Genomic DNA, 51804 nt, shown 5'->3' with positions numbered 1-51804 from the left:
CGGGGTGATCAGTCGATCACCTCGCCTGTTTTCTTGAGACGGCGCTTCTTGCTGCCATCTTTCTCAGTGATCAGCTCGACTCGGCTGGCCACCTTTTTCGTGGTGGAGTAGAGCATCACGTTGGAGGCATGCAGCGATGCCTCTTCGGTGACGATCCGTCCGCTCTCACCCTCTTGGGTGGGCTTCACGTGGCGGGTGCGCATGTTCACGCCCTCCACGATCACGCGGTTTTCGTTGGGCAGCGTGCGTAGCACTTCTCCGGTCTTGCCCTTGTCCTTGCCGGCGATGACCTTAACGGTGTCGCCTTTGCGCAGACGCATCTTGATGCGCTGGGTTGGAGCGGATTGGGAGGTTGCAGTGGCCATGATCAGATCACCTCCGGAGCGAGGGACACGATTTTGGTGAAGTTGCGCTCGCGCAGCTCACGGGCCACGGGGCCGAAGACGCGGGTGCCCTTGGGGTTCTTGTCGTCGTTGATGATCACGGCGGCGTTGTCGTCGAACCGGATGGAATTGCCGGTGTCACGACGCAGGGTCGCCTTGGTGCGAACCACCACAGCCTTGACCACATCGGACTTTTTCACGCCCATGTTGGGCATGGCGTCTTTGACGGCGGCAACAATCACATCACCGACGTGGGCGTAGCGACGGTTGGTGCCCAGCACACGGATGCACTGGATGCGCTTGGCGCCGCTGTTGTCGGCGACGGTGAGGAACGATTCCTGCTGGATCATTTTTGAGCCCCCTCAGCCTTGGGACTGTGGCTGAGCACTTCGGCGACGGCCCAGCGCTTGTGACGGCTGAGCGGGCGAGTTTCGGTGATGCGAACCCGGTCGCCGACGCGAACACTGTTGTTCTCGTCGTGAGCTTTGTAGCGGGTGGTGCGGCTCACCGTCTTTTGATAGATGGGATGTGGGAAGCGGTTTTCCACCGCCACCACCACCGTTTTGTCCATCTTGTCGCTGACGACGGTGCCGACCCTTTCCTTGAGTGCCATGGGAATGAAGCGGGGGATCAGGAGGCGGTGGAGCTTTGACGCTCCTTTTGCACCGTCAGCAGCTGAGCCAGCTTGATGCGGCTCTGCTTGAAACGGTGGGTGTTACCCAGCTGCCGGGTGGCTTGCTGGAAGCGCAGATCGAATAGTTCACGGCGCAGGCCGTTGATCTGATCTGTGATGTCTGCGTCGGAGAGCTGACGCAGCTCGGAAGCATTGGGACGTGCCATGGTCAGGACTCCACGGTGGCGGCAGCAGCAGCCGGGGCATTGGCTCCGGTGGACTGCTCCTGTTCATCGAGGCTGATGAACTTGGTCTTCACAGGGAGCTTGTACTGCGCCAGGCGCATGGCTTCCTTTGCGATTTCGGGGGTGATTTCATCACCACCCATTTCAAACAGGATCCGACCGGGTTTGATCACTGCCACCCAGAATTCCGGGTTGCCCTTACCGGAACCCATACGGGTTTCGGCGGCACGCATGGTGACCGGTTTGTCCGGGAAAATTCGGATCCAGATCTTTCCGCCACGTTTGACGTAGCGGGTCATGGCACGACGGCTGGCCTCGATTTGACGCGAGGTGATCCAGCCACATTCTTGTGCCTGCAGGGCGAACTGACCGAAAGCGATGGTGTTGCCACGGGTGGCGACGCCACGCATGCGGCCGCGCTGCTGCTTGCGGAATTTGACGCGTTTTGGACTCAGCATGATTCAGGCCTCCTGTTCACCCCTCGTTGGAGCGGTCTTCGAACTGTTGGGGCCTGCGGCCGGCCCGACGCCGCGGGGTTGCCCCCACAGGCAGTTGCTGCTGGGCTTCATCCCCCAGCACTTCGCCCTTGAACACCCAAACCTTGATCCCCAGCACGCCATAGGTCGTGCTGGCCACCTTGGTGGCGTAGTCGATGTCAGCGCGCAGGGTGTGAAGGGGAACACGCCCTTCGCGGGTCCACTCGGTCCGGGCAATCTCGGCTCCGTTGAGGCGACCGGACACCTGGATCTTGAGGCCGAGAACGCCAGCCCGTTGGGCTCGCTGCACGGCCATGCGGATTGTGCGGCGGAAGGCCACCCGCTTTTCCAGTTGTTGGGCGATGTATTCGGCCAACAGAAATGCGTCGGCATCGACCCGTTCCACTTCAACCACGTTGATCCGGACCTGACGGTTTGGATCACCAACAGTTTTCTGGATGCCGGAGCGAAGATCCTCGATGCCACTGCCCTGGCGGCCGACCAACACGCCGGGACGTGCGGTTTTGAGTTCCACTTCAAGCTGATCGGCCTTGCGGGCGATCAGAACATCACTGATGCCGGCGGAGCCGTACTTCTTGTGGATGAACTTGCGGATCCGATCATCCTCTTGGAGGAGGGTCGGATAACTTTTGCTGGAGGCGTACCAGCGGGACCGGTGCTCCTGGGTGATCCCCAGGCGTAAGCCGGTTGGATGGATTTTGTGTCCCATCAGTCGGTGTGCTCGGGGGTCAGGAGTCGGTCTGGGATGCCACAGCAATGCTGATGTGACAGGTCTGCTTTTTGATCGCGTAGGCGCGACCCTGGGCGCGGGGCCGATAGCGCTTCATGGAGGGGCCCATATCGGCGCTGGCCTGGGAGATCACCAGGGTGGACGGGTCAAGGCCGAGGTTGTGCTCGGCGTTGGCCACTGCAGAACGCAGCACCTTGGTGATCGGGCCGGTGGAGCGATAGGGCATGAACTCGAGCATGATCAGCGCGTCGCGATAGGTGCGTCCGCGGATCTGATCGAGCACCCGCCGCACCTTGGACACGGAGCCGCGGATGAAGCGGCCGTGGGCTTGGGCGGTGGTTGCCGTTGGGGATGACGTTGTCATGGACTCAGCGGCCTCCTTTCTTGTCTTTGATGTGGCCCTTGAAGGTGCGGGTCGGAGCGAATTCGCCCAGCTTGTGACCGACCATCTGCTCGGTCACGAAGACCGGCACGTGGGTTTTGCCGTTGTGTACGGCAATGGTGTGACCGATCATCATCGGCAGGATTGTGGAGGCCCTGGACCACGTCTTGATCACCGACTTGTCGTCGGCGGCATTCTGCTTTTCAACCTTGCGAAGAAGGCTGTCAGCGATGAAAGGGCCTTTTTTAAGTGAACGTCCCATGGCGGATTAAGCGAACAGCAAAACGGTGATGAACATCAGGAGTCGCGTCCGCCACGGCTCCGCTTGGACGTCTTGCGACGCTTCCGGAGGACGAACTTGTTACTCGGCTTATTGCGCTTGCGAGTCTTGAGACCAAGGGCAGGTTTGCCCCATGGGGTCACAGGACCAGAGCGGCCGATGGGTGCTCGACCCTCGCCACCACCGTGGGGGTGGTCGCAGGGGTTCATCACACTGCCTCGCACCTGGGGACGACGTCCCAGCCAGCGACGACGACCGGCTTTGCCCAGGCTGGTATTGCGAATCTCGGAATTACCGACTTCGCCCAGCGTGGCGTAGCACTCGCGTCGGACCAGACGCACCTCAGTGGAGGGCAGTTTGAGGGCGACGTAGTCGCCTTCCTTCGCCATCACCTGGGCACTGGCACCGGCTGTGCGGACCATCTGGCCTCCTCGTCCGGCGTAGAGCTCGACGCAATGCACACTCGAACCGAGTGGCACGGAGGAGAGCGGCATGGCGTTGCCGTCCTCGATCGGGGCATCAGGCCCTGAAATCACTGTCTGTCCGACCGTGATCCCAGCAGGGGCAAGGATGTAGCGCTTTTCTCCATCGGTGTAGAAGAGCAACGCCAGCCGTGCATTGCGGTGCGGGTCGTAATGGATGGCCGCCACCTTGGCGGGCACACCGTGCTTGTTGCGTCGGAAATCAACGACGCGGTACTGCCGCTTGTGGCCACCGCCGCGATGGCGGCAGGTGATCACGCCGCGGTTGTTGCGTCCCTTGCGGCGGTGTTTGGGCACCACAAGCGAGCGTTCCGGCTTGCGGCCGGTGACTTCACTGAAGTCGGTGACCACCCGGGTGCGGGTTCCGGGGGTGTAGGGGCGGAAAGTGCGAATTGCCATGACGTTTCAGACCCCTCAGGACTCAGGGAAGAGTTGGATGGAGTTGCCTTCGGCGAGGCGCACCACGGCCTTTTTCACCTGGGCACGCTTGCCGGCGAAACGGCCGACCCGACGGCTGCGGCGAGGGGGGTTCATGGTGCTGACGCCAGTGACCTTGACATCGAAGAGTTGCTCGACAGCTGCTTTGATGTCTGGCTTGGCAGCTCGGTGATCCACCTCAAATGTGTACTGGTTGAGTTCCAGTGCACGGGTGGCTTTTTCAGTGATCAGCGGCCGGCGGATCACATCCGCCAGGCGTCCGGTGAAGCGCTCAGTCATCGCCGTAAACCTCCTGGATGGTTGCGAGAGCCTCTTCCCCCAGCACCAGCGCATTGGCGTGGAGCAGGTCGAAGACATTGAGTTGGTTCGCTGCGATCAGCTTCACCTTCTCGAGGTTGCGGACGGAGCGACGGAGCACCTCCGAAGGGTTCCCCACCACGATCAGAACTTTGGAATCGGCTTCAATGCCCAGGCGTCCGAGGGCATCGGTGATTTCCCGGGTCTTGGGAGCCTCAAGAGATGCTCCAAAGTCCTTCACCACGGTGACGTCGTCGATGCGAGCCATCAATGCGGTGCGCAGGGCCAGGCGACGCTCCTTACGGTTCATCGCCAGGTTGTAGGTGCGTGGCTTCGGTCCGAAGACGATGCCGCCACCGGGACGGAGAGGCGTACGGATCGAACCCTGACGTGCTCGACCTGTGCCCTTCTGCTTGTAGGGCTTGCGACCGCCACCGCGGACTTCTGACCTGGTGAGAGTGCTTGCGGTGCCTTGACGGCTGTGGGCCTGCTGGCGCAGGACCGCACGGTGCATCAAATCAAGGGCTGTGGTCTCTTTGGCAACCTTCAGGTCCAGGGAGGCCTTTCCGGCTTCCTTGCCCTGCCAGTCGCGGACTACACAGTTGGCCATCACTTACCTCCTTTGGCGGGCTTGGCACCCACGCGATTGGCGGGTCGGATGTTGAGCAGCGCACCGGGCTTGCCAGGAACGGAGCCCTTCACCACCAATAAGTTGCGGTCACTGTCCACTCTGAGGATGGTGAGACCGCGCGTGGTGGTTTTTTTGCCGCCGTAACGCCCAGCCATGCGCTTACCGGGGTAGATGCGACCAGGCGTTGTGCCCGCGCCGGTGGAGCCCGGTTCACGGTGATTTTTGGAACCGTGCGTCATCGGACCGCGGCTGAAGCCATGGCGCTTCTGGTAACCCGCGAAGCCGCGTCCCATCGTGTCGCCGCTGACGTCAACCTTCTGGCCGGCTTCGAAGTCACCCACGGTGACGGCGCCACCGAGTTCCAGGCCGTCGACATCGTCGACGCGGTACTCACTGAGGTGACGGAGCACACCTTCACCGGATTTGGCGAGGTGTCCCTTGGCTGGTTTGTTGACCAGCTTGTCGCGGGTCTCCCCGAAGCCGATCTGGACGGCGCTGTAGCCGTCAGTTTCTGTTGTTTTGAGTTGGGTGATCCGGCAAGGCCCCGCCTCGATCAAAGTGACCGGGACGGCTTTGCCTTGCTCGTCGAAGAGCTGGGACATACCCAGTTTCTTCCCAAGGATGCCGATGGACATGGGAGGTAATGACGCCAGCGTGGACAACCCCGTTCGCATGGCCGAAGGCGCAGGAACGGTGGCCTGGTGGGCGCTGATCGAAGTGACGCAGTCATGGCCGAAACGGCCGGCAGTATGACCACCGGATCGATTCGGAATGGGGCTAGCGAGCGAATCAGCTGGCTGGGACTTGCCCGATCGGATGGATCGGTAGTTTCCCGGCAACACAACAATCGGAATTCTTGTGCTGCTCTGGCCTAGGACCCGGCGCACTCGCCGGATCTGCTCTTGGAACTGGAGGCCCGGCTAGCGGACGGGCACAGATCTTCAGAGCAAACAAAGACACTACATCAGCGCGTGTCTCCTTCCACTCATCCCTAATCAGCTGCCAGACTCCTCCTCATCTGAGATGGATTCATGCCTCTTCTGCTTTCAGGTCGGGGTTTCCGCCGTGAGCTGGAGTCAGCGGGTTGCATGGCTGTTCATGCGCCCCTCGAGGGAGGTGCGGAGACACGTTTGCTCCGACGCCTGCGCGCGGCTGGATATCGCACCCACTTAAGTTCCGCCCGCGGGCTTGGAGATCCTGAGGTGTTTCTGTTTCAGAAACATGGGGTGCGCCCGCCCCATCTGGGCCACCAGAGCGTTGGTCGTGGTGCTGCCGTTGGCGAGGTTCAGGAAGTGATGCCCCAGCTCGGTGAGGTTCTTCTTGGCGATAAGCCTGTCGTGCTCTGGTTGTTGGAAGGCCAGGTTCTGTCCCGCTCCGAACTGTTGACGCTGTGCGATCTCTGCCGAAGGGAGCCGCGTCTCAAAGTCGTTGTGGAAATGGGCGGAGCCAGGAGTTTGCGCTGGCAGCCGATGACCCAGCTGCTCGGGGCCTGATCGTTTCTCTGCCACGGCATGCCGGTCTCACCGGCGATGAAGCGTTGCGTCAGGGGTGCTGGGTCAAGTTGATCTGTGGTGCCAGCAATCAGGATCTGGCCTCAATCAGCGACCTGTGTGCTGTGTACGCGGCTGCGGGTGTGCATTGCGTGGATGTCGCGGCCGATTCGGCGGTGGTTCACGCGGCTCGCCTCGGACTGAACTGCGCCCGAGAGCGCACTGGATCCTCTCCCTGGTTGATGGTCAGCGTCAGTGACGGATCCGATGTTCATTTTCGCAAGGCTGTCTTTGACCCAGCGTTGTGCCCCCCCGACTGCCCGAGGCCTTGTGAACGGGTCTGCCCCGCTGACGCCATCACTGCGGATAGAGGCGTTGAGGCCAGCGTTTGTTATGGATGTGGGCGCTGTCTTCCTGCCTGTCCCCAGCAGCTCATCCACGCCGAGGAGCACCAGGTCGGACTCGAGGGTTTGAGTCAATTGCTTCAGGAGCTGCAGCCGGATGCTCTGGAAATTCACACGGCACCGGAGCGAAGCGCGGCTTTCGAACGCACGCTGCTTGCGGTGGCTGCGTCCCAAGTTCCCCTGCGTCGCCTGGCTGTCAGCTGTGGGCTGGAAGGTCACGGAGTCACTCCAGCTGTTTTGGCCAGGGAGCTCTGGCATCGTCATGGCGCTCTGCGTCGACAGGGCATGCGACCCCTCTGGCAGTTGGATGGCCGGCCGATGAGCGGGGATGTGGGGGCTGGGACGGCCCGTGCCGCCCTGCGGCTCTGGCAGCAGCTGCGCACGATCGCTCCTCCAGGACCATTGCAGCTGGCCGGAGGCACCAACGATGTGACGATCAGCTTTCTGCAAACGCTGGATCCATCGGTCCAGGCACGACCCTCAGGTGTGGCGTTTGGCGGGATGGCTCGGGTGCTCCTCCAGCCTTTGCTTCAGCAGGCGGAGTCTCGTCAGATATCGCTGCGGGATTGGCCCTCGGGTTGGCAGGAAGCAGTGTCGCTGGCCCGTTCTCTCGTGGAACCCTGGTTGCAGAAGGTCTGAGCTGCTCTCATTGCATGGCATCTCCCTGCTAGAAGGCGATCGGGGCCTGACGGTTGGCAGGTTGAAACGGACATGAGTACCGAACGCATTACCGACGACCTGCAGCGACTTCTGTCGCTTCTTCCTGCATCGGTGGGTCGAGTGCTGGAGCAGGACGATCACAGCGATCAGTTGCTCGAAGTGGTGTTGGATCTCGGCAGGCTCCCTGAAGCCCGTTATCCAGGTCGCTCCCTTGCCTTAGGGGAACGACTCCTTGAGCGAAAGGATCTGGAGGAGATGGTCGATCGTCTCGGACAGTTTGGTGCGGACAATCGGGCTGGCATCGAACGCACGCTTCACCGCATCAGTGCCATTCGCAATCGACGGGGTGATGTTGTGGGGCTCACCTGCAGGGTGGGGCGGGCCGTCTTCGGCACGGTTGCCATGGTGAGGGATCTGCTTGACAGTGATCAATCCCTATTGCTGATGGGGCGGCCGGGTGTGGGAAAGACCACAGCCCTTCGCGAGATCGCCAGGGTTCTCGCTGATGAGCTGCAGAAGCGGGTCGTGGTGATCGATACCAGCAATGAAATCGCCGGCGATGGGGACATTCCGCACCCGGCGATCGGTCGTGCGCGGCGCATGCAGGTTGCGCGCCCTGAGCTGCAGCACCAAGTGATGATCGAGGCCGTCGAGAATCACATGCCTGAGGTGATTGTGATCGATGAGATCGGCACCGAGCTAGAGGCGCAGGCCGCGCGCACCATCGCCGAAAGGGGAGTGATGCTGGTGGCCACGGCCCACGGAAACGCGCTCACCAATCTCATCAAGAATCCGACTCTCTGTGATCTGGTGGGCGGAATCGAATCAGTCACCCTCGGGGATGAGGAGGCACGCCGACGTCGCAGCCAGAAGACAGTCCTTGAGCGGGCCGCTGAACCGACCTTCCCCATTGCAATTGAGATGCACAGCCGTCACCGCTGGGCTGTTCATGACGATGTGGCCCGAACGGTGGATTTGCTTTTGAGGGGGCAGAGTCCAAGGCCCCAGGAACGCGAATTGACTGAGCACGGTTCCGTGCGGCTCGTGGACTCTGGCGTCCCCAACTCCCCGCGTGCCCCGCAACGGCGCCCGGCTCTCGCCGTCGTTCCACTGCCGAATCCTGAAACCGGATCAACGCGAGATTCCCATCGCAGAGATGAGGAAACTGGCGGGAGGGATCGCGATGCGGAAACGCTTCGGGTTTTTTGTTGCGGTATCAGTCGCCAGCGCCTTGAGGAAGCTGTGCGGTGTCATCGATGGCCTGTTCAGGCGGTTGATGATCTTTCCGCAGCTGATGTCCTGCTCAGCGTGCGTCAGGGGCTTGGCTGTCAGCCGGATCTTCGTCGTCAGGCGCGAGAGGCTGAAGTTCCAATCCTGGTGATCAAGTCCGATAGCTTGCCTCAGGTGGAGCGGGCTTTGGAGCGCCTGCTGAGTCGCCGACCACTCGCTGGGGATCAACCGCTGTTGCCGACTTCCGGATCGGAATTAGGACGCGCTGATGCCCTTGCGGCCCTCGAGGAGTGTCGGCTGGCTGTCGAGCAGGTGGTGATGCCTGAGGGACGGCCGGTGGAGCTGTTGCCCCGTAGTGATGTTGTGCTGCAAATGCAGGCTGATCTGGTGGCGCGCTACAGACTGCGCAGTGATGTGTATGGGCCTTCTGATCAGCGTCGTCTCAGGGTTTTTCCTCCTTGAACAAGGCTCTCCTGACACGGACGGATTGACGAAGGTCACTCCGCTGTGGGTAACTATCTGAACGCCAGTGCCGATTTCCGCAGGAGATCACTTTCTGGAGTCAATGGGCCGTCGCCAAGTGGTAAGGCAGCGGGTTTTGGTCCCGCCATTCCTAGGTTCGAATCCTAGCGGCCCAGTTTTTCCAGAATTCCAGTGTCGTCCCGTGGACTCCTCGTCTTTGATTTCGACGGCGTGCTCGTTGATGGGATGGAGGAGTACTGGTGGAGTGCTCGCCGTGCCGCTTTGAGCCTGTGCCAAGGGGCTGTGCTGCCAGAAACCATTCCTGATGGGTTTCGCGCTCTGCGTCCATGGATTCACCATGGCTGGGAGATGGTTCTGATCGCGTCAGTGTTCTCTGAGTCCCATCGCGCACCGATGCAGGCTGATGTCGACTGGATGATCCACGATTACAGCGCGTTCTGCTCCGAAGGTCTCACCCGATTCGGCTGGACTCCGAGTCTCTTGCAGGAGCGTCTGGAGCAGGTTCGCCGCGAGGCTGTCCTGGCCGATCGACCTGGCTGGCTGGCGATGCATCGGCCCTATCCAGGTGTGCGGGAGCGCCTCGCCTCTCTGGTTGAGGAAGGCGTCTCCTGGGCGGTGCTCACCACCAAGGGGAAAGCGTTCACTGCGGAACTGCTGGCTTCCATGGACCTGACTCCGGCGCGACTGGACGGCCGGGAGTCAGGTCCCAAGCCCGAGGTTCTGCGCAGTCTCAGTCGCGATTGGCGGCTGCTGGGGTTTGTCGAAGACCGCAGGGCGACCCTGGAAACGGTCCGCAGGACAGCGGGGCTCGAGGGGCTCCCCTGCTGGCTGGCCTCATGGGGATATTTGAAGCCGGATGACCCAGCGGCCCTGCCCGACGGTGTGGCGCTGCTCAGTCCGGAATGCTTCGCACGCCCCTTGGCGAACTGGAACTGATTCGTTAACGTACATCTGTACTATGCGTGACGGATGGTTCGGGTTGGGGCACTGGATGCATTGTCTGGTGTCTGTTCCCGGTGCTGCGGCGGTTCTGCCGCCGTCCTGATCAGATGCCGCCGACGCCCTTTAGCCCCTTAACTGTCTTAACCATGCCAGTCGAAGTGAAAGCCTCCCAGTCCTCCGGTGGAGATGTCCGCCCCGGTGAGCGTGATCAGGCGCTCAATCTCGTGCTCGGGCAAATCGAGCGCAATTTCGGGAAGGGGTCGATCATGCGTCTCGGAGACGCGTCACGGATGCGGGTGGAGACCATCTCCACCGGAGCGCTCACCCTTGACCTTGCTTTGGGGGGTGGTTATCCCAAGGGGCGTGTTGTTGAGGTTTACGGGCCGGAAAGTTCCGGTAAGACCACGCTGACGTTGCATGCCATCGCCGAGGTGCAGCGACGTGGGGGCGTTGCGGCCTTCGTGGATGCTGAGCATGCACTCGATCCTGTCTATGCCGCCTCGCTTGGTGTCGACATCGAGAATCTGTTGGTGTCTCAGCCCGACACCGGTGAGATGGCGCTTGAGATCGTCGACCAGCTTGTGCGTTCTGCTGCCGTTGACATCGTGGTGGTTGACTCTGTCGCGGCGCTGACGCCCCGTGCTGAGATCGAGGGAGAGATGGGCGATCTGGCGGTGGGCGCCCAGGCGCGTCTGATGAGCCAAGCCATGCGCAAGATCACAGGCAACATCGGCAAATCCGGTTGCACCGTGATTTTCCTCAATCAGCTGCGTTTGAAAATCGGGGTCACCTACGGCAACCCGGAAACAACAACTGGCGGTAATGCTCTCAAGTTCTATGCATCGGTGCGCCTTGACATCCGTCGCATTCAGACGCTGAAGCGAGGCACCGAGGAATACGGAATCCGGGCGAAGGTGAAGGTGGCTAAGAACAAGGTGGCGCCTCCCTTCCGTATCGCCGAATTTGACATTCTCTTCGGCCGTGGCATCAGCACGCTGGGGTGTTTGCTTGATCTGGCAGAGGAGACAGGCGTGGTGACCCGCAAAGGAGCCTGGTACAGCTATGAGGGCGACAACATCGGCCAGGGACGGGACAACACCATTGGGTGGTTAGAGCAAAACCCTGACGCCAAGGACACGATCGAAACGTTGGTTCGCCAAAAGTTGACTGAGGGTTCTGAGGTGACCTCCAATTCCATGCGCCCTCTGGCTGCCGCCGCGCGCTCGGCTGCAGCCAAACCCGCCGCCAAGGCCCCTGAGGCCCAGCTGGATGTCAAGACCAAGGGGGCGGCCTGACCGCCCCATCCTTGACTCAGGCTTGGATCGAGCAAGAAGAGCTGCGTTGGCTGCGGCTCTTTTGGAGGTTGTCAGCAATGCGCTGAAGTTCTTGAATTGCTTCAGCACCTTCAAACTTCACCAGTTCGCGCCCGTTGCGTGACTCAACCCAGCTGATCCCGAAATCGGAGACGAGAAATCTCACCATGTGCTGATCGCCGAGTTCGGCAACAAACGAGGCTCCAGATCCGTCACGACCGTCGTCGCAGACATAACAGGTTGCTGTGACACCAAGTTTTTGCAGGCTTTTGGAGAGAGCTTGAAGGCTCATTACCAGATCCTGAACAACTGTTCGGTATTGCTCTGATAGTCGCAAAAACACAAGACCCATCCCACAATCGGGTGAATTCTAAAGGTTTTCTATCGATTTGCCCCGGATGCTCGCTTCTTGCTTCTTTCAGGGTGTGTCTGCAAGGGTCCACCAGCCGGCTGCGGGACCAACAAATCGCACCACCACCCAGAAGACCACCAGTGCTCCGATTCCGATCCAAGCGCCACGGGTGGTGATGGACACGAACTGCGATGCCTGGTTTCGGGTCAGGGGCAGCCAGGCAATGAGGCGCTCGGCATCCTTGGGATTCGATTTTTGCTGACGGGGGGGCAGTCCCTGACTGGCTCGACGGCGGGCTTCTCCCATGATTGTTCTATCCCTGAGGCCAGCCTAGGGGTGTCCTTCAGTCCGGAAGAAGTCTCTGCAGTGAACTCCAGGGCTCCAGTGCTCGGAACACCTGCTCTCCCCAGCTGCGGCTTCGCACCCGGCCATCGAGGAGGGCCAGTCGGCCTCCATTGCGCCGGAGAGGGGCAATGGCTGGAATCAGAATCGCCAAAGCCTCAGGGAGAAGCAGGTCTCTGAACCAGTCACGGCCTTGTTTTTTCAAGACTTGAACACGTGCGGCAGTGAGTGGATCTCCCAGGCTTGCGATTGGTAGCAGGGCTGTGATGAGCTGTTCAGGCTCCGGCAGGGTTGACTGGTGCGTCATCCACCAGCTCCAACTGGTGCAGATCACTCCATTGGGTTTGTCAGAAGCATGATCCAGGGTCACCCTGCTGCCGAATTCCGCCGCCAGTTCGCTGGTCAGTCTCTGGCGAAGGGCTGTGTCATCAGCAAGCACAAGCGTCAGACCTGAGCGGCCAAGAATCAGTCGCCGGCATTGATCAAGTAGGTGGCTGGCGTAGATCTCCGTGTTGGGCAACGGTTGTCTGCGGGGTGCGTAGATCGGGATCGGTTCACTGCGTGGCGGCTCGCGCAGATCGATCCGGATGACGGGATCGTCACGGTCGGGTGGTGTTTCATTGGCGGCCCTGCGGCATCCCCCATCGCCATGAATCAGGGTCCAAGGCCGGGTGTTGAACAGGTCTTGGATTTCCTCAAGGGGTTCCAGGGGCTGAAGCGTCCATTGCCACTGCAGGTGTTCATGGTCGAGTCGGGCCCAGCTTGCCCAGGTATCCATTCCCATGGTTGTGAGCTGACACCAGGGTTCCGGAGCTGGGCCGGTCAGTTGCAATAAATCGCGGACGCTGGTTAGGGCGCTCTCCGGCATGCAGAGCTGACGGAAGTTGCCGGAGCCTCGGGCGAATAGTTGCCGGCTCAATCGTTCATGCAGGTCCAGAAGTCCCTGGCCAGTGGCGGGAAAGGCGGTTCTGAGCTCTTCCCAGTGCCGGGCCTCCAGCTTCACGGTCATGGCGTCCCGAAGTCGTGTCGCCAGATGCTCGGCTTCTGGAATCACCAGGTGGTCGTCGTGCCGGAGGTGCCCAAGGCGGTATGCAGTGATCAGCTGGTCGTGAGTCAGCAACCAGAGCTGGTCTCCTTTGGGTGGATGAATGCCACTCCAGCATCCGAGTCGCAGGTCGCTCTGCAACAAGCGTGGACGCTCCAGGTTGAGAAAGCGCTGGCGTTGCTGTTGATCCAGCACCAGCACAGTGTTTCGACTCTGCAGACACAGAGGAACGAGGAGGGCAAGCCACCAGCGTTCATTGCTGCCGGCAGAGAGCTGGATGCGGGTTTGATCGCGGCGACGCAGGCTGCGGCCCACCAGCCGACTCAACGTCAGTTGATGCTCCCACTGTCCGGCATCCGCGCGGAGCAGATGCTTCAGCTGCTGATGGGCCTGAACTTCCAGCATCGGACAACCTTACGGAGCCTTCTGATCAGGAATGGTTCAACTTGATCATGCTTGCTCGAGTGGTCAAGCAACATGGTGACCTTGGCTGGGCAGGCATGGGTGAGGAGCGGAGCACTGGGCTGCAGACTCTCGGAAAGGTCGGAGTGGTGGGCCTCGGGCTGATCGGTGGCTCGCTCGCTCTCGACCTCCGACAGCAGGGTGTGCCGGTGACCGGGCTCGTGCATCGCGACAGCACAGCGACGCGAGCCATGCAGCGGGGGCTGGTGGATGAGGTCAGTTGCCATCCTTCGTGCCTCAACGATTGCAACACAGTGGTTCTGGCCCTGCCCATCGAAGCGCTGCTGAAGCCTGAGCCGCAGTTGGTTGAGGCGCTACCCGCTAACGCCGTTGTCACGGATGTGGGATCTGTGAAAGGGGCGGTGCTTGAGGTCTGGCGCCACCGGCACCCTCGCTTCGTGGCGGCCCATCCCATGGCAGGAACGGATCAGTCCGGCGTTGACTCGGGCCACCACGGGTTGTTCCAAGGCCGTCCGTGGGTGGCGACGCCTGAGCCGTCAACCGATCCCCAGGCCTTGGCCAGAGTGAAAGTCTTGGCCGAAGGGCTTGGAAGCGAGTGGATCACAGCGGATGCTGCCTGCCACGACCAGGCCGTGGCACTGGTGTCCCACCTGCCGGTGATGGTGAGCGCTGCTTTGTTGAGGGCGGCAGGAGACGAACGGGATCCAAGGGTTCAGGATCTCGCCCGGCGTCTGGCTTCCAGCGGTTTCGCTGACACCACCCGTGTGGGTGGGGGCAACCCTGCCCTGGGCACGGCGATGGCGTGCCGCAACACGTCAGCTCTGCTCAAGGCATTGGCCGCTTATCGGTGGAGCTTGGAACAGCTGGAGGAGGCGATTCTCAGCGGTCACTGGGCTCAACTCGAAAATGAATTGCAGAAGACCAGCGCCCTGCGTCCAGGGTTTGTCGAGAAGGGGCCTGGTGCGCTCAGTCCGCCAGGGTGATTGTTCGGCCTCGTTCCTCCATCAGCTGACTGCAAGCCATCAGGGCCGACAGTGTCACTCCCGCGGTTCCCTCACCGGGGTGAATCGAATCACCACAGAGCCAAAGCTTGCTGATCGGACTGCGACTGGCCAGACCGAATGGACCGAAGCGATCCGGACTTTGTCCCAGACCGCCTACAACACCCTTTGGGCGACCCGTCCAGTAGGCGAAGCCGCGGGGGGTGGACAGCTCGGTGTGGAGCCAGGCCTCGGCAGGAAGCGTCAGGGCGTTTTCAACACCGCGGCGCATCTGTTCCAGCACAGTCTGTTTGCGTTTCTGGTAGTCCTCCTCCGGCAGGTCGTGCCAACCCTCAGGGGTGGTGAACACGCTGGCGATCACCGTGGCCTCTCCAGCCGGAGCACGGCCATCGCCATCCCTGCTGATCGAGAGGAAGAGTGACCCTGGTGTGTCCCAATCGCACTGCAGATGGCCTGGACAGGCTTCAGGAAGATCGCGTCGGTGCACCGCTCCGTAGAACACCAGTGCCCCACTGGGAGCGTGAAGGGTTTGGAGCCGGCGGCGATAGGACTCGCCGAGAACATTCTTGTCTGGAATCAAAGAGGGCAAGCACTGAGGCGGAAGACTGCACACCACATCGGCTGCTTGCAGAGACCGTCGCTCACCTCCTGGCAGCTCCATCTGCACCGTCCAGCCGCCGCTGGTTCGGTTTCGCTCCAGCAAGACAGCGCGATGGCGTAGGAGTATCTCGGCGCCATCCCGCTGAAGGGAGGCCAGGAGATGGTCGCTGAGGCTCTGCATGGAACCCTGCAGGTGCCAGAGGCCAAGGGGTGCCTGGCACATCTGCAGGACGGTGGCTCCGTAGAGCGCTGCTGTTCGATCGGCAGGTTGCTGGGAGTACAGCCGGAGCTGCAGGTCGAGAAAACGGCGCAGGCGTTGATTGCTGCCGCAGCCGCAGAGTCTCTGAAGATCGGCAACGGTGAGAAGACTGAGAGGGGCCGTGGCGAGATTGCCGGGTGTGAGTGCTTTGAGTGTTCGGCTCAGATCCCAGCCTGAACGCACGGGCAGTACTGGGTCGGCTGCGGCGAATTGCCAGTTCTGGCGATGGATCCAGCTGCACAGTTCCCAGAACCGCTCCGTTCCAGGGAAGTGGCGCGTCCGTTCCTCCCGCCAGCGTTGGGGGTCATGCCAGAGGTGGATGGGGGGTGACCCGTCATTCAGATTCACCACACAGCCTGGATCGAGGCGTTCCGCGAAAGGTGGCTCCAGGCCGAGATGGCGGAACAGTCGGGCATGGCTTCCGCCCGGTTCAAGACCTGCCACCTGGGTGGCGCCGACATCGAAGGTGTAGCGCCCCCGCTTGAATGTTCCAGCGCAGCCTCCGAGCTGGTGGTGGGACTCCAAGAGGGTCACTGATAACCCTTCGCGAGCCAGCAAGGCCGCGGCGGTGAGGCCGGCAATGCCGCCTCCGATCACAATCGCGTCGCGGGAGTTGTCCATCCGGGCATGCTGGCAGCTGCTTTCCGGTGCTTGTGGATGCGGGATCAGCTCGAGCAGATCCTTTCCAAGGAAAGAGACCTGCTGCGGGGACGTTGTGTGACGTCCATCGGACCTGTCAGCGGTGGTGAGCGAGGAGCCTGTTGGAGAGCAGTCCTGAGTGACGGCAGCGCTTGGTTCCTCAAGGTCTCCGATCCTGCCCTCCTTGACGCAGAGCGACGGGGGCTGCGGTCCCTACGCCGGTGGGCTGATGCCGATCTTGTTGAGGTTGTGGAAGTGCTGGCGTGGCTTCCCCTTGAGCACCGGGCGGTTCTGGTACTCCCTTGGTGGGAGATGGGGAACGGCGATCAGTTCAATCTCGGCCGAGGTCTGGCCCGGCTACACAGGATGTCGTCGCTGAATGGTCCTGCACGGTTTGGTTGTGACGAAGACGGTTTTATTGGTCTTGGTCCCCAACCGGCCGGATGGCGCGATGGCTGGGGTGAGGCGTTTGTTGAGCTGCGTTTGGAACCTCAGCTGCGCTTGGCTGAGGCCTGGTCATTGAATGAAAACGACTGGTCATCTCTTCTTGCTCCGCTGGCGCAGTGGCTTGGCGAGCATGCTCCCGAACCCTGTCTGGTTCATGGGGATCTCTGGGCGGGCAATGCCGGTGTGTTGGCGGATGGACGGGGACTGCTGATCGACCCTGCCAGCTGGTGGGCTGATCGAGAAGCAGACATCGCGATGACCCAGTTGTTCGGAGGATTTTCGAGGCGTTTTCTTGAGGGTTACAACAAGGAGTGGCCCCTCCCGGAAGAGGTTGAGCAGCGATACGAGGCACTCAACCTTTATCACTTGCTCAATCACGCCAACCTGTTCGGAGGCGGATATCAACAGCGTTGCCGTCGCGTGCTCAACTCGCTGAGAAGCACGCTTCTCTGAATGATTGATCGGTGGGGGGTGGTGTTCCCCCACATCGCTTGATTAACCCAGATATTCCTTGCGTAGATCCTGGATGCGAGTGACGAGGGCCGAGCGCTTTTCACCAGTGGTGAGGTTCTTCCAGCTCCACTGCCCAACAACAACAACACCCAGAAGTTCAAGCAGACCTGGAATGATCGGCAGAAGATTGATGGTGTCGAGGATGCCCTTAATCAGAATCTGCGCAACGATCACGGCTGCGAAAATCCCAACAACTTTGCCGATACGGCCAGCCTGACTCCAGTCGACTTTGTCAAGGGTTTCGTTCACCCTGCCGAGAATGTCTTTGTATCGTTCAGCAAAATCGACGCTTTCACCAGCGGGTGCAGTTGTGGTGGCGTCGGTGTCATTCACCTGGGGGGTGCTTTCGTCGCTCATGACGCCTTGGCATGGATCTAATGCTCGCTGACCTTATCGGCAAGCCTCCGGAAATGCCATGGCGGCTTCGCTTCGATCGGGATTGCCTGATCGTTTTGCAGAAATCGCTTCATGCAGTGACGCCGGATGAGGGGTGTGCCCTGCTACTGGGGGATTCCGTTCCTGAGCCGAGAGTGCGCGTGGTTTGGCCCTGCTGCAATGTCTGGCGTCCAGGGTTTCAGGGATTGGATGAGCAACCGGTCTTCGGGGGTGGCGTTACGCCTTCACGGCAGACGCGGTTCGCACTGGATCCACTCGAGCAAATCGCTGCGCAACGCTGGGGGCGTCGTCGGGGGCTCGATGTTTTAGGGAGTGCCCATTCCCACCCCGGCGGTGATCCAAGTCCCAGCAGCATCGACAGGCGTTGGGTTGCTGCCGATGGGGTGATGGTCATCGACGCGGGTCCCGGTGGCTTGGCGGGCTGGTGGATGGAGCGCTCCACTTCAGGGCTGATTTCGGATTCCCCCAGGCTTGCCAAGGTGTATCCCCTTCAGCTTGTGGGCCCTCAGGGTGTGCCTTTGCGTGACACTGGTTTGAGTGCCAAAAAACAGTCACCCCCGGCCTCTCGATGACGGATCAGCGTCAGTTGTCTGAACTCACCTCGGACGAGCGGGGGCGCTACGCCCGCCATCTCACCCTGCCGGAACTGGGACTTGCCGGTCAGACGCGTCTGAAGGCTGCCTCCGTGCTCTGTATCGGCGCTGGAGGGCTCGGTTCGCCGCTTCTCCTGTATCTCGCGGCTGCAGGGATCGGACGCCTCGGCATCGTGGACGATGACCGGGTGGATCTCAGTAATCTTCAGCGCCAAGTGATCCATGGCCAGGCTTCTGTCGGCGAAGCCAAAACCTCTTCAGCCCGCTGGAGGATTCAGGATCTCAACAGGCACTGCCAGGTGGAGGAGCATTCATGCAGGTTGACGGCGGAGAACGCTCTTCAGTTGATTGAGGCCTACGACCTTGTTGTGGATGGTTCGGATAATTTCCCGACTCGGTATTTGATTAGTGACGCCTGCGTGATGCTCGGCAGACCGTTCGTGTATGGCTCCGTTCAGCGTTTTGAAGGCCAGGTCACGGTGTTCAACCAAGGGCCACAGTCTCCCGATTACCGCGACCTCGTGCCTCAGCCGCCACCACGCGACCTCGTGCCGTCCTGCGCCGAAGGCGGTGTGATGGGTGTGATGCCCGGGTTGATCGGTTTGCTTCAGGCAACCGAAGTGATCAAGGTGATCACCGGTCTCGGTGACACCCTCGATGGGCGTCTGCTTCTGGTCGACAGCCTGAGCATGCGTTTCAGAGAACTGCGCCTCGAACGCCGCCCTGATCGTGCCCCCGTTGAAAACTTGGTGGACTACGAGCAATTCTGTAATCCTGGAGTTCCTGTTGAGGACGAGGAGTCCCAGGGTATGAACAGCATCTCAGTGCGTGAGCTAAAGGCTTTACTCGATGAGAGAACCGATCTAGTGCTCCTGGATGTTCGTCAGCAGGCTGAGGCTGATGTGGCTGTGATTCCGGGATCCCAGCTGATTCCCTTGGCCTCGATCGAATCGGGTGACGCGATTGAGCGGATCCGATTGCTGGCATCTGGTCAGGCTGTTTATGTTCATTGCAAGCTGGGTGGTCGATCGGCTAAAGCAGTCGATCTGTTAGCCCGTTCAGGAATCCTGGCGGTCAATGTGACGGGGGGAATCGATGCCTGGAGCCAGGACGTGGATTCCTCGGTGCCCCGTTACTGAGCCTCAGTAGTCAACACCGCGTTTCAGATCCACGCCCTGCTCGGCGTAGTGCTTGTGGCAGACCATCTCCGAGTGAACACTCGCGAGATCGAAGTAAGCCGGTGGATGTTTGCAGCGGCCCGTAATGATGACTTCGGTTTCCGCAGGCTTGCGAAGCAGGGCTTGCACGATCGGCTCGACGGGTAGGAGCTCAAGATCCACAGTGGGATTGAGTTCGTCGAGAATGACGGTTTTGTACAGCCCGCTGGCGATTGCTGCACGGGCGATTTCCCAGGCCCTCTCCGCTTCCACGTAATCGATCGGTTGCTGCTGACCACGCCAAACGATGGCATCGCGGCCTGAACGCAGGTGGTCCACCAGATGGGGATAGCTCTCGCGTAACGCGGCGATGGCGGCATCTTCGGTGTACCCGCTGCCCCCCTTCAGCCATTGAAGAATGAGCACCCGGTGACTTTTGTCCTGGCTGATGCCGCGACCGATGGCCTGCAGTGCTTTCCCCAGTGCGCTGGTGGATTTGCCCTTGCCTTCACCGGTGTAGATCTCAATCGCTCCCTGAGTGGTGAAGGGCACTTCAGGCTGGTTGTCGCCTGAGGGCCGACGGTGGGCGCGCATCTCCGAATGCAGGTCAGCGATCTGGATCAGAGGTCCGGGTGCACCACGGCCGGTCACGATGATCTCCATCCCCTCCGGACGGGACGACAGGGACTGCACGACATCGTCGATCTCGAGAAGACCGAGATCCAGAACGGGATTGAGTTCGTCGAGCACCACCACGGAATACAGGGCGCTGGCAATGGCTCCACGGGCAATGTCCCAGCCCCGTTGCGCTTCCTGCTGGTCGAAGCGGGTGGCTTCTTCGGCATTGAAGTAGTCGGCGCGACCCGTGCGTACCTGGTCGATCAGATGGGGAAAACCCTGTTGCAGCGCTTCGATGGCCGCATCTTCGTCGTAAGCCCGTCCAGGTCCCTTCAAGAAGCGCAGCAGCAACACCCTTGTGCGGCGCTGCTCGCAGATGCCAAGACCGATCGTGCGCAGCACAACCCCCAGCGCTGCCTGACTCTTGCCCTTGCCGTCGCCGTCATAGACGTGCAACTGACCAAGGCTGCGCTCCCTGCTCCCCGCGGCTGTGACGATGCCAATGCCCCGGTTGCTGCGCCGGCGTCCAGCTCCAGAGGCATCGGATGAGCGTGTTGCGTCCATCGACGTTCAGGGGATGGCGCTTCGTACGATCGGAGCATACTGAGATTCGTTCGTTCTTCAGTGGCCGAAACGAGCTTCCGTCCACTGGAGTCACTGTCTGAGGACGATGAGAATCGCCTCGAGGCTCTGCGCTGCCTGCTTCGATCAGCCGGGACAGTTTGTGTGGCTTACTCCGGGGGAGTGGACAGCACCCTCGTAGCAGCCATTGCTTGTGAACAGCTGGGTGACCATGCTTTTGCAGTCACAGGAGTGTCTCCATCGCTTGCGCCTCACTTATTGGAGGAGGCGCGACTCCAGGCCCGCTGGCTCGAGATCCGTCATCTGGAGGTGGAAACCAGTGAATTGAATGATCCGAACTACAGCTCGAACCCAACAGATCGCTGCTTCGCCTGCAAGCAGGAACTGCATCTTCACCTCAAGGACATCGCTAAGGCCGCTGACGGAGCGCAGGTTCTTGACGGGGTGAATCTCGATGATCTTGGTGACCATCGCCCAGGTATTGAGGCGGCCCGTCAGGCCGGTGTGCGATCGCCGCTGGCCGAGCTGCAGATTGACAAAGCCACCATCAGGCGACTCTCCAAAGCCCTCGGTTTTCCCTGGTGGGACAAACCGGCCCAACCCTGTCTCGCGTCGCGATTCCCCTACGGAGAGGAGATCACGCACCAAAGACTCAGACTGGTAGGAGCGGCGGAAGCCTCCTTGATCGCCCGGGGATTTCCGCGCGTGCGCGTTCGCTGTCAGGGACTTGCGGCTCGAATTGAAGTGCCTTCCACCAGAGTCGGCGATCTCCTCAATGAGCCGATGCGCGGCCAATTGGTTCAGGAGTTTTTAGCCCTGGGATTTACGTCGATCAGCGTTGATCTTGAAGGGCTGGTGAGTGGAAAGCTCAATCGCATATCGGCCATGAGCAAAGGTTCCGGACACCAGCCTTCGCAGCATGGGAAGGCCTTAATGGGTTGACCAACCTGGCGTGCGCTCTGCCTCCGCTACAGCTGCTGGGGTTTCACGTAAGAAGCTGCGCAGAGCATGGTTCATGGCCTTCAGCTCGTGGCAGAGGTGCTGGCAAGCCTTTTCGGGCATGGTGTGATCGCCGCACGTGAAGACATCCACAGCCGCATACCCGGTTTCAGGCCATGTGTGGATGGAGATGTGAGATTCCGCCAAAAGAGCCAATCCTGTGACGCCCTGTGGTTCGAATCGATGGGTGATGAGGTTGAGAAGAGTGGCACCAGCACGTTTCGCAGCGGTCGTAATGGTGGTTCTCAGAAAAGCTTCGTCATCGAGCTTTGTCTTGTCGCAATCGTAGAGCTCGAGAATGCAGTGCTTGCCCACCATGTCGGTGGCACTGGGAATCTGGGTCTTGGTGGGTGTAGGGGTCTGAACGTCGTCCCATCCCGGGTTGGGATGCAGGCATGACAGGGTCTGCTCCATCAGGATGCAAAAGAAAACAGTTTTTCACTCTAGCTGTTTTTCGATTCGTTTTTCAATTGATCAGCATTAAGAATCTGTGAGCGTTGCCGCCATTCGCCCTCAAAGGCATCGAGATGGGTGGCACTCACGAGGCATTGATGGGTGTCACCAACTGCCTCTAGCAAGGCGAGTTGGCGCTGCGGATCCAATTCCGCCAGGACATCGTCCAGAAGCAGAAGCGGCGGATGGCCGCAGAGCTCTCCCACCAGTTCCAGTTCCGCCAGTTTCAGAGCAAGAACAAGGGTGCGCTGTTGGCCAGATGACCCGAAGCGACGGGCGACGGTGCCATTCAGCAGCATGTCGATCTCGTCGCGATGGGGTCCGACTCGGCAGCTGCCGAGTCGTTCCTCCTCACCGCGTTGGCGGTGCAGCTGCTGTTCGATCGCCAATCGCCACGGCTCTTCGGCCTCTTCCCCTTCCAAAACGCTCCCTGGGCTGTAACGGAGCTCCAGTTGCTCATGGCCCTGGCTCAAGCGTGACTGCCAGGCCGCTGCCAGGGGTTCGAGCCGTAACAGGGCCCGTCGTCGTCGTCGGTGAATTCGCGTGCAGACCAGGGCCATCTGGTTATCGAAGCTGTCGAGAAGGGCCTGATGTTCGAAGGTGTTGTTGCCGCCGCCTCGTCTCCAGAACTGGCTGCGCTGACGAAGGAGCCGGTTGTACCGTCCGATCAGCTCGGCGTAGATCGGCTCCAACTGCAACACGACCCGATCAAGCCAGCTGCGTCTGAGAGCTGGTTCTCCTCGCACAAGATGAAGATCCAGGGCGCTGAACCCCACACATCGCAGGGGACCAATCAGGTCTAACTGCCGTTGAAGCACTTTCCCGTTTCGCCGTGCCTGGCGTCCACCGCGGCGGCGGAGTTCCAGCTCTACTTCGGTTTCGTCCATGCAGGAGGCCTTCAGCAGAGCCCTCGGTGCATCCCAGTGGATCAGATCCGCATCTTGACTGCTGCGGTGGGAGCGCAAACTCCCCAGGAGTTCCACTGACTCCAGCAGGTTGGATTTGCCGATGCCGTTGCTTCCGATCACCAGCAGACGCGGTGCATGGATCTCCAGCTGCAGGTGGCAGTGGTTGCGGAACTCCTGCAGTTCAAGCCGGAGAAGCCGAATCGGTCTAGGTGCGACGTGTCGCTAAGGTAACCAAATCGTGGTTGTTCTCCCAACTGCCGCGGGGGCATGTAGCTCAGTTGGATAGAGCATCAGATTCCGGTTCTGAGGGTCGGGGGTTCGAGTCCCTCCATGCTCGTGATTCGTCAGGCTCCAGCGGCGCTTGGAGCCGTAGCCCCATGGTTCGAATTCCCCCTGGATCGAGGATGTATCCATGGGTTTTGAGAGCGGCTAGGGCCTGTGGAGGGGCCGAAATCGAGATGCTGCAGCCCGGAAGATCTCTGCGCAGGACTGCGAGGGAACGGTGAACAAGCACGTCAACAAGATGGTCTTGATCCGGTCCTGGCCGTGCTGCGAGGTTCCAAAGGTTGGCATTCAGAGCCTGATCGGTCGTCGCGCGTACAAACCCAGCAAGCGCGTGATCGTTGTCCAGGATGGTCATGACCCAGAGACTGCGGCTCAGGGCAAGTGACCAGCGCTCCTCAGGATGGATCTGGTCACCGCTCGCCTGTAGCAGCGCGTTGATACTGGCTCCATCCGGGATGTGGTCAATTTTTAAGGAATAACCCTCCTTAAGGGATGGTGCTGCGGGCTGTCTGCGGAAGGGAAGCAAGGCCATTCACCCGGTGTTGCGCATGCCTGCGGCGATTCCGTTGATCGTGAGCAGGGCACCACGAAGCAGTTCGCTGCGGCTATACGTCCGACCGTCACCGTCGCTGGGAGATTCACTCATCGGTGGTTGGCGATTTTGGTCCCTCAACCGGCGCAGTAGGGCGACCTGAAGGAACCCCAACGGAACGATGGTGCGGTTGCGCAAATCCACGGAGAGCTGCAGGGCTGGATCGGCATCCAGCAATCGCTCTTGCCCTGTGATCTCCAGCACGAGGCGGTGGGTGAGGCTGTATTCCTCGGCGATGGTCTTGTAGATCCCGTCGAATGCTTCGCGGTGATCGGCACTTCCCAAGCTGGTCACGTAGTGACGGGCCAGATCCAAATCAACCTTGGAGAGGGTTATCTCCACCTTGGAAATCAGCATCCGGAAGAAAGGCCAGCGTTGATGCAATGTCCGCAGCAACGACATCTGATCGGGGTCGTTCTCAAGCTCTTCGTGGAGGGCTGTGCCGACACCAAACCAGCTTGGGAGGAGAAAGCGACTCTGGGTCCAGCCAAAGACCCAGGGAATCGCCCGCAGGCTGGAGAGATCGCGCGTCCCGGTTTTGCGCCGGGCGGGCCGGCTGGAGATCTGAAGCTTGCTGATCTCCTCGATCGGCGTGACCTGCTCGAAGAAGGCAACAAGATCTGGGTTGTCGTGCACGAGAGCGCGGTAGTGGCGACGGGAGCAGCGGGCCAGCCGCGCCATCAGATCGTTCCAGCTGGGGGTGGCATCCAGTTGGTTCGTGACCAAACTGTTTTGAACGACCGCGGTGGTCACGGTTTCGAGGTTGTAAAGAGCCAGCTCAGGAAGGCTGTATTTGGAGGCGAGGACCTCCCCCTGCTCGGTGATCTTGATGCGTCCTTGGAGCGTGCCACTGGGCTGGGCGAGAATCGCCTGATAAGCAGGTCCTCCTCCCCGACCCACTGAACCACCACGTCCGTGGAACAGCCGCAGGGCCAGACCGTTTCTTGCCGCCAGATCCTGGAGGGCAATCTGTGCTTTGTGAATCTCCCAATTGCTGGAGAGGAAACCCGAATCCTTATTGCTATCGGAGTAGCCGAGCATCAGCTCTTGCAGAGGTTGTCCCTGGCTTCCAACCCTGGGAAGCAGGTTGCGATACAAGGGGGTCTGGAACAGCTGTTCCATCACCTCGGGAGCCCTCTGTAGATCCTCCACGGTTTCGAAGAGAGGAACCACCAGCAGGTCGGCATGGCCTGCAGAAGGTTCCACAAGCCCCGCTTCCTTCGCCAGGAGAAGCACTTCCAGTAGATCCGAAACGCTGTGACTCATGGAGATCACATAGGTTCGGCAAATTCGACTTCCGAACTCATCCTGGAGGCGATGCAGCGTGCGGAAGACATCAACGGTTTCTTCCGTCGTGGATGACCATTGGACGGAGGGTGGGATCAGAGGGCGGCGGGTCTGCAGCTCTTGAAGCAGCCAGTTCACGCGTTCCTGTTCATTCAGATCCCCGTAGGCCTCGTCGGGGTTCAGGTAGCGACTCACTTCGTCCAAAGCATCGCTGTGCCGGGTGCTTTCCTGGCGGATGTCTAGGCCGGCAAGACAAAAACCAAAAATGTGCACCTGGGTGAGCAACGTGTCGAGGGGCTCGCAGGTGAGGTCAGTACTGACCAAGCTTGTTCGGATCAGTTCAAGGTCACTGCGGAACTCCGCCACGGAGCCGTAGTGAAGAGATTCGCTTTGAGGTGTTTCTGGAGTAGCGGCCACCTGTGCATCTGCAGGAGCTCTCCAGCCGGCATCCGCCAGCTGCTGATTGCGGATCTGCGTGAGACGCAGCCTCTCAAGCACAAAACTCAGCTTTAGGCGATAGGGCTCCAGTCGATAACGGGTCGCACGCTCTTCGTACACCTCAGGAAACCGCAACCGATCCATCTCCAGGGATTCAAGGAGTGGTGCACTGACCTGGCTCCACTGCATGGAGATGCTCAGCTGATCTCGAAGCCCGTGGACTGCGCTCACATAACGATCCAGCATCAGCTGGCGCTGATAGCAGGCCGTTCGCCAGGTGATGTCAGTCGTTACCGAAGGGTTTCCATCACGATCGGATCCAACCCAGGAGCCGAAGGTGCAGAAGGATGACGGCGGCAGTTGGACATCCGGGTAGCTGCAGGCCAGTGCCGAGGAGAGGCGTCGGCGCAGCTGGGGCATGGCCCCGAACAGCACCTGCTGGAAGTAGTGAAGGGCGTAATCAACCTCGTCCAGAACCGAGGGTTTGAACTGGTGCAGCTCATCGGTTCGCCACCACAGCCTGATCTCCTCCTCCAACTGAAGACGGATGGTTCCAGCTTCAACGGCGCTTGAATCGCTCTTGGTTTCCAGTTGCTGCAGCAGGCTTGCAACCCGCCTCTGCTTGTGGCGGATCGTGTGACGGACGATTTCGGTGGGATGGGCGGTGAAGACCAGGCGGATATCGAGCTCCTGCAGCAGGTTTTCCAGCTGTGCGGGGGGGACATTGAGTCTGCGTAGGCGTTCAAACAGTTCCCGGAAGGTGGCGGGCTCTGTCTGTGTTGCGAGGGGAGGCGCGAAGGGATTGATCTGTTCCGCTGTGTCCTGTGAGCGGACGATGCTTTCCAAATATCCGTCTTCCTCGATGCGCTGCTCGAGAATGTTCACCAGTTGGAAGTACAGGGAAAAAGCCCGAGCGGCCGCGATGGCTTCCGACAAGTCCATGTCCCTGATCAACGACACCAAAGCGTCACTGCTCACCGCGTTGCCGTCCGGAAGGACTGGGTCGCTGAGTTGTTTCATCCGCAGAAGGCGCTCCGCCTGTTCCGCTGGACACTCACTGCGAAGAACGGTCTGCCAGAGGTCTTCGACCAGGGCGAGTCGTTGCTGTAAGAGCTGGCCGCCCACAGGAGCCTCAGCCACCGCAACCCTGGGCTGTTCGCTCTCAGGACTTCGTGCGGAGGAGGAGGACATTGAAGACCCGCCGGGATTGGAAATCGACATAATCATCCCAAAGGGTGTTGGACTGGGGCTGAAACGGGACGTGTTTCCTCTGCTTCCATGGCCTCGATGCTCTCGATGAGCACGCTTTGGATTGTGCCTCCGGCCCTGATGCCAGCCAGCCAGCGCATGGCCTGATTCCCCTCATCAAGGATGGCGGCCAGGGGCTGAAGTCGTTCGCTTAGGTGGAGTTCCGCTGCCAGTGGCTCCACGGATTCGATCAACGTCAGCAACCAGTCTCTGCACTGCAGTGGCCGGCCGTCCTCCCAATGGTGGAGGGTGGCTTCGAGGCTCTTCTGGGCTGCGGTCCGGTCGTTGCTCAGGCTGAGTTGCTCGAGTTCGTTGAGGCTTAATGAGCTTCTGGTCATGGGGTCGTGAGTGGTGGGATCACGAAGAATCTGTTGAATCCTGAGTTCGAGCAACGTGGTGACCGCAAGAAGACAGTCTGGATCAGTGATCAGATCGCAGATGCGCAGCTCCAGACGATTGAGTTGATGAGGACGCTCTGGACCGTTGGGGCGCACGGATGTCCAGAGATGGCGCACGTTGTGCATTGTCCCTGCGGCAATCTGTTCCTCCGTCCAGTGGATGAAGTGCAGATGATCCACGAACAAGGGGACGCGAGCCGGCGTGAGAGGAAATTGCAGCCAGCGTTGGGAATGAACTCCGGTGACCTCACCATTGAGAAATGGGGAACTGGCGCTCAGGGAAAGCATGAGTGCCGCCTCGCAACGAACCAGGCGTAAGGCCTGAAAGAGCTGATCCGGATTCTCGATACCGAGGTTGATGTGAATGCTGGCTGTCACCACATCTGTGCCATAGGTGGCTTCAATCAGATCGTGGTAGGGATTCGAGGGATCGGACCGTTCAAACTGAGTTGCGTCACCCAGGCTCAGAGTGCTGCCGGGCAGCAAGGTCAGTCCCCTGGACTCAAGCCATGTCCGCAGGGTCCTACGGGGTGAGAGCAGAGCCTCCGTGAGAGGTCCATAGTCTGATTCCGGCGCTGTGACGTATTCGAGGTTGCGATGATCCGGCTCCGTGACGAAGCCTTTCAGCTCCTCTCTTGCTGTGGCGGCGATCCCGACGTTGCGACCATCGTGACGACCCGTGAACAGTTCGACCTCAAAGCCTTTGAGCAGGCGATCCCTGGTCATGTCTCGACGTCCTCGAGGCAGGCCAGTGCAGTCAGCATGCCCCGGGCTTTGTTGAGCGTTTCCTGGTATTCCGCCTCAGGTCGGGAGTCCGCGACGATGCCCGCGCCGGCCTGAACGTGCAAGGTCCAGCCTCCGTCTCGATTTGGCTGAACCACCATCGTCCGGATCGTGATGGCGGTATTCAATGCACCCGCTAGATCCACTGATCCGTACACACCGGAGTAAGGACCTCGAGAGTCGGGCTCGAGCTCGTGAATGAGCTGCATCGCCCTGATCTTGGGTGCTCCGCTCACCGTTCCCGCAGGAAAAGCCGCCATGAGCAGATCCCAGATGTCGTTCCCAGGAGCCAGTCGCCCCTCCACCTCACTGACGATGTGCATCACGTGGGAGTAACGCTCGATCACCATGAGTTCGCGGACTGACACCGATCCCGGAACGCAGACGCGGCCGAGGTCGTTGCGACCGAGGTCGACAAGCATTACGTGTTCGGCACGTTCTTTGGGATCAGCGAGCAGCTCCGCTTCCAGACTCCGATCTTCCAGTTCATTGCTTCCCCGGGGTCTTGTCCCTGCAATCGGTCGAAGTACAGCGCGGATTCCTCCTTGATCGGGTTCCGCCTTGACCATCACTTCAGGACTGGATCCGATCAGCTGCCAGTCACCGAAGTCAAAGAACGCCATATACGGCGAAGGATTCACCATGCGCAAGCTCCGGTAAAGATCCAGGGGAGCGTGGCGGACCTCCGTGCTGAGTCTTTGGCTGATCACCAGCTGAAAGGCATCTCCAGCTGCGATGTGTTCCCGGGCCTCTAAAACCGCCTTCTGGAAGTCATCCTGGGTCCGATTGCTGGTTGTCGAAGGTGTATCTCCTCGGCTGGGAGTCCAGTTGAGCGGGCGCACAGGGGGCAGTGGCTCGGCCATTGTCTGCTTGAGGGACTGAATGCGCTGGAGCGCATCCGTCCAGGCCGCCTCTGGGTCGGCGAAGGAGTTGTGCTCTCCTGAGAGGTCTGCATAGGCCACAGCAGTGATCAGGCGTTTCACCTGATCAAAAATGAGGATGCTGTCCATCAGCATCCACAGTCCCTCCGGAGGTTCATTCCCTTCGTTGTCATGCACCGGCACCGAGGGCTCGATCCAGCGGATCAGTTCATAACCCCACATTCCGTAAAGCTGGCCGAGCGGAGGCAGTCCCGCCAGGGTTGCCGGTTGATAGGGCGCCAGGCAGTCCCTCAGGCTGTTGAAAGGGTTGCCTGACAACGTCTCATGCCGCCCATCTCTCCAGGTCCGTTGCAGCTGGTTGTGCCGGGCAGAGAGTGTCCACAAGGGATTACAAGCCACCACACTCCAACGACCCAGGGTTTCGCCGCCCTCAACGGATTCGAGCAGAACTCCTGGGGGATGCCCCTCGCCCACTTTCAACCAGGTGGTGAGGGGTGTTTCCAGATCTGCAGGCCAGCTGCTGGCTACGGGTACAAATGTTGCACCAGATTCAATGGCTTCTTGAAAAGCCGTGCGGTCGGGTGTGAGCATGAACAGAGATATCGAAACCGACCGCGAGCCATCATGCCGGTCGGACTGACCGGCCGTGACGGCTCAAGCTTTTCAGATGATCAAGCGTCGAACGTATTGCGTCCGCTGAACTTGATATTCGCTGGGTTGATATTTTGACCGATACGGCGTGGATTGTGTCCCACCATGGCCCGACCTTCGTTGACCTTTTCAGGGAACACACCATCACTTGGATGGAGGTACTCAGTGTCACCACCAGGGAAAATTCGGTAGATCTTGTAATCCTCGATCCGTGGCTTGAACTTGGTTCGCAGTTGGGTGCCCAGAGCTAGGCACTGCTCCTTGCGGGCGAAATACATGATGTTTTCACCGGCGTTCATCATGGCTGCGCCACCGGTGGGAAGTTCGAAGGCCTGAGAGCTGTTGCTCGTCCAGGTGATGGCGTACTTCTCTTCTGTTTCGGCGGAGTTGAGAAGACCTCCTGTACTGCCGATGAACTGGGGAAGCTGTCCGTTCAACGCCGTTGCTGTCATGGCTGTCCTCGCGAAATCGGCATGCCTTTACGGCTGGAAAGTAGCACCGTGATTCTGCTCTGATCGCCCTTCTGGCCTGGAATCTTCACACCAGTCAACATTGCCCTGCAATCGGAAAGAACACCGTGAGTCCACGGTCTCGGTGCTGGGTCAGTCGCCCTCCCAGGCTTTCCAGCAATCGTCGGGTGGCTGTTTGGCTGAGCTGAAGGCTGCCGGTGTCCGTGTTCCAGCTGAGAACCGGTCCCAACTGTTCTTGGGGCATGGGCTCAGATGCCCGCGAGGCCATTTGTTCAGGGGTCCGCGAGATCAGTTGGAGCTTGAGACGAGCTCCTGCGGGTTGAAGCGTCAGCTGCAACTGACTTCCGGGTGGGAGGCTGCGGCTGCATCGATCCACCAGCCCCCCAAGCATTGGCTCCAGTCTGCTGGGATCACTGAGTACCAGGGGTAATCCATCGTCGACGGCCATGTCGAAGCCCACCTCTCTGCGTTGCAGCTGTTGCCTCCAGCTGGGTGATAGCAGTCGTAACATCGCCCCGAGATCAGTCCTCGCAAGCTGTGAAGGGCTATCAGGTTGCCGCTGGAGTTCCGCCGCCTGGAAGATCAGTCCGAAGCGATCAATCTGTTCGCTGCATTCAGTGTCAATCTGCTGAAGCCGTTCGGTCACCCTGTCCGGCAGGTCACGGCGGCGCAAGAGCGAGCGAATCAGGGTGCGAATCGTTGCAAGAGGTGTTCTCACTTCGTGGGCAATCGCTTCTAGGAGTGAGAGCTCTGCATCCTGGTCTCCTTGAGAAGGCTCCTTCGCGGGGATCCCCGGGGCTTCCTGCGTGGTCTGAAGCGTCACCGTGGGAGCCATCGAAGCCAGACGTTGGGACAGCTCTGGCCAGAAGTGAAGCGCAAGATCCCCGCTGCTCTGAAGAGGTCCCAACTCCTTCAGCGCCTGATGGAGAACCTCGGCCTGTGTGGGATCGTCCTGCTTGAGTCGCTTTTCGACCAGGCTCAGGATCTGACCAAGAAGGTTTGGTTCGCTGCGCATCAGCAGTCGTCGCTGACCTTCCTGTCCCTGCAGGGCAATCGCTGCCTGGAGCTTGGGGGTAATCACAAGCAGCAAAGGGTCTTGGCCGTCTTCGGCGCGCAGTGGCATCGTCTGAAACTGGCAGCTGAGGGTGGGGGCTTCCCGCACATCCGTCGGTGCGTTGATCAGGTCAGAGGGGAGCAGTGTGCTGGTCTGAAGGCCTTTGAGAAGTGTGAGGGCTTCAGGAGCCCACACCCACCCCCGATATTGCTGCAGAAGTTCGGGTGCGTAGAGGGCTGGCAGAGGAGAGGCAATCCACAATCCTCTCCGGCTGGACTGATCGATGAGCAATCGCTGTTGGAGGACTTCGAGTGCTCCCCACCAGAGGCGCCGAGCATGGGAGTCATCCGCTTGTCCTGCAGGGACCCCTTCGGCCATCAGGTGGTGGATCGATTGCAGCGGCGTAATGGTGTCAGTCAACGCACTAAGACGCGCCGAGAGCGACGTGCCACTGAAAGGCAGAGACCCAGCGCTATGAAATTGACGATCATCGCGCTGCGTCCATAACTCAGGAACGGCAAGGGGATTCCGGTGACAGGGCCAAGGCCAATGGTCATGAAGATGTTCACCACCACCTGGAACATGAGCATGGTTGCGACTCCGATCACAACCAGAGACTCGAAATCTGAGCGTGACTGTCTAGCGACCTGCAGGAGACGCCACATCAGCATCACGAAGCCGACCACCACGAGCATCGTGCCAAGAAAGCCTGTTTCCTCCCCCAGAGCGCTGAAAATGAAGTCGGTGTGCTGCTCCGGGATAAACCGCAATTTGGTCAGCTGCCCCTGGAGCAGTCCGGTTCCGAACAGTCCTCCTGACCCGATGCCCACCGTGCTCTGGAGCAAGTGGTAACCGCCACCTAATGGGTCCTTGGTGGGATCGAGAAAGAGCACCAAACGATCTCGCTGATACTCCTGTAAACCGTTCTGCCAGAGCCAGGGAGTGATCAGTGCGGAAGCTCCCTGCACCAGGGTCACAAGGGCGAGGGCCACGCGTTTCCACGGCAGCGACCGATAAGCGATCACGAGGGTCAGAGGGATCCACACTGCTAGTCCCCAAGGGAACAGGCCTGCAAGCAGAGCTGTCATCAGTGGCGAAAGCAGCAGGACAAGCCATTCGAACGGCATTCCAGACCAATAGAGCATTGTCAGCAGTAGAGCGCCGAACACCAGAGAGGTGCCCAGATCTGGCTGGATGAAGACCAGCAGCCACGGAAGCGAGATCACGGCCAGTGGCCGGAGAAAGTCCACCGGGCGCTCGACCGGGTGGCGATCGAGTACAGCAGCGAGCAGGAGGATGGCAGCGAGCTTGGCGAACTCCGATGGCTGTACATGCACGCCACCAATGCTGATCCAGCGCTGTGATCCCAAAGCGGTAATCCCGATCATGCGGACTGCAACGAGGCTGATCACCGTGACCCCGTAGATCGGTATGAGTAGAGGTCTCAACTTTGGCAGTGAAATCCTCGCCAAGAGCAGTGCAACTATCACGCCCACCCCTGCGGTGATCCAGTGTTGATACCAGTTGGCGTAATTCGCCTGGCGCTGAGTGCTGGCGATCAGTAAGCCGGCCACAGCAATCATGGCCAGAGGAACTCCCCAAAGAATCCAGTCCCGATAACGGGTCCGGCGGCGCCTGCTCACGGATTCTGAGAAGAGCGTCTTTCCGCGGTCGAGTCCGGTCAGCATGGTCAGTGGCTGGAACTCACCATCGACGACAGTCGGTGGGCCAGCTCGATGAACAGCCGGGCACTGATGGAGTCGGGCTGGGCCAGTGTGATCGGCTGGCCCTGATCGCCTCCGGCCTGCAGCTGCATCTCCATGGGGATCTCTGCCAGCAGAGGAACGTCAAAGGCATCGGCCAGAGTTTTGCCTCCGCCAGATCCGAACAGGGCATAACGCTTTTCGGGTTGATCCGGAGGGATGAACGCACTCATGTTCTCGACAACGCCCAGCACCGGGATTCCCATCTGACGGAACATGGCCAGGCCCCGACGAGCGTCTTGCAGGGCCACCTGCTGAGGGGTTGTCACGATCACGACGCCTGCCATGGGAACGGCCTGCGCGAGGGACAGCTGGGCATCACCGGTTCCTGGTGGAAGATCAACCACCAGCACATCCCGTTCTCCCCAATTCACTTGATAAAGGAATTGGCGGATGATTCCGTTGAGCATTGGACCTCGCCAGATCACCGGCTGGTTCTCTTCGATCAGCAACCCCATCGACACCATGGCTACACCACAGGTTTCGATTGGCTGCATGCACTGGTTCTCGCCGCTGCCGCGGACTTCAGGAGTGCGGTCGGCCACACCCAACATGGTGGGTGCATTGGGTCCGTAGATATCAGCATCGAGCAGACCCACCCGCAGTCCCTGACTGGCGAAGGCGCAGGCCAAATTAACGGCCACAGTGCTCTTGCCGACACCACCCTTTCCGCTGCTCACAGCGATCACATGCTTCACGCCTGGGATGGCCTGCCGTTCGGCCGCCTGGCCATGACCTGCTTGACCGATGCCGCCCTGGGATGGGGGCTGCCCCACCTCGATCTGCACATCATCAATCCCCTCGAGTTCCAGCAGGCGAGCGCGTGCGTCGTTGACGATTCGGTCGCGTTGGCCTTGGGCGAAGCCCGGCAAATTCAGACGGATGACGGCCCGAGGAGGAGACACACGAACTTGATCAAGCCAGCCAAGGTCAAGAAGAGAGCGGTCGCTACCTGCATCACGGAGGTCGCTGAGCGCCTGAGTGGCCTGTTCCGCTGAGGTCATCCGTCCCGTTCGTTGGGATGGATCCTAGGGGCGCTTCCCATAACAGTCCTTCACACCTTCTTGTCGGAGGAGGCACTGGGCTGAAATGGTCAAGAGCTCTCCATCTCTGCCAACCATGATTCGTTCCCTGTTCAAGCGTTGGAAGGGGCAGCCACCGGAGGACAGTCTGGTGTCAAGCACCTCTGAGATGCCCGGGGAACGCCCTCCAGCCGACTCGCGTGAGCGGGCGCGGGCGCTTGTAATGGCTCTTCAGGATGAGATCTGTGCTGGCCTGGAGCAGATCGATGGGTCTGGCCGCTTCAAAGAGGAGAGCTGGGAGCGGCCAGAAGGTGGTGGCGGTCGTTCCAGGGTGATGCGTGAAGGACGGATCTTTGAGCAGGGCGGGGTGAATTTCTCCGAGGTTCAGGGTGAGGAGCTCCCTCCATCCATCCTCAAACAGCGGCCTGAGGCCAAGGGGCATCCGTGGTTCGCCACTGGAACATCCATGGTTTTGCATCCCCGGAACCCCTTTGTTCCAACGGTTCATCTCAACTACCGCTATTTCGAGGCCGGTCCGGTGTGGTGGTTCGGAGGCGGTGCCGATCTCACCCCCTTCTATCCCTTCTTGGAGGATGCCCGTCACTTCCACCGCACTCATCAAGAGGCGTGCGATTCCGTGGATGATCGTCTCTATCAGGTGTTCAAGCCCTGGTGTGATGAGTACTTCTTCCTTAAGCACCGTCAGGAAACACGGGGAATCGGAGGGATTTTCTACGACTACCAGGATGGTTCCGGACGTCTTTACCGGGGACAGGATCCTGAGGGTCCTGCAGCGCGCAAGGCTTCGGAGATCGGCGCGGTGCCCTTGAGCTGGGAACAGCTTTTTGCACTGGCTGGTGCCAACGGACGGGCGTTTCTGCCTGCTTATGCGCCCATCATCGAGAGACGGAATGGGTTGTCCTATGGAGACCGTGAGCGCCAGTTCCAGCTGTATCGCCGGGGTCGATACGTGGAATTCAATCTGGTCTGGGATCGCGGCACGATCTTTGGATTGCAGACGAACGGACGCACCGAATCCATCCTGATGTCGCTTCCGCCACTGGCCCGGTGGGAGTACGCCTACCAGCCTGAGCCGGGATCCAGAGAAGCTTTGCTCACCGATCTCTTCACCCGTCCTCAGGACTGGTTCGGTGATCCTTCCCTCGAGGATCGCTGCCGCCCCCACCAAGCTGTGAACTGAGAGTGGGGGGTGGAGCATTGAGCCCCTGCTCGAGGGCCTCAATGATGCGGTGGGCCAGCGCTTCAATGACAGCGTCCTGGCTGGCTGGATCTCGCAGTCGGGCTTCGAGGTTTCCTTCCAGTTTGCCGATCTCCAGGATGCTGATCCCCCGTCTTGGTGCACCAAGCCCTCCCCGAAACTGCAGGGGGTAGCGACCGAAGTTCAAGGCCAGGCTTTCATCAATGCGGCTGGGTGCCCGTCTTAGGCTGGGAATCAGCCCGGAACCGTACCCGTCAGGGCCGTAGGCATCGAAGTGGATTTCAAGGGCATAACCACCCGCATCGTGGTGGCGGCGACCGACTGACCAGTTGGTGCGTGGGTCGTTTTCATCAAGGATCGTCAGTGCATTCGGTTCGTAACCACTGATGTTCAGAGCGCGTTCCTGCCCTTGGCGAACCACCGCGTCGCGGATCTTTCGATTCCAGAACAGCTCGTCGCGCATTCTTGGATCCATGGGTTTGGCACCGCGGCGGTCAACGGCGGCTCCCGAGGTGCCGGCTCCCTCGATGCCCTGAGAGTCGGCATGGCCTGCAAGAAGCAGGATCCCCACACCCTGGCGTTCACGGCGAAGCCCAACCCATGTCGCTTCAAGAGTGACCTGAGGCCCAGTGAGAAGGTCCCTGCCAGGCTGGCCCGGTGCATCGGCTGCAGTCGCCAGACTGAGCAGAAGCAGAAGCCCTGTGAAGCTCAGACCTGCTGGCAGCAGCAACGGCCAGGGCTTCACGATCAGATTGGAGACGAGAGCAACGCACCATCACTGGCCAGTTGCAGTGGGCCTGCTAGGGCGAGCTCAAGGGCGATCAGTTCATCGCGATGGGCTTGCAGCCGCAGGGTGCTGCCTTCCGTTGCTTCGGTTTCGACAAGACGGATTTGAAGGCCCTCCTCGCGCCGGGCTCTCCGGGTGTAGACCCATCCCGCTAAGGGGCCGAGGCTGGCGATCAACAAGGGCCACCAGCCCAGCCCAGCGTTCACTTGGCGGATCACGAGGCCCAGGCTGCCAGCTCCAACCGTGCCGAGAACGGATAACAGAAGCGCGAGCGCAGAACTGCTCTCGACGCGGCCTCGGTATTCGAGCAGGCAGCGGTCGGCATCACCCCCATGGCGATTCCATCCCCGTTGCTTGAGCCACTGATCAAGACCCTCCAGAACTTCCAGTGGTGGACGGGGTGAATGCACCTCCACAATCGTGGTTCGGTCTTTGCTGGCGGCTCGGAGGAAAAAGATCAGGCCGATCCCCAGCAGGAGGGTGAGGAGCAGGGTGGAGATCTGAGGCGAGGGCATCGGTAGCCGCCAAGGGCACTGGAGACCGTTCTAAGTGGTGATCGGCGCATGCTCGTGGAGCCAGCGCGTCCATGGCTTCATCAGTCGCTCGGCCTGATCGCGGGCGTCCTGATGCAAATGGAGCATGCGACGGGGACGGCCCCTGCTGGGACAGCGTTTTGTGTAGCAATCGAGCATCCCCTGGCGTTCTAGGAAGTCAACGGCTTGATGGAGAACCGTTTCGGAAAGACGCAGCTGGGGGTGGTCTTTTTGAAGTTGCTGAAGCAGGCCTGATGGATAGTTGTCGCTTTGCAGAAGACAGGCCAGAACCCAGCACACTGCGAGTTCAAGATCCAGAAATTGCGGAGGTGGCTGCTGGAAGTAGTGCTCGATGTCGGCTAGGCAGGCGCGTGTGGGTTTGCGATGGGAGAGCATGAGACGCTGCTGTCTCGTTTTTATCTAACTCAGTCTCATTCTGATTTTCAAGCAGTGGGAGAAAGTTCGTCTCTTCAGCGGTCAGAGTGGTGAATGTTCAGCGTGATTCGAGTGGTCAGCCATGGCTGAGATCCCCAGCGAGCCCCATGCCTTCGTTGTCCTCGACGGCGATCTGAATGAGGAGTGGTCGGAGCGTTACGCACGGTCGACAGCTCTGGCCGTGGATACCGAAGCCATGGGTCTGATTCATGGTCGCGACCGGTTGTGCCTGGTTCAGATCTGTGATGACAAGGACCAGGTGGCGTGTATCCGGATTGCCCTGGGGCAGACGGAAGCCCCCCGTCTCAAAGCGCTGATGGAAGCCACAACGATCGAGAAGGTGTTCCATTTCGCCCGGTTCGATGTCGCGGCCCTGGCCACCGGGCTGGGAATCAGGGTGAATCCTCTTTTCTGCACGAAGGTCGGCAGCCGTCTGGCCCGCACCTACACCCCGCGGCATGGACTAAAGGATCTGGTGATGGAGCTTGTGGGAGTCGAACTCGATAAACAAGCTCAAAGCAGCGATTGGGGTCGGGTTGATGAACTCACCGATGTTCAACTGGCTTATGCAGCCAACGATGCCCGTTACCTGCTCGCCGCTCGGCGGCAGTTAGAGGTCATGTTGCGCCGCGAAGGGCGCTGGGAACTGGCCCAGAGCTGCTTCCAGTGCATTCCTGTGATGTCGGATCTCGATCGCTTCCGTTTCGTGAATACCTTCGAGCACTGATCCTGGCGATTGGCTCAGTCTTCGAGCATGAAGTGCTGATCGATGGGTTGAGCCTCCAGCAATTGATCGAGTGCTTCTCCCGAGGTTGCTTCCTTCTTGGCCTGCTCAAGCAGATTGGAAGCCACCTGAAGACGGGCAGTGAGATCTTTCGCACCAGATCGCGCCGCTTCGTGTTCCACTCTTCGACGGGCTGCAGATTGGCTGATGCTGAGGCAGCTGGCCAGTTCCGCGCACAGTCTCAGATAGTTGTGATCCTGAATCGCGGCCATGGCAGGGAGGGAGGGGCAAAACTGCCTCAGAGATGCAATCAGTATCAACCTCCGGGGGCAAGCACGCGGATCAAGGCGCGGGCGATGGCTTCGCTTCCTCCAGAAGAGCCCATGCGCTGCCGCCCCCGCTGCCCGAGCTCCTGGCGTCTCTCGTGGTTCTCGAGCAGGGCTGTGAGTTGTTGAGTTAATTCGATTTCGTTTGCGCAAACCTGCACCGCACCACCGAGGAGGCGGCTCTGCCGTGAGGCGAAGCCACGGGTGAACTGCGGCCCAGGACCAGGAAGAGACAGAGCGGGTTTTCCGAGGCCGACGAGTTGCTCTGTTGCTGTCCCGGCAGTGGCGACACCCACCTCAGCCCAGGCAGCCCAGCATTCAAACCGACCGCTCCCAAGGAGCAGCAGCAATGGGCCTCGGACCCAGCACTGGTCTGCATGCAAGCTGCTGCTAGGGGGAGGGCAGCGTCTGAACCCCAATTGCTGCAGGGTATCGACCAAATCTGATTCAGAGGGTGTTGATCCGAGTGCTGCCATGACAGCGAGAGGCACCGGGCTCGGAAGGCGGATGAGGCAGGTCAACAAGCGTCGGAAGTTACGGAGGGCCTCTGGCATCCGGCTGCCGCAAAGCAGGAGAATCCGCCGGCATCGCTCGAGTGCGAGGGGAGGAGTGGTCTCCATGAGCCCATCCATCATTGGATTGCCGGGTGCCATGGCCCTGACGCCATGACGGCGTAGTCCCCGGGCTGTCAGTCGGTCACGCATCACCACGAGCCGGCATCGGCGCGTTCGCATCAAGCTCCATTCCCATGGATCCCACTCGCTTCCCTTCAATGCGTGATAACGGTCGCTGAAGCTCGAGCCTGGGCCGCTGCTCCAGGTGTAATCGCTTTTCGGAGTGCCGACAAATCCGAAGGGTCGGCGGCATGTCCAGGCCATCAGCAAAGGGAGTAAATCGCCAACGGCCAGGATTCCGGCAACAGACGTTCTCTCTTGTCTCAGGCAAATCCACTGCTTCATGCTGATCAAGGGAAGCCCTCCTAAAAGATCAGCGAGGAGACCACGCAGGCTCTGATTACTGAAGCCCCCGCTCGGCAATCGAGCCGAGGGGCCGATGCGTTGCAGCCATCCCTGATCAACAGCTTGGTTAAAACAGCGACCTTCGCCCACCAGAGGCAGTGTCTTCAACCGCCACTGTGGCTCCAGACGGTGAAGAGCCTCGAGAATGCGCAGGGCGATCAGATCCTCACCATGCCCATTGCTGATCACCAGCAATGCTTTGGATGCCTCGCTGATACGATCCCTTGATGGGGAGGAAAGGCCCCGGACGGCGGCATGGCCAAGTGGTAAGGCAGAGGATTGCAAATCCTTTATCCCCAGTTCGAATCTGGGTGCCGCCTTTGATTGCATCGCATCGACCGGAGGTTCACAGCCTGGCCTGAGCATGGAGCTGTTTTCCTGTAACCACATCGACTCTGCAGTAAATCTGCTGTGCTTCCAGCTTGCAGTGCCCTTGCCTGGAAGGCCATGCCTTGGGAATTCCTTCGGCGATGCCGTCGGCGTCAAAGGCCGCCTCTGAAACACTGGTGACGGTGCCACTCCAGTTTGTGCCAGTCAGGCGGCATCGCCCGAGATGGCAGCTGAGAGGGGAGCTCTGCCCGTTTTCGGTTTTCGCGACGAATGTGAGGCTGCGGCTCGACCCCCTCACCGGCCCGCGGCCGATGAATTGAACGCCGAGAACCATGGCCGACCGTCCAGCAATCTGAACAACGCGGCAACCCCCAGATTTACCGTCCGACAGGGTGTATCGGCAGCCGTTGCTCGTTGTTTCGAAACGACCAACAAAAGGCTCTGCATGCCCTGGCTGAACATGCAAAAGGCTGGTCATCACACCCAAGGCGATCCAGTGGCTCCGTTGTCGTCTGCTTGCCATCCCCAGCATCGGAACAGATCTCACCGCTCAGTATTCACTGTCAGCAACACACATTCCCAGGCAACGGATGCCGTTGCTGGCTGTACGGCCGCAGTGATTGCAGAGTATGGGGTCTTGATCTCCACCGCCCGCTGCCGAAGACGGTCGTTGCTCCCCATTGGCGTGAGACTTCTTCTCTGCGGGGTGGGACGTCATCGCTAGGGCCGTTCTGAGGCGATCATGGCGTGCAGTGATCCGAGGCTGTGTGACGGGAATCGGTTTCGGGACCTGGGCCTGGGGTAATCAATTGCTCTGGGGATACAACGCTGACATTGATGACTCAAGTCTGGAGACAACGTTCCAGCAAGCGGTTGCAGCAGGTCTGTGTCTGGTTGACACCGCTGATTCCTATGGAACCGGACTTCTCAACGGTCGCAGTGAAGAACTGCTGGGGGCCTTCCTGAGTGCGATGCAGCCGCAGGATCGCGCCAAGCTCACCGTGGCCACCAAACTGGCTCCTTTCCCCTGGCGACTCGGACGACGCGGGCTGGTGAAGGCATTTCTTGCCAGTCAACGGCGACTCCAAGGCTGCATGGATCGGGTCCAGTTGCACTGGAGCACAGCCCGTTATGCCCCTTGGCAAGAGCGTCCTCTTCTCGATGGTTTGGCAGACCTCGTTGAGCAGGGCGCTGTCCGTGAGATCGGCGTGTCCAATGTCGGTCCTCGTCGGCTGACTCTCTTGCATCGTCATCTCAAGGACCGTGGAATCCCGCTTACCAGCATCCAGGTTCAGTTCTCGCTGCTGGCCCCTGAGCCGCGTCAACCTGGAGGCCTCCTGGAAATCAGCAGGGATCTCGGAATTGATGTGCTTGCCTATAGCCCTCTTGCTCTCGGAGTATTAGCCAGGGGGCCAGGTTGGACTCCCCAGGGGCTGACACCGTTGCGAGGCGGTTTGTTCCGTCGCTTGTTGCCGGCCTCGGAGTCATTACGCCAGACCATGGTTTCGATCGCCGAAGCCCGAGGGGTGACTCAGGTGCAGGTGGCTCTTAACTGGTGCCGATCCCATGGCGCTTGTCCGATCCCTGGATTGAGACGACCCAACCAGGTGATCGATGCTCATCAGGCTCTGATGTGGTCGCTGTCAGCCGATGAGAGAACGCGTTTGGACCAGAGCAGCGCCGAAGTGACCGTGAGGATGCCTGAGAATCCGTTTCAAAGTGCCTGATCGGTTGGTTCAGGGTCCGGGCTCACCACCACCGGCAAGGATGCGTTCGAGGAAGGCAAGGACACCACTTTGAGATCGGGTTTGGTGGGAGCAACCTGGGACTCAACCGATTGTTCGCAGGCAGAGAGGGCTTCCTGCAACAGCGAGTCAAATGTGGCGCCAGGCAGGCGGTGCCTGGCGATCTCTAGGAACGTGCGCGGGAGCGACTCGGCTGCTGCGCTCCGGATAGCTGGATTGTCTCGCCGTTGCTGTTGCTCGTCCTCGATGGCCCTCAGAAACCGATGGGTAACGTCCCGCTTCGTACAGGCTTTGATCAGAGTGTCCCTGTCTCCCTGAAGGGATTCGAGCTCAGCGATCCGTCGCTCCAGGCTGACCAATACTTCGGAGGCTTCCTTGCTGATATTTGCTAACTGACCATCAGAGAGAAATGGCATGTCAGCAACAAAGACTTTCCCGTGGTCTTTTAAGGCCAGAAAGGTCGGTCTTGGCCCTCCCTGCCGGTGCACTGTCTGTCTGTCATGACTAGTTAGAACGGGGCGACGCGGGGGTGTAGGTCCTGCCGAAGAACGTCGCCGAGTTGTGCGCTGAGGCCTTTCAAAGGGCATGGTTACTTAGACGTATTTGACGTCGCGTTGATCGGCTGAAGCTCGATCTGTATCTCCTGACAATAACGAGAGAACCGGGCTTGGTGCTTCACATCACACTGGATGTGACAACGGGTCCCGCTGTGTTCATCAGGCCGGTAGTCCGACCACTGGCGCGTCCTGTGGCCCACTGGCTGGGATCACTTGGCCGATCACCCAGCTCTCAAATCCGCTGTTTTCGCAAAGGGTTCGGGCACCAGTCACATCCGTTTCCGGCAGGACGAGGCAATACCCGATCCCCAGGTTGAAGGTGTGCCAGAGATCCCGCTCTTGAAGCTCCCCATGGGTTTGCAACCAAGTGAAGAGATCTGGACGTGGCCAGCTGTTTTGGTCAACGCTGGCTTTGAGTCCATCCGGTAAACAGCGGGGCAGGTTTTCAGGGATTCCGCCTCCTGTGATGTGAGCCATGGCGTGAATGGGAGTGCCCGCCGCCAGGAGAGTCCTGACAAGGGATCCGTAAAGATGCGTGGGTTTCAGCAGCGCATCGATCACGCGGTTCTGCTCTGGGCCGATACGGGCGTCGGCTCTTTCATTGCAGCGCTCCAAGATTTTGCGAACCAGGCTGAAGCCGTTGCTGTGAACACCGCTACTGGCAATTCCCAGGATGGAATCACCGGCTTTCACGCGGCGGCCGTCAATCAGGTTGTCCTCCTCCACCACGGCAACACAAAATCCTGCTAGGTCGTAACGGCCTGGTGGGTAGAAGCCCGGCATCTCCGCCGTTTCTCCACCTAGCAAGGCACATCCGCTTTGACGGCAGCCGTCGGCAATGCCCTCCACGACTTCAGCCATGGCGTCGGGACTCAAAGCCCCCGTGGCCATGTAGTCGAGAAAGAACAGCGGTTCGGCTCCGCTGGTGATCACGTCGTTGACACACATGGCAACGAGATCAAGTCCCACGTTGTGGTGGCTGTTGTGCTCCTGAGCGAGCTCCAGCTTGGTGCCAACTCCGTCCGTCCCAGACACGAGGAGTGGCTTGCGCAGGCCCTCGGGTAACCGAATCAGGCCGCCAAAGCCGCCGAGCCCGCCTACGACCTCAGGGCGATGGGTGGCCTCCACGCTGGTTCGGATCCGGTCCACAAAGGCCCTGCCGGCTTCCACGTCAACACCGGCGGATCGGTAGTCCATCAGTTAACAGGGAACTGATGTGATCCTCCCTCTTCGAGGGGCGGACGGAGACGCCAATGGCTGTGCCGATTGGGTTGTTGGCCTGGCTGCGATCAGTTTTGCTTGTGTGATTCATAGCCCTGGTTGATCGTTCTGGCCTGCGGCTGGCCCCGCTAAGGCCTGCAACGGCAAGGGATGAGCTGCTCCATCGCAATGACTCTCCTCTGAAATGCCATGAACGGTAAGGAGATCCAAAGGGTGGATCTCTATACGGTTTCGTCTGAGATTTCGTTGACCACTGGTTTCGAGCGATTCAGTGTTTCTCTCTTCAGCAGCCTGTTTCTCTCATTCCAGCGTTTTCCCCTTATGCAAAGGCATAAAACACTGACAACGCTCATCACTGTTGTTTCAGCGTCAGGCGTCGCTCTTTACCCGGTGATTGCCAGGGATCTTGATGAATTCGATTTCATTGACCCGCTCGACCTTGTTCTTCCTGTTGAGGAAGCCACTGCTGTTGAACCGTCCACAGGCAGCGTTGAGCTGGAGACCTCCATTGCCGAGCCTGTTGCTCCTGAACCGGTTGCTCCTCCCGAACCGCTCAAGCCAGTGGGACCTGTTGTTGTCTCCACGCACTCCGGTGAAGCCAGCTGGTACGGGCCTGGGTTCTACGGAAATCGCACAGCCAGTGGAGAAGTCTTCCGCCCTGGCACCATGACGGCGGCCCACCGCTCACTTCCATTCGGAACCAAGGTGCGAGTGACCAATCTCTGGAACGGCCGGAAAGCTGTGGTGCGCATCAACGACCGTGGACCATTCGTCGGCCATCGTGTGATCGATTTGGGCCATGGTGCGGCTAAGCAGCTTGGGCTGACGTCAAGCGGTGTGGCCCAGGTGAAGCTCGAGGTGCTGCGCTGAGTCTCCAGATCCTCAGGACGGCTTCGGAGTTTCGCTCCTGGCGTGAGGCCTGCCAGGGTCCTATTGCCTTTGTTCCCACCATGGGGGGGCTTCACCAGGGGCATGCCCGTTTAATCAGCGCGGCGGTGAGGGCCGAATCTTCGACTGGTTCTGTCCTGGTCAGCACCTTTGTGAATCCATTGCAGTTCGGAGTGGATGAAGACTTCGATCGCTATCCACGCACCTTTGAGGAAGACTGCGCGCTCACTGATCAAGCGGGAGCCTCAGCTCTGTGGTGTCCGGATGAGAGACAGGTATATCCACACGGCAGCGGTGAGGGATGGCGGCTCCAGGCGCCTGCAAGCCTGACAGCCCATCTCTGTGGGCCCTGGCGCTCCGGCCACTTTGATGGTGTGGTCACTGTCGTGATGCGCTTGCTGGGGTTGGTGCGTCCCAGTCAACTTTGGTTGGGCGAAAAGGATTGGCAGCAACTCACGATCCTGCGGCATCTCGTCAAAGACTTCGGCTTGTCCGTGAAGGTGAGGGGGTGTCCCACCGTTAGGGAGTCCGATGGGTTGGCGGCCAGTTCCCGCAACCGTTATCTGAGCGATGCGGAGCGAACCGTGGCTTCTGCATTCAGCTCGGCACTGAGCTCAGCTGCTCGTGATTTATCCCGAGGAGCAGTTGATGAGGCCTCGAGACATGCCGCTCTGCACCAGCAACTCAGGAGGGCGGGTCTTGAGGTGGAATATGTAGAGACCGTGGATCCCGTCACGCTTCAACCTGCTCCGCCCGGTCGCTCGATTCGACTGCTGGCTGCGGCGGTCCGCTGTGGCGCAACCCGCCTGATTGATCACGTTTTCATCATGACCCGTTCGCCCATCGTCGCCATCGACGGCCCTGCCGGCGCTGGCAAAAGCACGGTGACCCGTGCGTTCGCAGAACGGATGGGACTTCTCTATCTCGACACCGGAGCCATGTATCGAGCCGTCACCTGGTGGGTGCAGAAGAACGGCGCCGATCCCAGCAGTGCCCCAGCGGTGGAGGCTTTGCTCGACGGGCTGGAGGTGGATCTGTCACCTCTGCGGGATGGTGTGCAGACCGTTCGAGTGAATGGTCGTGACATCACCGAGGCGATCCGCGATCCCGAGGTCACCGGCTCGGTGTCGCTGGTGGCTGCGCATCCCTGTGTCCGTGCTTTGCTCACGCAGCAGCAGCAACGGCTTGGGGTGCGTGGTGGGCTTGTGGCTGAAGGGCGCGACATCGGCACCGCCGTCTTCCCCGATGCTGATGTGAAAGTGTTTCTGACCGCGACCCCTGAAGAACGAGCTCGGCGACGGGCCAAGGATCTTGAGGCGAGAGGTCATGCCGTGCCCGAGCTCTCTGAGCTGGAAGCGCAGATCGTGGAGCGGGACCGTTTGGACAGCACCCGTGAGGTGGCTCCCTTGGTTCAGGCTGACGATGCCACCGAATTGATCACCGATGGGATGTCGATCGAAGCCGTGATTGATGCGCTCGAGGATTTGTTTCGCTTCCGGGTTGCTGAGGAGGTCTGGCCTACGCCGGAGGGCTGAGCTCCTCGAGCAAAGCCTCACAGGCATCCTCGAGAAGATCGAGCACATGCTCAAATCCTGCCTCGCCTCCGTAATACGGGTCTGGAACCTCGGCTTCGCTGTAGCGGCGGCCGTAGCTGAGCATCGGTTGAATGCGTGCCGTGGCCCTTGCGCCGGCTTCCCGTGCCAGACCGTTCACGGCATTGAGGTTGTTCTGATCCATCGTCAGCACCAGATCGAACGTTTCAAGATCGTTCAGATCGATCTGTCGTGCTCGGCTGGGCAGCTGAATGCCGCGGCGATTGGCCGCGGCCTGCATGCGTCGGTCGGCAGGATTTCCCACATGCCAGCTGCCGGTACCCGCTGAATCGACAAGGAAGTGATCCTCGAGACCACGCGTTTGGAGGAGGTGGAGAAACACGCCTTCGGCCGCTGGTGAGCGGCAGATGTTGCCGAGACAAACGAAGAGGAGCTTCTGGGTCATGCCGCCTGCAAACGCTGCAGAGCCAGTCTTGCTCTTCGTCTCACCACGTCCACCGATTCACCAGGATCCGCTCGTTGTTGAAGCGCGGTGGACACCCGTTCGAACTCACCAGAACCTTTGTTCAATTGTTTCGCCCTTTGTTCCAATGCAAAAACAACCGCATAGCGAACGATCCATTCTTCGTCGCAAGCGGCCCTGATCAGAGCCTGAAGGCAGCGCTCTAGTTGCAATGCCCTCGCCGTGGGGTCTTGATCGAGAACCAGTTCTCCGAGCCCTCGAGCTGCTCCGCGACGCACACTTGGGCCGATGTCGTTGCTGAGAGCTCGTTCCAGTAGTGCCAATCCGCGCACATCATGCAAACGCGCCAAAACCTGCATCGCCCAGGCACGGGCGCCGTAGTTCCTGGGGTCCATTCCCTTCAGAATCAGGTCGACGGCAGGCGTACCAATCCGTACAAGTCCATCAACGGCAAGAGCTGCGGCGACTGGATTGTTGTAGCTCAACACCTCCATCAGGCATGGAGCGGCATCAGGGTGCCCACTTGAGGCCAACTGGCTTGTGGATCGGATGAGTTCTTCGGGTGAGTCAGCCTCACGGACCGCGTCGATCCAATGGTTCAGTTGCGTCATCGCCATGCATGGGCTGGGTCAGAGCAAGTCATCCATGGCCTCCAAGAAGGTTCGATCTTCACCCGGCGGACATTGCTCAGTGAGTTCCCGCAAGGCAACCAGCTTCAAATTGGCTTCGACGCGTGCGTTGGCGATGGATTCAGCAGCGGGACGCCAGCCTGCTGCTGCGAGATCAAGAAGACTGGCTCGTCTCACACCGATCGACTTGTTTTGGAGCAGTTCGAGCAAGGCGTCAGCCCAGATCGGTTCCCGTGTGATCTGGAGCAAGGCCCGGTTCGCTGCACAACGAACCAAGATTTTGTCGTGGGTGGTGAACGGTTTCAGCTCGGCGCAAACCGAGGGGTCTTGACTACCGAGCATGCCGATGGCTTCCAGCACCGCCTCGTAAGGGGTGGTTGGGCTCTGAGACGCCAGCAGACGTCTTAATCCCGGCAGTGCGGCCTCAACTCTCAGTTCACCGAGCGTCCGAGCGGTGCACTCAACAAGACCGGTGTCACCTGATTCGAGGGTTGCGAGCAATTCATTGATGCAGGGTTGGGCATCGTCTCCGAGTTTGGCCATGGCCCGAACAGCATTACGAGCGATGGCGATCGGTGTGATCGTTGCCTCTGAATTCCCAGGAGTGCAACGCTCTTGCAAGGCTTCCAGAAGTAAGGGCACTGTTCTTGGGTGTCGGCTGCGTTGGCGTCCAAGCCACCAAGCTGCGTAGTAACGACCTGATGGATCGTTGCGGTCGGCCATGCGTCGGATGGCCTCTGACTCATTGATGGGTTCGCCATCCACCGGCGACGAATCCCTTTGTGAGCTTGAGGTCATGGGGGCCTGGAGAAGCAAAAAAAATCTCCATCCTGAAATCAGGATGGAGAGATGAGCAAGGAGCGAGTGGTCGGTCTGACGCCGATCGGGGCTCAAACGAGAGCGTTGATGGCGTAGTTGATGTAGTTGTTGGCTTCACCAGCTGCATCACCACTCAGGCCATGATTGGCCTTGATGTAGTTGAGAGCTTCCACGTACCAGGAAGGGGAGAGCTCGAAGGTGCGGTTGATCTCGTCGAGACCGGCCAGCAGGTAGTCGTCCATGGGACCGGTGCCACCTGCCACGAGGCAGTAGGTGACCATACGCAGGTAGTAGCCGATGTCCCGGGAGCACTTGGCTTTGCCTTCAGGCGTTGCCGAATAGTTCGGTCCCTGCATCTGGGTGGTGTAGGGGAACTTGGTGTAAACGGCTTGTGCAGCACCGTTCACCAGGGTGTCAGCCTTGGCGGTCAGGGCCTTGGCAGCCTGCAGGGAGGCACTCGCACGGTTGAAGCGCCCGAAAGCACCCTGGATTTCCGTATTGCTGAGGAAACGTCCTTGGGAATCTGCTGCGGATACAGCTTCGGTGAGGGGAGTTTTCATGGATCCGAGGAAGATGATTGTGACGGTCTGAACCGAGCCTGATCAGGCAACAGCAGCGGCAGCGCGGTCGAAGTAAGTGCCGATTTCGCTCATCAGAGCTGTGCAGTCGCCTTGCGTAATGCCGTTTCTGTCGTTGGCGATCTCGATTGCGGCGTCTTTCATCAGGTTCACGCCAGCAGCCACAGAGGCTCCAGGGGTGCCGAGTGCCAGATAGGTCTCGCGCAGACCGTTGAGGCAGCGGTCTTCCATCACGGAAGCATCGCCACTGAAGATCGCGTAGGTCACATAGCGGAGGATGATCTCCATGTCGCGCAGGCAAGCAGCCATGCGACGGCTTGTGTAGGCGTTGCCGCCAGGGGCGATCAGAGCGGGCTGCTGAGCGAAAAGTGCACGGGCCGCGTTGGCGACGATCGTGGAGGAATTGCAGGTGATGCGGTTGACAGCGTCCAGGCGCTTGTTGCTGTCAGAAACCATTGCCGCGAGGGCATCGATTTCGCTGGGGCTGATGAACTGGCCCCGGGCATCGGCCTGGGCGACAACCTTGGTGAAGGCGTCGAACATGGGTTAGCTCCTTGAAACTTTGTCTGGAGGGTAGGAAGTCTTCAGACCTGAATGGGGACGGCTGGGAAGCAGTGCCCATCCCGTCGCTAGAGATTCTCGCCAAAGGGTTTGGGCAGTCCCGAAGGCTGTTCATAATGTTTAATCCCCTGTCGATCAATTAATCGAAGGGCGCGCTCGCTGCGGTCAGTGCAGATCGAAAAGCACCTCGTGGATCAACCGTTCGGTCCATTCCTTTCCATGGAAACGACCAAGCATGCCCCGAGCGGGATCTTTTTCTGCTCGGTAGGTGGTGTACCGCCTTTGCCCATCCAGCAGCCTTGATTCCCGTTCGTTGGACACTGGATCAGCGTTCTTCATCAGGTCCAGATACAGCGTTAGATAGTCGAGATAGGCAGGAAACACCACATCCTTGATGAGGGCATCTCCTTCGGGCCCGAGTGGAAGACGCGTCCAGAGAAAGCAGGGAGAGAAGAACGGCTCCGCCTCTTCCGGGATCGGCCCTCCTCCCGGCAGACGATCACGCCAGCGTTGAAAGATCGGGGTCAACTGCTCCCAGACCGCTTCTGTGTGGAGACGGTCTGTTTTCAGAGCCGGTTGAAGATCGAGGGCGATGAGGTGGCCATTGGGAAGGGTGACCAGGTCGGCGCCGAAGAACGGCAGGTCGTAGCTGGTTCTGGGGTTGATCACGAGATTCAGCACCGAGGCTGCGGATCCGGCTTCTACACAGGCGGCACGGATCTGACGGCACTTGTCGGTTGAACAAGCCCAGACCTGCGTGTGCGCTTGGACGGGGCGTGAGGCGGATCCGACAGAATCGCGCTGATCGAGGAATACGGGCTCGACGGGATAGGGCTTCGGATTCAGGGATTTCAAGCCGGACACTGCTTCCATCAGGAAAGGCTCCCAGCGCCAGCCATCCAGGCTGATGGGATCAAGGCTGTTGGAACGTTGCATCATCGTTGAGCCGATGGGAAGAGAAATTCATGGAGAAAGCGATCTGACCAGGCCTTGCCGAAGTGACTGGTGAACAATCCATGGGCAGGATCGCGTTCAGCGCTGTAGCGGTCGTAAGCAACCTGGAGGTCCGCCACCTGCTCGGGTGGTAGCAGGGAAGGCGCGGATGCCGATGCATCGTGCATGCGCCAGAAGCAATCAAGGAACGAGTCGAAAGCGGAGGGCAACGATCGGGTCGCTTGATCGGCACCTCCTCTGCAGAACAGAAGCCAGGGGGAGAAATACTGATGAGGGTCGAAGGACCGCATCGTCTCCTCCCCACTCAGATCAGGGAAGCGTTGATGGAGAGCTTTCAGACCGCTGAAATGCCGGTCCATGTAGTCGGGAGCCTGGACCAGGGGTTGAAAGTCGAGGACCGCCACCAGTTTCTGGCGAGCACCAAACCACAACAAATCGATACCCAGAATCGGGTGGTCCAGTGTGTGTTCGGGATAGGCCACCGAGTTGAGAACCTGAAGCGAATCGCCTGCATCCAGCCTGGTCACCCGCCAGCGGCGGAAGTCTGGAACGTTCCAGAGCCAGCTTCGAATCGAGCTTTGATTGCGTTCTGAATGCTGGACTGCCAGGTCTTGATCCAGAGGCAACAGCGTGCCTCCCCGGTCTTGGATGCCCTGTTGCAAGGCGTCGAGAAATGGATCGAACATGGATCTCAAGCCTCGCGAAGGGCTGTCTGGCGGGCATGAGACAAGATGTCATCTGCGGTAGGGCATCGACGCTCAGTGCAGTAAGTCGTCATGGTGACGCCGTCCATGCATTGCACGGAGCTCACGCGCATGCGGAGCTGATCGGTCACAAACCAACAGCGCTCGATGCCAACACTCGTGTCATATCGGGTCGTGATCGTTAGAACGCCGTCGTTATCAAAGCGATAGCGGCTGACGACGGCTTGCTTCTCGACGTAGCCCTTGTCTCGAAGCAGAAATCCCTGCCGAGGATCCTGACGGTCGGCCACGTCGACGAGAGCGGCGGCGCGGTCTTCACTGCGCTCGCTTTCCTTGAGGTTGCTCTCCCACCAGAAGCGCGCTCCTCCGCAGGCCTGGTGCTTGTCGACACCCAGGGCCGCACAGATCGATGCCACGCAGTCATCCTCCGTGCCAAATGGCGCCACTGTCAGGTTGGAGTCACCCGCCTCATCGTCTTGGTGATCCATGTGATGCACCACGCGGCGAATCATCCAAGTGCCAGCACTGGCACTCAGAAAGTCGGTCATTGTGCAGGGCTTGGTATGCATCGTTTCTTAAGCGTCGCTCCCGCTGCGGATCTGTTCGTCCAGCTGTGCCAACACGGCCTCGAGGCGCTGCAGCTCGGGATGTTCGCTGAGTGTGAGTTCAATGCGCTTCTGGGGCAGCTTCAGTTTCTGCCCCATGGCGACCACATCGTCTTTCAAGCGATCCCTATAGGCGGAGAGTTCCTCGACGGTGGCTTTCAGGTCATCGAGAGAGGGATCAGCCATGGCGATCAGAAACTTTGGGCCGGAGCGTAGGCGGCCAGATGGAGCGTTGATGAAGATGAAGGAAATCTAAAAAAGAGCTCTTTATCGGGTTCCCATGGGTGTTTTTTGCGCTGGTAAAAGATGGAAACCCTTGTGCTGGCCTTGTTGAAGGCTGTTCCGTCTCTGGATGACGAACCTTTGCGTGATGTGTAGCACCTCGGTGGGATCGACCGTTTCTGCTTTTAATTTCATGGAGCGCTTAGAGCTTCGGCTCAAGCCTTTCAGTCATCAGCTTTTGGACCACTTGGTTTGATCGCGGCAGTCGGATTCTTCGGAATCCGGGTGCAATCGATGGCTTTCTTCCCTCAATGTCCTGCTTTCCAAATGCTCGACGCATTCTCCCGCGCCGTCGTTAGCGCCGACGCTAAAACTGCTCCCATCGGTGGCGGTGAACTGGCTTCCCTGAAGGGCTTCGTTGCCGAAGGCAACAAGCGCCTCGACGCTGTGAACGCCATCACCTCCAATGCCTCCTGCATCGTTTCCGATGCTGTGACCGGCATGATCTGCGAGAACACCGGCCTGATCCAGGCTGGCGGCAACTGCTACCCCAACCGTCGCATGGCTGCTTGCCTGCGTGACGGTGAGATCGTTCTCCGCTACATCTCCTACGCCCTGCTGGCTGGCGACGCATCTGTGCTGGATGACCGCTGCCTGAACGGCCTCAAGGAGACCTATGTGGCTCTGGGTGTGCCCCTTCAGTCCGCTGCTCGCGCTGTGGCCATCATGAAGGCTTCCTCCACGGCTCACATCAACGAGACCAACACCACCGGCACCAACCCTGTGGAGACCCGTTTCCGCAAGATGGAAACCGTGCAGGGTGACTGCTCCGCACTGGTTGCCGAAGCTGCTTCCTACTTCGACCGCGTGATCAGCGCCCTCAGCTGAATCAGCCAGAGATAACTCTCTTTTTCAAAGCACACTTCAACTTAGGGTCTCATCATGAAATCCGTTGCAACAACCGTTGTGACCGCCGCTGACGCAGCTGGTCGCTTCCCTTCCCAGAACGACCTCGAAGCCGTTCAGGGCAACATCCAACGTGCCGCTGCCCGTCTGGAAGCCGCTGAGAAGCTGGCTGCCGGTCTGGACGCCGTCACCAAGGAAGCTGGCGACGCCTGCTTCAACAAGTACCCCTACCTCAAGCAGCCCGGTGAGGCTGGTGAGAACCAGACCAAGGTGGACAAGTGCTACCGCGATCTGGGCCACTACCTGCGCCTGATCAACTACTGCCTC

Annotated in this window: 63 protein-coding genes and 3 tRNA genes (1 of these 66 cut by a window edge); 21 read left to right on the top strand and 45 right to left on the bottom strand. The window is 59.9% G+C overall.

The window, feature by feature from the left end; translation table 11 throughout:
- Positions 1-8: 8 nt before the first annotated feature.
- The 12 genes from rplX to rplC are packed head-to-tail and all read right to left on the bottom strand — an operon-like array spanning position 9 to position 5613.
- On the bottom strand, positions 9-365 hold the full coding sequence (rplX, locus tag WH7805_RS06465) for a 50S ribosomal protein L24 (protein ID WP_006042215.1): 357 nt from the start codon (positions 363-365) through the stop codon (positions 9-11).
- A gap of 2 nt (positions 366-367) precedes the next feature.
- Positions 368-733, bottom strand: a complete 366-nt coding sequence (gene rplN / locus WH7805_RS06460; protein WP_006042214.1) for a 50S ribosomal protein L14 — start codon at positions 731-733, stop codon at positions 368-370.
- Complete coding sequence (gene rpsQ, locus WH7805_RS06455; protein WP_006042213.1) at positions 730-996, bottom strand: 30S ribosomal protein S17; 267 nt, start codon at positions 994-996, stop codon at positions 730-732. The genes rplN and rpsQ overlap by 4 nt, the downstream gene beginning before the upstream one ends.
- Before the next feature lie 17 nt (positions 997-1013).
- A complete protein-coding gene (gene rpmC / locus WH7805_RS06450) occupies positions 1014-1223 on the bottom strand; it encodes a 50S ribosomal protein L29 (protein ID WP_006042212.1) in 210 nt (69 codons plus the stop codon).
- Positions 1224-1225: 2 nt separating this feature from the next.
- Positions 1226-1699 (bottom strand): 50S ribosomal protein L16, encoded by a 474-nt coding sequence (gene rplP, locus WH7805_RS06445; RefSeq protein WP_006042211.1) that lies wholly within the window; start codon positions 1697-1699, stop codon positions 1226-1228.
- Positions 1700-1715: 16 nt separating this feature from the next.
- Entirely contained in the window at positions 1716-2447 is a 732-nt protein-coding gene (gene rpsC, locus WH7805_RS06440; protein WP_006042210.1) for a 30S ribosomal protein S3, read from the bottom strand.
- Positions 2448-2466: 19 nt separating this feature from the next.
- Positions 2467-2832, bottom strand: a complete 366-nt coding sequence (gene rplV / locus WH7805_RS06435) for a 50S ribosomal protein L22 (protein WP_006042209.1) — start codon at positions 2830-2832, stop codon at positions 2467-2469.
- Positions 2833-2836: 4 nt separating this feature from the next.
- Complete coding sequence (gene rpsS, locus WH7805_RS06430) at positions 2837-3112, bottom strand: 30S ribosomal protein S19 (RefSeq protein ID WP_006042208.1); 276 nt, start codon at positions 3110-3112, stop codon at positions 2837-2839.
- Positions 3113-3147: 35 nt separating this feature from the next.
- A complete protein-coding gene (gene rplB, locus WH7805_RS06425) occupies positions 3148-4011 on the bottom strand; it encodes a 50S ribosomal protein L2 (protein WP_006042207.1) in 864 nt (287 codons plus the stop codon).
- A gap of 15 nt (positions 4012-4026) precedes the next feature.
- The gene (locus WH7805_RS06420) at positions 4027-4329 is read right to left on the bottom strand and encodes a 50S ribosomal protein L23 (protein ID WP_006042206.1); all 303 of its coding nucleotides are present in this window, start codon (positions 4327-4329) and stop codon (positions 4027-4029) included.
- Positions 4322-4957, bottom strand: a complete 636-nt coding sequence (gene rplD / locus WH7805_RS06415) for a 50S ribosomal protein L4 (RefSeq protein ID WP_006042205.1) — start codon at positions 4955-4957, stop codon at positions 4322-4324. Before rplD ends, WH7805_RS06420 begins: the two co-directional genes overlap by 8 nt.
- Positions 4957-5613 carry a 50S ribosomal protein L3 gene (gene rplC, locus WH7805_RS06410; RefSeq protein WP_006042204.1) on the bottom strand — a complete coding sequence of 219 codons (657 nt, stop codon included), beginning with the start codon at positions 5611-5613 and terminating at the stop codon, positions 4957-4959. Before rplC ends, rplD begins: the two co-directional genes overlap by 1 nt.
- Between rplC and WH7805_RS15080 the strand changes: the two genes are divergently transcribed.
- From WH7805_RS15080 to recA, 7 genes are all read left to right on the top strand, one after another.
- A complete protein-coding gene (locus WH7805_RS15080; RefSeq protein ID WP_006042203.1) occupies positions 5606-5731 on the top strand; it encodes a hypothetical protein in 126 nt (41 codons plus the stop codon). The genes rplC and WH7805_RS15080 overlap by 8 nt on opposite strands.
- A 278-nt stretch (positions 5732-6009) precedes the next feature.
- Entirely contained in the window at positions 6010-6471 is a 462-nt protein-coding gene (locus WH7805_RS06405) for an NAD(P)H-quinone oxidoreductase subunit N (protein ID WP_006042202.1), read from the top strand.
- 44 nt (positions 6472-6515) lie between these two features.
- Positions 6516-7511, top strand: a complete 996-nt coding sequence (locus WH7805_RS06400; protein WP_006042201.1) for an LdpA C-terminal domain-containing domain — start codon at positions 6516-6518, stop codon at positions 7509-7511.
- Positions 7512-7583: 72 nt separating this feature from the next.
- On the top strand, positions 7584-9224 hold the full coding sequence (locus WH7805_RS06395) for an AAA family ATPase (RefSeq protein WP_006042200.1): 1641 nt from the start codon (positions 7584-7586) through the stop codon (positions 9222-9224).
- A 104-nt stretch (positions 9225-9328) separates the two neighbouring features.
- Positions 9329-9400, top strand: a tRNA-Gln gene (locus tag WH7805_RS06390).
- A gap of 16 nt (positions 9401-9416) precedes the next feature.
- Positions 9417-10181: an HAD family hydrolase gene (locus tag WH7805_RS06385; RefSeq protein ID WP_038005155.1), complete on the top strand. Its 765-nt coding sequence runs from the start codon at positions 9417-9419 to the stop codon at positions 10179-10181.
- A 152-nt stretch (positions 10182-10333) separates the two neighbouring features.
- Entirely contained in the window at positions 10334-11482 is a 1149-nt protein-coding gene (gene recA, locus WH7805_RS06380; protein WP_006042198.1) for a recombinase RecA, read from the top strand.
- Positions 11483-11498: 16 nt separating this feature from the next.
- Here the strand turns inward: recA and WH7805_RS06375 are convergent, their stop codons facing one another.
- The 3 genes from WH7805_RS06375 to WH7805_RS06365 form a co-directional block, all read right to left on the bottom strand.
- A complete protein-coding gene (locus WH7805_RS06375) occupies positions 11499-11843 on the bottom strand; it encodes a DUF1815 family protein (protein WP_038005152.1) in 345 nt (114 codons plus the stop codon).
- A 75-nt stretch (positions 11844-11918) separates the two neighbouring features.
- Positions 11919-12158 carry a DUF2839 domain-containing protein gene (locus WH7805_RS06370; RefSeq protein WP_006042196.1) on the bottom strand — a complete coding sequence of 80 codons (240 nt, stop codon included), beginning with the start codon at positions 12156-12158 and terminating at the stop codon, positions 11919-11921.
- 37 nt (positions 12159-12195) lie between these two features.
- Positions 12196-13644 carry a hypothetical protein gene (locus WH7805_RS06365; RefSeq protein ID WP_006042195.1) on the bottom strand — a complete coding sequence of 483 codons (1449 nt, stop codon included), beginning with the start codon at positions 13642-13644 and terminating at the stop codon, positions 12196-12198.
- 95 nt (positions 13645-13739) lie between these two features.
- On the opposite strand from WH7805_RS06365, the gene WH7805_RS06360 reads away from it, so the two are divergent.
- The gene (locus WH7805_RS06360; RefSeq protein WP_038005150.1) at positions 13740-14645 is read left to right on the top strand and encodes a prephenate/arogenate dehydrogenase; all 906 of its coding nucleotides are present in this window, start codon (positions 13740-13742) and stop codon (positions 14643-14645) included.
- Here WH7805_RS06360 and crtD read toward each other — a convergent pair.
- Positions 14629-16143 (bottom strand): C-3',4' desaturase CrtD, encoded by a 1515-nt coding sequence (gene crtD, locus WH7805_RS06355; RefSeq protein ID WP_006042193.1) that lies wholly within the window; start codon positions 16141-16143, stop codon positions 14629-14631. The two genes, WH7805_RS06360 and crtD, sit on opposite strands and share 17 nt — an antisense overlap.
- 36 nt (positions 16144-16179) lie before the next feature.
- Between crtD and WH7805_RS06350 the strand changes: the two genes are divergently transcribed.
- On the top strand, positions 16180-17061 hold the full coding sequence (locus WH7805_RS06350; RefSeq protein ID WP_071933734.1) for a fructosamine kinase family protein: 882 nt from the start codon (positions 16180-16182) through the stop codon (positions 17059-17061).
- A 42-nt stretch (positions 17062-17103) separates the two neighbouring features.
- On the opposite strand, the gene WH7805_RS06345 is transcribed toward WH7805_RS06350, so the two are convergent.
- Positions 17104-17478 (bottom strand): CAAD domain-containing protein, encoded by a 375-nt coding sequence (locus tag WH7805_RS06345; RefSeq protein WP_006042191.1) that lies wholly within the window; start codon positions 17476-17478, stop codon positions 17104-17106.
- 20 nt (positions 17479-17498) lie between these two features.
- On the opposite strand from WH7805_RS06345, the gene WH7805_RS06340 reads away from it, so the two are divergent.
- Positions 17499-18089: a M67 family metallopeptidase gene (locus tag WH7805_RS06340; RefSeq protein WP_232198972.1), complete on the top strand. Its 591-nt coding sequence runs from the start codon at positions 17499-17501 to the stop codon at positions 18087-18089.
- Positions 18086-19249 carry a molybdopterin-synthase adenylyltransferase MoeB gene (moeB, locus tag WH7805_RS06335; protein ID WP_006042189.1) on the top strand — a complete coding sequence of 388 codons (1164 nt, stop codon included), beginning with the start codon at positions 18086-18088 and terminating at the stop codon, positions 19247-19249. Before WH7805_RS06340 ends, moeB begins: the two co-directional genes overlap by 4 nt.
- Before the next feature lie 3 nt (positions 19250-19252).
- Here the strand turns inward: moeB and WH7805_RS06330 are convergent, their stop codons facing one another.
- On the bottom strand, positions 19253-20449 hold the full coding sequence (locus WH7805_RS06330; protein WP_006042188.1) for a cob(I)yrinic acid a,c-diamide adenosyltransferase: 1197 nt from the start codon (positions 20447-20449) through the stop codon (positions 19253-19255).
- A gap of 60 nt (positions 20450-20509) precedes the next feature.
- Here WH7805_RS06330 and larE point away from each other — a divergent pair, with 60 nt between their 5' ends.
- Positions 20510-21409: an ATP-dependent sacrificial sulfur transferase LarE gene (gene larE, locus WH7805_RS06325; protein WP_006042187.1), complete on the top strand. Its 900-nt coding sequence runs from the start codon at positions 20510-20512 to the stop codon at positions 21407-21409.
- Here larE and speD read toward each other — a convergent pair.
- Together speD and recF are read right to left on the bottom strand one after the other, a co-directional pair.
- Positions 21398-21880: an adenosylmethionine decarboxylase gene (speD, locus tag WH7805_RS06320; protein WP_006042186.1), complete on the bottom strand. Its 483-nt coding sequence runs from the start codon at positions 21878-21880 to the stop codon at positions 21398-21400. The two genes, larE and speD, sit on opposite strands and share 12 nt — an antisense overlap.
- Positions 21881-21909: 29 nt before the next feature.
- Positions 21910-23028, bottom strand: a complete 1119-nt coding sequence (gene recF, locus WH7805_RS06315; RefSeq protein WP_071933688.1) for a DNA replication/repair protein RecF — start codon at positions 23026-23028, stop codon at positions 21910-21912.
- 62 nt (positions 23029-23090) lie between these two features.
- Between recF and WH7805_RS06310 the strand changes: the two genes are divergently transcribed.
- Positions 23091-23164 (top strand) — tRNA-Arg (locus WH7805_RS06310).
- A 480-nt stretch (positions 23165-23644) separates the two neighbouring features.
- On the opposite strand, the gene ppc is transcribed toward WH7805_RS06310, so the two are convergent.
- The 7 genes from ppc to WH7805_RS06275 all read right to left on the bottom strand — a co-directional run bounded on the left by ppc (position 23645) and on the right by WH7805_RS06275 (position 33681).
- Positions 23645-26620: a phosphoenolpyruvate carboxylase gene (ppc, locus tag WH7805_RS06305; RefSeq protein ID WP_006042183.1), complete on the bottom strand. Its 2976-nt coding sequence runs from the start codon at positions 26618-26620 to the stop codon at positions 23645-23647.
- Between the two features lie 32 nt (positions 26621-26652).
- Positions 26653-27801: a glutamate--cysteine ligase gene (gene gshA, locus WH7805_RS06300; RefSeq protein WP_006042182.1), complete on the bottom strand. Its 1149-nt coding sequence runs from the start codon at positions 27799-27801 to the stop codon at positions 26653-26655.
- Positions 27798-29330 (bottom strand): anthranilate synthase component I, encoded by a 1533-nt coding sequence (locus WH7805_RS06295; RefSeq protein ID WP_006042181.1) that lies wholly within the window; start codon positions 29328-29330, stop codon positions 27798-27800. Before WH7805_RS06295 ends, gshA begins: the two co-directional genes overlap by 4 nt.
- A gap of 80 nt (positions 29331-29410) precedes the next feature.
- A complete protein-coding gene (locus WH7805_RS06290; protein ID WP_006042180.1) occupies positions 29411-29842 on the bottom strand; it encodes a photosystem I reaction center subunit II PsaD in 432 nt (143 codons plus the stop codon).
- Positions 29843-29936: 94 nt separating this feature from the next.
- Positions 29937-31292, bottom strand: coding sequence for a sensor histidine kinase KdpD (locus WH7805_RS06285; RefSeq protein WP_006042179.1), 1356 nt, complete (start codon positions 31290-31292; stop codon positions 29937-29939).
- 38 nt (positions 31293-31330) lie between these two features.
- Complete coding sequence (gene rodA / locus WH7805_RS06280; RefSeq protein ID WP_006042178.1) at positions 31331-32602, bottom strand: rod shape-determining protein RodA; 1272 nt, start codon at positions 32600-32602, stop codon at positions 31331-31333.
- Positions 32603-32604: 2 nt separating this feature from the next.
- The gene (locus WH7805_RS06275; RefSeq protein ID WP_006042177.1) at positions 32605-33681 is read right to left on the bottom strand and encodes an Mrp/NBP35 family ATP-binding protein; all 1077 of its coding nucleotides are present in this window, start codon (positions 33679-33681) and stop codon (positions 32605-32607) included.
- Positions 33682-33796: 115 nt separating this feature from the next.
- Between WH7805_RS06275 and hemF the strand changes: the two genes are divergently transcribed.
- The gene (hemF, locus tag WH7805_RS06270) at positions 33797-34900 is read left to right on the top strand and encodes an oxygen-dependent coproporphyrinogen oxidase (RefSeq protein WP_006042176.1); all 1104 of its coding nucleotides are present in this window, start codon (positions 33797-33799) and stop codon (positions 34898-34900) included.
- On the opposite strand, the gene WH7805_RS06265 is transcribed toward hemF, so the two are convergent.
- Genes WH7805_RS06265 through WH7805_RS06255 form a run of 3 tightly spaced genes read right to left on the bottom strand, consistent with a single transcriptional unit; the run spans position 34827 to position 36634 of the window.
- The gene (locus WH7805_RS06265; protein ID WP_232198971.1) at positions 34827-35663 is read right to left on the bottom strand and encodes an N-acetylmuramoyl-L-alanine amidase; all 837 of its coding nucleotides are present in this window, start codon (positions 35661-35663) and stop codon (positions 34827-34829) included. The genes hemF and WH7805_RS06265 overlap by 74 nt on opposite strands.
- 2 nt (positions 35664-35665) lie before the next feature.
- Positions 35666-36220 carry a cofactor assembly of complex C subunit B gene (locus tag WH7805_RS06260; RefSeq protein ID WP_006042174.1) on the bottom strand — a complete coding sequence of 185 codons (555 nt, stop codon included), beginning with the start codon at positions 36218-36220 and terminating at the stop codon, positions 35666-35668.
- A 30-nt stretch (positions 36221-36250) separates the two neighbouring features.
- On the bottom strand, positions 36251-36634 hold the full coding sequence (locus tag WH7805_RS06255; protein WP_006042173.1) for a helix-turn-helix transcriptional regulator: 384 nt from the start codon (positions 36632-36634) through the stop codon (positions 36251-36253).
- A gap of 121 nt (positions 36635-36755) precedes the next feature.
- On the opposite strand from WH7805_RS06255, the gene WH7805_RS06250 reads away from it, so the two are divergent.
- Positions 36756-37400 (top strand): ribonuclease D, encoded by a 645-nt coding sequence (locus WH7805_RS06250; protein ID WP_006042172.1) that lies wholly within the window; start codon positions 36756-36758, stop codon positions 37398-37400.
- A gap of 14 nt (positions 37401-37414) precedes the next feature.
- Here the strand turns inward: WH7805_RS06250 and WH7805_RS06245 are convergent, their stop codons facing one another.
- Both WH7805_RS06245 and WH7805_RS06240 read right to left on the bottom strand, forming a co-directional pair.
- Positions 37415-37669 (bottom strand): hypothetical protein, encoded by a 255-nt coding sequence (locus WH7805_RS06245; RefSeq protein ID WP_006042171.1) that lies wholly within the window; start codon positions 37667-37669, stop codon positions 37415-37417.
- A 44-nt stretch (positions 37670-37713) separates the two neighbouring features.
- On the bottom strand, positions 37714-38937 hold the full coding sequence (locus WH7805_RS06240) for a lipid-A-disaccharide synthase-related protein (protein ID WP_038005144.1): 1224 nt from the start codon (positions 38935-38937) through the stop codon (positions 37714-37716).
- Positions 38938-38991: 54 nt separating this feature from the next.
- Here WH7805_RS06240 and WH7805_RS06235 point away from each other — a divergent pair.
- Positions 38992-39062, top strand: a tRNA-Cys gene (locus tag WH7805_RS06235).
- Between the two features lie 26 nt (positions 39063-39088).
- Here the strand turns inward: WH7805_RS06235 and WH7805_RS06230 are convergent.
- Both WH7805_RS06230 and WH7805_RS14710 read right to left on the bottom strand, forming a co-directional pair.
- The gene (locus WH7805_RS06230) at positions 39089-39595 is read right to left on the bottom strand and encodes a hypothetical protein (protein WP_156783633.1); all 507 of its coding nucleotides are present in this window, start codon (positions 39593-39595) and stop codon (positions 39089-39091) included.
- Positions 39596-39615: 20 nt separating this feature from the next.
- Positions 39616-39753, bottom strand: coding sequence for a hypothetical protein (locus tag WH7805_RS14710; RefSeq protein ID WP_232199057.1), 138 nt, complete (start codon positions 39751-39753; stop codon positions 39616-39618).
- 86 nt (positions 39754-39839) lie between these two features.
- Here WH7805_RS14710 and WH7805_RS06225 point away from each other — a divergent pair, with 86 nt between their 5' ends.
- Complete coding sequence (locus WH7805_RS06225; RefSeq protein WP_006042167.1) at positions 39840-40799, top strand: aldo/keto reductase; 960 nt, start codon at positions 39840-39842, stop codon at positions 40797-40799.
- Here WH7805_RS06225 and WH7805_RS06220 read toward each other — a convergent pair.
- Positions 40787-41404 (bottom strand): hypothetical protein, encoded by a 618-nt coding sequence (locus tag WH7805_RS06220; protein ID WP_038004491.1) that lies wholly within the window; start codon positions 41402-41404, stop codon positions 40787-40789. The genes WH7805_RS06225 and WH7805_RS06220 overlap by 13 nt on opposite strands.
- Positions 41405-41533: 129 nt before the next feature.
- Positions 41534-42571, bottom strand: a complete 1038-nt coding sequence (purM, locus tag WH7805_RS06215; RefSeq protein ID WP_006042165.1) for a phosphoribosylformylglycinamidine cyclo-ligase — start codon at positions 42569-42571, stop codon at positions 41534-41536.
- A 345-nt stretch (positions 42572-42916) separates the two neighbouring features.
- Between purM and WH7805_RS06210 the strand changes: the two genes are divergently transcribed.
- Together WH7805_RS06210 and WH7805_RS06205 are read left to right on the top strand one after the other, a co-directional pair.
- Entirely contained in the window at positions 42917-43465 is a 549-nt protein-coding gene (locus WH7805_RS06210) for a septal ring lytic transglycosylase RlpA family protein (RefSeq protein ID WP_038005142.1), read from the top strand.
- Positions 43466-43527: 62 nt separating this feature from the next.
- Entirely contained in the window at positions 43528-45018 is a 1491-nt protein-coding gene (locus WH7805_RS06205) for a bifunctional pantoate--beta-alanine ligase/(d)CMP kinase (protein ID WP_232199038.1), read from the top strand.
- On the opposite strand, the gene WH7805_RS06200 is transcribed toward WH7805_RS06205, so the two are convergent.
- From WH7805_RS06200 to WH7805_RS06160, 9 genes are all read right to left on the bottom strand, one after another.
- Positions 45002-45481 (bottom strand): low molecular weight protein-tyrosine-phosphatase, encoded by a 480-nt coding sequence (locus WH7805_RS06200; protein WP_006042162.1) that lies wholly within the window; start codon positions 45479-45481, stop codon positions 45002-45004. The genes WH7805_RS06205 and WH7805_RS06200 overlap by 17 nt on opposite strands.
- Positions 45478-46110 (bottom strand): HEAT repeat domain-containing protein, encoded by a 633-nt coding sequence (locus WH7805_RS06195; RefSeq protein ID WP_232198970.1) that lies wholly within the window; start codon positions 46108-46110, stop codon positions 45478-45480. Before WH7805_RS06195 ends, WH7805_RS06200 begins: the two co-directional genes overlap by 4 nt.
- 18 nt (positions 46111-46128) lie before the next feature.
- Positions 46129-46926 carry a HEAT repeat domain-containing protein gene (locus WH7805_RS06190; RefSeq protein ID WP_038005141.1) on the bottom strand — a complete coding sequence of 266 codons (798 nt, stop codon included), beginning with the start codon at positions 46924-46926 and terminating at the stop codon, positions 46129-46131.
- 92 nt (positions 46927-47018) lie between these two features.
- Complete coding sequence (gene cpcA, locus WH7805_RS06185; RefSeq protein WP_006042159.1) at positions 47019-47507, bottom strand: phycocyanin subunit alpha; 489 nt, start codon at positions 47505-47507, stop codon at positions 47019-47021.
- A 42-nt stretch (positions 47508-47549) separates the two neighbouring features.
- Entirely contained in the window at positions 47550-48068 is a 519-nt protein-coding gene (locus WH7805_RS06180; protein ID WP_006042158.1) for a phycocyanin subunit beta, read from the bottom strand.
- 183 nt (positions 48069-48251) lie between these two features.
- A complete protein-coding gene (locus WH7805_RS06175; RefSeq protein WP_006042157.1) occupies positions 48252-49025 on the bottom strand; it encodes a phycoerythrobilin:ferredoxin oxidoreductase in 774 nt (257 codons plus the stop codon).
- On the bottom strand, positions 49022-49726 hold the full coding sequence (locus tag WH7805_RS06170; RefSeq protein ID WP_006042156.1) for a 15,16-dihydrobiliverdin:ferredoxin oxidoreductase: 705 nt from the start codon (positions 49724-49726) through the stop codon (positions 49022-49024). Before WH7805_RS06170 ends, WH7805_RS06175 begins: the two co-directional genes overlap by 4 nt.
- Before the next feature lie 5 nt (positions 49727-49731).
- Entirely contained in the window at positions 49732-50292 is a 561-nt protein-coding gene (locus tag WH7805_RS06165; RefSeq protein ID WP_006042155.1) for a phycobiliprotein lyase, read from the bottom strand.
- Between the two features lie 27 nt (positions 50293-50319).
- Entirely contained in the window at positions 50320-50535 is a 216-nt protein-coding gene (locus tag WH7805_RS06160; protein WP_006042154.1) for a hypothetical protein, read from the bottom strand.
- 363 nt (positions 50536-50898) lie between these two features.
- Between WH7805_RS06160 and cpeB the strand changes: the two genes are divergently transcribed.
- A complete protein-coding gene (cpeB, locus tag WH7805_RS06155; RefSeq protein ID WP_006042152.1) occupies positions 50899-51459 on the top strand; it encodes a class 1 C-phycoerythrin subunit beta in 561 nt (186 codons plus the stop codon).
- A gap of 54 nt (positions 51460-51513) precedes the next feature.
- Positions 51514-51804: the 5' portion of a class 1 C-phycoerythrin subunit alpha gene (cpeA, locus tag WH7805_RS06150; RefSeq protein WP_006042151.1), read on the top strand. The gene runs 204 nt beyond the window's last position; only the first 291 of its 495 coding nucleotides appear in the window; the start codon lies at positions 51514-51516; its stop codon lies off the right edge, out of view.

This window comes from Synechococcus sp. WH 7805 (assembly GCF_000153285.1).
Taxonomy (GTDB): domain Bacteria; phylum Cyanobacteriota; class Cyanobacteriia; order PCC-6307; family Cyanobiaceae; genus Synechococcus_C.
This window is presented reverse-complemented; position numbering and strand designations above follow the sequence as displayed.

Excerpts from the sequence above, each read along its gene's own strand:
- WH7805_RS15080 (WP_006042203.1), top strand. The coding sequence starts at position 5,606 with ATGGACATGGGAGGTAATGACGCCAGCGTGGACAACCCCGTTCGCATG.
- speD (WP_006042186.1), bottom strand. The coding sequence starts at position 21,880 with ATGGAGCAGACCCTGTCATGCCTGCATCCCAACCCGGGATGGGACGAC.
- WH7805_RS06345 (WP_006042191.1), bottom strand. The coding sequence starts at position 17,478 with ATGAGCGACGAAAGCACCCCCCAGGTGAATGACACCGACGCCACCACA.
- WH7805_RS06180 (WP_006042158.1), bottom strand. The coding sequence starts at position 48,068 with ATGTTCGACGCCTTCACCAAGGTTGTCGCCCAGGCCGATGCCCGGGGC.
- WH7805_RS06340 (WP_232198972.1), top strand. The coding sequence starts at position 17,499 with ATGCTCGCTGACCTTATCGGCAAGCCTCCGGAAATGCCATGGCGGCTT.
- WH7805_RS06255 (WP_006042173.1), bottom strand. The coding sequence starts at position 36,634 with ATGCTCTCCCATCGCAAACCCACACGCGCCTGCCTAGCCGACATCGAG.
- rpmC (WP_006042212.1), bottom strand. The coding sequence starts at position 1,223 with ATGGCACGTCCCAATGCTTCCGAGCTGCGTCAGCTCTCCGACGCAGAC.
- WH7805_RS06250 (WP_006042172.1), top strand. The coding sequence starts at position 36,756 with ATGGCTGAGATCCCCAGCGAGCCCCATGCCTTCGTTGTCCTCGACGGC.
- rplP (WP_006042211.1), bottom strand. The coding sequence starts at position 1,699 with ATGCTGAGTCCAAAACGCGTCAAATTCCGCAAGCAGCAGCGCGGCCGC.
- WH7805_RS06295 (WP_006042181.1), bottom strand. The coding sequence starts at position 29,330 with ATGCTCACACCCGACCGCACGGCTTTTCAAGAAGCCATTGAATCTGGT.
- moeB (WP_006042189.1), top strand. The coding sequence starts at position 18,086 with ATGACGGATCAGCGTCAGTTGTCTGAACTCACCTCGGACGAGCGGGGG.
- WH7805_RS06160 (WP_006042154.1), bottom strand. The coding sequence starts at position 50,535 with ATGGCTGATCCCTCTCTCGATGACCTGAAAGCCACCGTCGAGGAACTC.
- WH7805_RS06365 (WP_006042195.1), bottom strand. The coding sequence starts at position 13,644 with ATGCTGGAAGTTCAGGCCCATCAGCAGCTGAAGCATCTGCTCCGCGCG.
- rplD (WP_006042205.1), bottom strand. The coding sequence starts at position 4,957 with ATGGCCAACTGTGTAGTCCGCGACTGGCAGGGCAAGGAAGCCGGAAAG.
- WH7805_RS06245 (WP_006042171.1), bottom strand. The coding sequence starts at position 37,669 with ATGGCCGCGATTCAGGATCACAACTATCTGAGACTGTGCGCGGAACTG.
- WH7805_RS06170 (WP_006042156.1), bottom strand. The coding sequence starts at position 49,726 with ATGTTCGATCCATTTCTCGACGCCTTGCAACAGGGCATCCAAGACCGG.
- rodA (WP_006042178.1), bottom strand. The coding sequence starts at position 32,602 with ATGCTGACCGGACTCGACCGCGGAAAGACGCTCTTCTCAGAATCCGTG.
- rplX (WP_006042215.1), bottom strand. The coding sequence starts at position 365 with ATGGCCACTGCAACCTCCCAATCCGCTCCAACCCAGCGCATCAAGATG.
- rpsC (WP_006042210.1), bottom strand. The coding sequence starts at position 2,447 with ATGGGACACAAAATCCATCCAACCGGCTTACGCCTGGGGATCACCCAG.
- WH7805_RS06420 (WP_006042206.1), bottom strand. The coding sequence starts at position 4,329 with ATGACTGAGCGCTTCACCGGACGCCTGGCGGATGTGATCCGCCGGCCG.
- purM (WP_006042165.1), bottom strand. The coding sequence starts at position 42,571 with ATGGACTACCGATCCGCCGGTGTTGACGTGGAAGCCGGCAGGGCCTTT.
- WH7805_RS06220 (WP_038004491.1), bottom strand. The coding sequence starts at position 41,404 with ATGCCCTTTGAAAGGCCTCAGCGCACAACTCGGCGACGTTCTTCGGCA.
- WH7805_RS06330 (WP_006042188.1), bottom strand. The coding sequence starts at position 20,449 with ATGGACGCAACACGCTCATCCGATGCCTCTGGAGCTGGACGCCGGCGC.
- WH7805_RS06370 (WP_006042196.1), bottom strand. The coding sequence starts at position 12,158 with ATGGGAGAAGCCCGCCGTCGAGCCAGTCAGGGACTGCCCCCCCGTCAG.
- cpcA (WP_006042159.1), bottom strand. The coding sequence starts at position 47,507 with ATGAAAACTCCCCTCACCGAAGCTGTATCCGCAGCAGATTCCCAAGGA.
- WH7805_RS06210 (WP_038005142.1), top strand. The coding sequence starts at position 42,917 with ATGCAAAGGCATAAAACACTGACAACGCTCATCACTGTTGTTTCAGCG.
- hemF (WP_006042176.1), top strand. The coding sequence starts at position 33,797 with ATGATTCGTTCCCTGTTCAAGCGTTGGAAGGGGCAGCCACCGGAGGAC.
- WH7805_RS06285 (WP_006042179.1), bottom strand. The coding sequence starts at position 31,292 with ATGGCCGAAGGGGTCCCTGCAGGACAAGCGGATGACTCCCATGCTCGG.
- WH7805_RS06230 (WP_156783633.1), bottom strand. The coding sequence starts at position 39,595 with ATGGCAAGCAGACGACAACGGAGCCACTGGATCGCCTTGGGTGTGATG.
- ppc (WP_006042183.1), bottom strand. The coding sequence starts at position 26,620 with ATGTCCTCCTCCTCCGCACGAAGTCCTGAGAGCGAACAGCCCAGGGTT.
- WH7805_RS06350 (WP_071933734.1), top strand. The coding sequence starts at position 16,180 with ATGCGGGATCAGCTCGAGCAGATCCTTTCCAAGGAAAGAGACCTGCTG.
- rpsQ (WP_006042213.1), bottom strand. The coding sequence starts at position 996 with ATGGCACTCAAGGAAAGGGTCGGCACCGTCGTCAGCGACAAGATGGAC.
- rplB (WP_006042207.1), bottom strand. The coding sequence starts at position 4,011 with ATGGCAATTCGCACTTTCCGCCCCTACACCCCCGGAACCCGCACCCGG.
- WH7805_RS06405 (WP_006042202.1), top strand. The coding sequence starts at position 6,010 with ATGCCTCTTCTGCTTTCAGGTCGGGGTTTCCGCCGTGAGCTGGAGTCA.
- WH7805_RS06395 (WP_006042200.1), top strand. The coding sequence starts at position 7,584 with ATGAGTACCGAACGCATTACCGACGACCTGCAGCGACTTCTGTCGCTT.
- WH7805_RS06260 (WP_006042174.1), bottom strand. The coding sequence starts at position 36,220 with ATGCCCTCGCCTCAGATCTCCACCCTGCTCCTCACCCTCCTGCTGGGG.
- crtD (WP_006042193.1), bottom strand. The coding sequence starts at position 16,143 with ATGGACAACTCCCGCGACGCGATTGTGATCGGAGGCGGCATTGCCGGC.
- gshA (WP_006042182.1), bottom strand. The coding sequence starts at position 27,801 with ATGACCAGGGATCGCCTGCTCAAAGGCTTTGAGGTCGAACTGTTCACG.
- rplN (WP_006042214.1), bottom strand. The coding sequence starts at position 733 with ATGATCCAGCAGGAATCGTTCCTCACCGTCGCCGACAACAGCGGCGCC.
- rpsS (WP_006042208.1), bottom strand. The coding sequence starts at position 3,112 with ATGGGACGTTCACTTAAAAAAGGCCCTTTCATCGCTGACAGCCTTCTT.
- WH7805_RS06195 (WP_232198970.1), bottom strand. The coding sequence starts at position 46,110 with ATGACGCAACTGAACCATTGGATCGACGCGGTCCGTGAGGCTGACTCA.
- WH7805_RS06275 (WP_006042177.1), bottom strand. The coding sequence starts at position 33,681 with ATGACCTCAGCGGAACAGGCCACTCAGGCGCTCAGCGACCTCCGTGAT.
- WH7805_RS06290 (WP_006042180.1), bottom strand. The coding sequence starts at position 29,842 with ATGACAGCAACGGCGTTGAACGGACAGCTTCCCCAGTTCATCGGCAGT.
- recA (WP_006042198.1), top strand. The coding sequence starts at position 10,334 with ATGCCAGTCGAAGTGAAAGCCTCCCAGTCCTCCGGTGGAGATGTCCGC.
- WH7805_RS06165 (WP_006042155.1), bottom strand. The coding sequence starts at position 50,292 with ATGACCGACTTTCTGAGTGCCAGTGCTGGCACTTGGATGATTCGCCGC.
- cpeB (WP_006042152.1), top strand. The coding sequence starts at position 50,899 with ATGCTCGACGCATTCTCCCGCGCCGTCGTTAGCGCCGACGCTAAAACT.
- WH7805_RS14710 (WP_232199057.1), bottom strand. The coding sequence starts at position 39,753 with ATGGGGAGCAACGACCGTCTTCGGCAGCGGGCGGTGGAGATCAAGACC.
- WH7805_RS06175 (WP_006042157.1), bottom strand. The coding sequence starts at position 49,025 with ATGATGCAACGTTCCAACAGCCTTGATCCCATCAGCCTGGATGGCTGG.
- WH7805_RS06190 (WP_038005141.1), bottom strand. The coding sequence starts at position 46,926 with ATGACCTCAAGCTCACAAAGGGATTCGTCGCCGGTGGATGGCGAACCC.
- rplV (WP_006042209.1), bottom strand. The coding sequence starts at position 2,832 with ATGACAACGTCATCCCCAACGGCAACCACCGCCCAAGCCCACGGCCGC.
- WH7805_RS06200 (WP_006042162.1), bottom strand. The coding sequence starts at position 45,481 with ATGACCCAGAAGCTCCTCTTCGTTTGTCTCGGCAACATCTGCCGCTCA.
- WH7805_RS06360 (WP_038005150.1), top strand. The coding sequence starts at position 13,740 with ATGGGTGAGGAGCGGAGCACTGGGCTGCAGACTCTCGGAAAGGTCGGA.
- rplC (WP_006042204.1), bottom strand. The coding sequence starts at position 5,613 with ATGTCCATCGGCATCCTTGGGAAGAAACTGGGTATGTCCCAGCTCTTC.